The sequence below is a fragment of the Streptomyces sp. NPDC127190 genome, from assembly GCF_042672505.1.
Lineage (GTDB): Bacteria > Actinomycetota > Actinomycetes > Streptomycetales > Streptomycetaceae > Streptomyces.
In genome coordinates this window covers 534,383-584,650 of sequence record NZ_JBHXVE010000002.1, presented here as the reverse complement: position 1 = coordinate 584,650, position 50,268 = coordinate 534,383, and the positions used below count along the sequence as shown (strand labels likewise).

19 protein-coding genes and 1 pseudogene are annotated in these 50,268 nt (G+C 73.1%); 11 read left to right on the top strand and 9 right to left on the bottom strand.

What is annotated here, in order from left to right; all coding sequences use genetic code 11:
• The 5 genes and pseudogenes from ACFVIU_RS05690 to ACFVIU_RS05670 all read right to left on the bottom strand — a co-directional run.
• On the bottom strand, positions 1-8,955 hold an 8,955-nt coding region (locus tag ACFVIU_RS05690), incomplete at its 3' end, for a type I polyketide synthase (RefSeq protein WP_385840825.1).
• A 45-nt stretch (positions 8,956-9,000) separates the two neighbouring features.
• Positions 9,001-14,409: pseudogene (locus tag ACFVIU_RS05685) on the bottom strand (SDR family NAD(P)-dependent oxidoreductase); the annotation flags it as partial.
• An 89-nt stretch (positions 14,410-14,498) separates the two neighbouring features.
• Complete coding sequence (locus ACFVIU_RS05680) at positions 14,499-27,578, bottom strand: type I polyketide synthase (protein ID WP_385840824.1); 13,080 nt, start codon at positions 27,576-27,578, stop codon at positions 14,499-14,501.
• Positions 27,579-27,648: 70 nt separating this feature from the next.
• The gene (locus tag ACFVIU_RS05675; protein ID WP_385840823.1) at positions 27,649-29,469 is read right to left on the bottom strand and encodes an acyl-CoA dehydrogenase; all 1,821 of its coding nucleotides are present in this window, start codon (positions 29,467-29,469) and stop codon (positions 27,649-27,651) included.
• A 324-nt stretch (positions 29,470-29,793) separates the two neighbouring features.
• A complete protein-coding gene (locus tag ACFVIU_RS05670; protein ID WP_385840822.1) occupies positions 29,794-30,489 on the bottom strand; it encodes an FAD-dependent oxidoreductase in 696 nt (231 codons plus the stop codon).
• A gap of 244 nt (positions 30,490-30,733) precedes the next feature.
• Between ACFVIU_RS05670 and lpdA the strand changes: the two genes are divergently transcribed.
• Entirely contained in the window at positions 30,734-32,134 is a 1,401-nt protein-coding gene (gene lpdA, locus ACFVIU_RS05665) for a dihydrolipoyl dehydrogenase (protein ID WP_385840820.1), read from the top strand.
• Between the two features lie 50 nt (positions 32,135-32,184).
• Here lpdA and ACFVIU_RS05660 read toward each other — a convergent pair whose 3' ends face one another.
• Positions 32,185-33,696, bottom strand: a complete 1,512-nt coding sequence (locus ACFVIU_RS05660; protein ID WP_385840819.1) for an IucA/IucC family protein — start codon at positions 33,694-33,696, stop codon at positions 32,185-32,187.
• Between the two features lie 167 nt (positions 33,697-33,863).
• Here ACFVIU_RS05660 and ACFVIU_RS05655 point away from each other — a divergent pair, with 167 nt between their 5' ends.
• From ACFVIU_RS05655 to ACFVIU_RS05645, 3 genes are read left to right on the top strand one after another with little or no spacing between them, the layout of a single operon-like run.
• The gene (locus ACFVIU_RS05655) at positions 33,864-35,381 is read left to right on the top strand and encodes an IucA/IucC family protein (RefSeq protein WP_385840818.1); all 1,518 of its coding nucleotides are present in this window, start codon (positions 33,864-33,866) and stop codon (positions 35,379-35,381) included.
• Positions 35,382-35,390: 9 nt separating this feature from the next.
• A complete protein-coding gene (locus ACFVIU_RS05650; RefSeq protein WP_385840817.1) occupies positions 35,391-36,653 on the top strand; it encodes a VWA domain-containing protein in 1,263 nt (420 codons plus the stop codon).
• The gene (locus tag ACFVIU_RS05645) at positions 36,653-37,456 is read left to right on the top strand and encodes a hypothetical protein (RefSeq protein WP_385840816.1); all 804 of its coding nucleotides are present in this window, start codon (positions 36,653-36,655) and stop codon (positions 37,454-37,456) included. The genes ACFVIU_RS05650 and ACFVIU_RS05645 overlap by 1 nt, the downstream gene beginning before the upstream one ends.
• A gap of 92 nt (positions 37,457-37,548) precedes the next feature.
• On the opposite strand, the gene ACFVIU_RS05640 is transcribed toward ACFVIU_RS05645, so the two are convergent.
• Positions 37,549-38,175, bottom strand: coding sequence for a winged helix-turn-helix transcriptional regulator (locus tag ACFVIU_RS05640; RefSeq protein WP_385840814.1), 627 nt, complete (start codon positions 38,173-38,175; stop codon positions 37,549-37,551).
• Between the two features lie 81 nt (positions 38,176-38,256).
• On the opposite strand from ACFVIU_RS05640, the gene ACFVIU_RS05635 reads away from it, so the two are divergent.
• The 5 genes from ACFVIU_RS05635 (at position 38,257) to ACFVIU_RS05615 (ending at position 43,932) form a co-directional block, all read left to right on the top strand.
• A complete protein-coding gene (locus ACFVIU_RS05635) occupies positions 38,257-39,465 on the top strand; it encodes a pyridoxal phosphate-dependent aminotransferase (RefSeq protein WP_385840813.1) in 1,209 nt (402 codons plus the stop codon).
• A gap of 168 nt (positions 39,466-39,633) precedes the next feature.
• Positions 39,634-41,439: a trypsin-like serine protease gene (locus ACFVIU_RS05630; RefSeq protein ID WP_385840812.1), complete on the top strand. Its 1,806-nt coding sequence runs from the start codon at positions 39,634-39,636 to the stop codon at positions 41,437-41,439.
• A 39-nt stretch (positions 41,440-41,478) separates the two neighbouring features.
• The gene (locus ACFVIU_RS05625) at positions 41,479-42,042 is read left to right on the top strand and encodes a DUF4232 domain-containing protein (RefSeq protein WP_385840811.1); all 564 of its coding nucleotides are present in this window, start codon (positions 41,479-41,481) and stop codon (positions 42,040-42,042) included.
• A 94-nt stretch (positions 42,043-42,136) separates the two neighbouring features.
• Positions 42,137-43,297 (top strand): serine hydrolase domain-containing protein, encoded by a 1,161-nt coding sequence (locus ACFVIU_RS05620; RefSeq protein WP_385840810.1) that lies wholly within the window; start codon positions 42,137-42,139, stop codon positions 43,295-43,297.
• A gap of 35 nt (positions 43,298-43,332) precedes the next feature.
• A complete protein-coding gene (locus ACFVIU_RS05615) occupies positions 43,333-43,932 on the top strand; it encodes a histidine phosphatase family protein (protein ID WP_385840808.1) in 600 nt (199 codons plus the stop codon).
• A gap of 15 nt (positions 43,933-43,947) precedes the next feature.
• Here ACFVIU_RS05615 and ACFVIU_RS05610 read toward each other — a convergent pair whose 3' ends face one another.
• A complete protein-coding gene (locus ACFVIU_RS05610; RefSeq protein ID WP_385840844.1) occupies positions 43,948-48,111 on the bottom strand; it encodes a molybdopterin-dependent oxidoreductase in 4,164 nt (1,387 codons plus the stop codon).
• A 278-nt stretch (positions 48,112-48,389) separates the two neighbouring features.
• On the opposite strand from ACFVIU_RS05610, the gene ACFVIU_RS05605 reads away from it, so the two are divergent.
• Both ACFVIU_RS05605 and ACFVIU_RS05600 read left to right on the top strand, forming a co-directional pair.
• A complete protein-coding gene (locus ACFVIU_RS05605; protein ID WP_385840807.1) occupies positions 48,390-49,010 on the top strand; it encodes a hypothetical protein in 621 nt (206 codons plus the stop codon).
• Between the two features lie 81 nt (positions 49,011-49,091).
• On the top strand, positions 49,092-49,520 hold the full coding sequence (locus tag ACFVIU_RS05600) for an acyl-CoA thioesterase (protein ID WP_385840806.1): 429 nt from the start codon (positions 49,092-49,094) through the stop codon (positions 49,518-49,520).
• Here ACFVIU_RS05600 and ACFVIU_RS05595 read toward each other — a convergent pair.
• Positions 49,515-50,144, bottom strand: a complete 630-nt coding sequence (locus ACFVIU_RS05595) for a TMEM175 family protein (RefSeq protein ID WP_385840805.1) — start codon at positions 50,142-50,144, stop codon at positions 49,515-49,517. The two genes, ACFVIU_RS05600 and ACFVIU_RS05595, sit on opposite strands and share 6 nt — an antisense overlap.
• Positions 50,145-50,268: the final 124 nt, after the last annotated feature.

Below are 50,268 nucleotides of genomic sequence, written 5' to 3'. Positions count from 1 at the left end.
GCGCCGGGCCGGGCGGGCCGCCGGGGCGTCGCCCGGTCCCGCGCCGTGGGCCACGGACCGGGTCAGGCCGGCGGGGGCCGGGCGCAGTTCCACGGAGTCCGCCGACGCGACCGGCTGCCCGGCCGGGTCGGCGAGCAGCAGGGAGACCGCGTCCGGCCCGGCGGGGGCGATCCGGACACGTACGGCGGTGGCCCCGGTGGCGTGCACGGACACGCCCGTCCAGGCCAGGGGCAGCAGGCCGGCCCGGTCCGTCAGGCCGAGGGCATGCAGCGCGCCGTCCAGCAGGACGGGGTGCAGCCGGTACCGGTCCGCCTGCGGTGCCTCGGCCGGGTCGAGGGCCAGCTCGGCGTACAGATCGGCGTCGCGCCGCCAGGCGGCGCGCACGGTCCGGAACAGCGGCCCGTGGTCGAGCCCGGCCTGCGCCAGCCGCTCGTACAGGTCCTCGACGGCGGCGGGTACGGCACCCGCGGGCGGCCATACGGCGAGGTCGGCGTCCCCGGCCGGACCGGCGGGGCGCAGTGTGCCGTACGCGTTACGGGTCCAGCCGCCGGGGCCGGGCGTGCCCTCGGGCCGCGAGTGCAGTTCGACGGCGCACCGGTCGCCGGTCGGGGTCGCGGTCAGCCGGAGCTGGAGAGCACCCTGCTCCGGCAGGACCGGCGGGATCTCCAGGGCGAGTTCCTCGACGAGGGCACAGCCGGTCTCGTCGCCGGCCCGCAGCACCATGTCGAGCACGGCGGAGGCGGGCAGCACGGGTGTCCCGGCGAGGGTGTGCTGGTCGAGCCAGGACTGGCTGGCGGCGCCGAGACGGCCGGTGAACAGCAGCCCTCCGGTGCCGGGCAGTTCGACGGCTGCGCCCAGCAGCGGGTGGTCGGCCGGGCCGAGTCCGGCGGCGCCGAGGTCCTCGGGCCGGTCCGGCAGCGCGTCCAGCCAGTACCGCTGCCGCTGGAAGGCGTAGGTCGGCAGTTCCGTGCGGGGCGGGCGGGGGCCGTCGAACGCGGCCGACCAGTCCACCGGGGTGCCGCAGAACGCCGGCCAGTCCACCGCGACGCCGTGCACATGCAGCTGGACGACGGCCCTGGTGAGGCTCTGCGTCTCGCCGGTGTTGCCGCGCAGGGCGGGGACGAAGGTGCCGGTCTCCGCATCCGGGGGCAGGCAGTTGGGGCCCATCGCGGACAGCACGCCGTCCGGGCCGAGCTCCAGGAAGGTGGTCACCCCGTCGGCGGCCAGTGCGCCCACGGCGTCGTGGAAGCGCACGGCCTGCCGGACATGCCGGATCCAGTACTCGGGGTCGGCGAGTTCCCCGGCCGTGACCGGGCCGCCGGTCAGGGTGGAGAAGAACGGCGTGTCGACCGGGGTGAACCGGACACCGCGCGCCACCTCGGCGAAGGCGTCCAGCATCGGTTCCATCAGCGGCGAGTGGAAGGCGTGGCTGACCTCGAGCCGCTTGGTCTTGCGGCCGGTCGCGCGCAGGTGTCCGGCGATGTCGAGGACGGCCTCGGCGGCACCGGACAGCACGACGGCGGACGGCCCGTTGACCGCGGCGATGCCGACCCGGTCGGTGCAGTCCCCGATCAGTTCGAGCACTTCCGCCTCGGTGGCCTGTACGGCGACCATGGCGCCGCCGGCCAGCAGGGCCTGCATCAGCCGGCCGCGGGCCGCCACCAGGGCCGCCGCGTCCGCCAGCGGGAACAGCCCGATGGCATGGGCGGCCGCCAGCTCGCCGATGGAGTGCCCGGCCACGGCGTCGGGGCGGATGCCCCAGTGCTCGACCAGCCGGTGGAGGGCGACCTCCAGGGCGAACACGGCGGGCTGGGTGAAGCCGGTCTGGTGCAGCAGAGCGGCCTCGGGGCTGCCCTCGGCGGCGAAGACGATCTCCTTCAGCGGACGGTCGAGGTGCCGGTCGAGTTCGGCGCACACCTCGTCGAAGGCCGCCGCGAAGACCGGGTGGGCGTCGTACAGTTCGCGGCCCATGCCGAGGCGCTGGCTGCCCTGCCCGGTGAAGAGGAGGGCGAGCCGGCCGGTGTGCGGGCGGCCCTGCGCGACTCCGGCCGCGGGCTCCCCGGCGGCCACGGCGGCCAGGCCGCCGAGGAGCGCGTCGCGGTCCTCGGCCACCACCACGGCCCGGTGGTCGAAGGTGGTGCGGCTGGTGAGCAGCGTGTACGCCGCCGCGCTCAGGTCGAGTCCGGGGCGCTCGGCGACGAAGGTGTGCAGCCGCTCGGCCTGGGCGCGCAGCGCCGCCTCCGTCCGGCCCGAGACGATCCACGGGATCGGGCCGAGCGCCGCGTCGGCCGCCTCCTCCTCGGCCTCGGGGGCCTGTTCGAGGATGACATGGGCGTTGGTGCCGCTCAGCCCGAAGGAGGAGACGGCCGCACGGCGCGGCCGGTCGACCTCAGGCCAGTCCCGCCGCTCGGTCAGCAGCTCCACCGCACCGGCCGACCAGTCGACGTGCGAGGTCGGCTCATCCACGTGCAGGGTCTTGGGCAGCACACCGTGCCGCAGCGCCATCACCATCTTGATGACACCGCCGACACCGGCAGCGGCCTGGGCATGGCCGATGTTCGACTTCAACGAGCCGAGGAACAGCGGCTGTTCGGCCGTACGCTCCTGCCCGTACGTCGCGAGCAGCGCCTGCGCCTCGATCGGGTCACCCAGCCGGGTGCCGGTGCCATGCGCCTCGACGGCGTCGACATCCGCGGCGCCCAGCCGGGCGTCGGCCAGTGCCTGCCGGATCACCCGCTGCTGCGACGGCCCGTTGGGCGCCGTAAGACCGTTGCTCGCACCGTCCTGGTTGACCGCGCTCCCCCGGACGACGGCCAGGACAGGGTGCCCCTGCTTGAGGGCATCCGACAGCCGCTCCACGACCAGCACGCCCACGCCCTCGGCCCAGCCGGTGCCGTCCGCGCCCTCCGCGAAGGCCTTGCAGCGGCCGTCCGGGGAGAGGCCGCGCTGGCGGCTGAAGTCCAGGAAGGCGGCCGGGGAGGACATCACCGTGACACCGCCCGCGAGCGCCATGCGGCACTCGCCACGCCGCAACGCCTGCACCGCCAGATGCAGGGTCACCAGGGAGGAGGAGCACGCCGTGTCGACCGTGACCGCCGGGCCTTCGAGGCCGTAGGTGTACGACAGCCGGCCGGCCGCCACACTGCCCGCGGTGCCGGTGCCGCGGAACGCCTCCAGCTCCTCGGGGATGGCGCGCAGCCTGGTCAGGTAGTCGCGGTTCATCAGGCCCATGTAGACGCCGGTACGGCTGCCCCGCAGCGAGGCCGGATCGATCCCCGCCCGCTCGATCGCCTCCCACGACGTCTCCAGCAGCAACCGCTGCTGCGGATCCATGGCAAGCGCCTCACGCGGCGAGATACCGAAGAACCCGGCATCGAACTCCGCCGCATCGTGCAGGAAACCACCCTCCCGCGTGTAGACCTTCCCCCGCACCCCAGGATCAGGGTCGTACAACCCCTCCAGATCCCAGCCACGGTCGGTCGGGAAGCCCGAGACGCCATCGGAGCCGGTGGCCACCAACTGCCACAGGTCGTCGGGTGAGTGGACCCCTCCGGGGTAGCGGCAGCCCATGCCGATGATGGCGATCGGCTCGTCCTCCGGGTGGGTGACGGTCTCCTCCGCGTCGGTGCCGCTCTCGGCGAGGAGTTCGCGGCGCAGGTGCTCGGCCAGCGCGGCCGGTGTGGGGTAGTCGAAGACGAGGGTCGGGGGCAGCGCCAGGCCGGTGCGCAGGCCGAGGGCGTTGCGCAGTTCGACGGCGCTCAGCGAGTCGACGCCGAGGTCGCGGAAGGTGTGCGTGGTGCCGATGGCGTCGGCGGTGGCATGCCCGAGGACGGTCGCGGCGTGCGTGCGCACCAGGTCGAGCAGCATCGCGTCGCGTTCGCCGGCGGGCAGTGCGAGCAGCCGGTCGCGGAGCGTCGCCGCGGGTGCGGCGGCCGCTCGGGCGGCCGGGCGGGGGGCCCGCACCAGGCCGCTGAGCAGCGGCGGCACCTGCCGGCCGGACCGCGCGGCGGTGTCCAGGCGCATCGGGAGCAGGGCGGCCCGGTCGGCGCCGAGGCAGGCGTCGAAGAGGGCCAGACCCTCCTCGACGGCGAGCGGGGCGAACCCGGCCCGGGCGATGCGGGCGAGGTCCGTCTCGGCCAACTGGCCGGTGATGCCGCTGCGTTCGGCCCACAGGCCCCAGCCGAGCGAGAGGGCCGGCTGTCCGGCGGCCCGGCGGTGGGCGGCGAGCCCGTCCAGGAAGGCGTTGGCCGCCGCGTACGCGCCCTGGCCCGCGCCGCCGAAGACCCCGGCGGCGGAGGAGAACAGGACGAACTGCGCGAGGTCCAGGCCCTGGGTGAGTTCGTGCAGGTGGAGCGCGGCGTCGGCCTTGGGGCGGAGCACCGCGTCGGCCTGTTCCGGGGTGAGGGACTCCACCAGTCCGTCGGCCACGATCCCGGCCGCGTGGACGACTGCGGTCAGCGGGTGCGCGTCCGGGATCCCGGCCAGCAGGGCGGCGAGGGCGGGCCGGTCGGCCGCGTCGCAGGCGACGACCGACACGGTGGCGCCCAGCTCGCCCAGTTCGGCGGTCAGCGCCTCGGCGCCGTCGGCGGCCGGGCCGCGGCGGCTGGTCAGCACCAGGTGGCGGACGCCGTGCGCCGTGACGAGGTGCCGGGCGAGGGCAGCGCCGAGGGTGCCCGTGCCGCCGGTGACCAGGACGGTGCCGTCGGGCCGGAACCGGGCCGCCGCACCGGCGGCCGCTTCGGTGCCCGGGGCCGTGGTCCCGTCGGCGCCGGTCCTGAGGTCGGCGCGGGCCAGCCGGGCCACCGACCAGACGCCGTCGCGGACCAGGAACTGGGGCTCGGGGCCGAGGACGGCGGTGGTGAGCGGGTCTTCCGGGCGGTCGGTGTCGACCAGGACGAAGCGTCCCGGGTGCTCGTTCTGCGCGGACCGCAACAGACCGTGCAGCGCCGCCCCGGCCGGGCTGGTGACCTGCTCACCGGTCGCGCCGCTGGTGACGAGGACCAGCCGGGCGGCGGCGCACCGCGGCTCGGCGAGCCAGTCCTGGACCAGGCGCAGGGTCCGGTGGACGGCGTCGTGCAGGACGTCGAGCGCGGGCTGTTCGCGTACGACGACCACGTCCGGCACGGTGGCCCGGCCCGCGTCGACGGCGGCGAGGAGGGCCGCCAGGGTCGGGTGGTGGTCGTCCTGGGCGGGGCCGACCCGGATCCAACTGCCCGGCGCCAGCGGCTCGGCCGCCTCGGCCGGTACCCAGTCGAGCCGGTACAGCGCGTCCGCCGTCGCCGTGGCGCCCAGCGCCTCGGCGGTGACCGGGCGGACCGTGAGCGACTCCACCGAGGCCACCGGCAGGCCGCTCGGGTCGGCCACCGCGAGCGCCATCGCGTCGGTGCCGGCCGGGGTCAGCCGCACCCGCAGGGTGTCCGCACCGGTGGCGAAGAGCCGTACACCGGACCAGTGGAAGGGCAGCCGCGGGCCGCCGTCGCCGTCCGGTCCGGCCAGGCTCCAGGCGTGCAGGGCGCTGTCGAGCAGGGCGGGGTGGACGCCGTAGCCGCCGGTGGCCTCCGGGTCGGGGTGGACGCCGTGGCCGCCGTCGGTCTCCGGGTCGGGCAGGGCGACCTCGGCGAAGATCTCGGTGCCGCGCCGCCAGGCCGCGCGCAGGCCGCGGAAGGCCGGGCCGTAGTCGAGTCCGGCGGCGGCGAGACCGTCGTACAGCGTGTCCACGGGGACGGGCCGGGCGCCGCGCGGGGGCCACTCGGTGAGGTCGAAGCCGGGTTCCCCGGTGTCGGCGGCGAGGGTGCCGGTGGCGTGCCGGGTCCAGGGCCGGTCGGCGACGTCGTCGGGCCGGGCGTGGACGGTCAGCTCGCGCCGGCCCGCCGCGTCGGCGGCGCCGACCGCCAACTGGACCTGGACACCGCCCTGTTCGGGCAGGACGAGCGGGGCCTGGAGGGTTAGTTCCTCGAGCAGCCGGCAGCCGGTCAGGTCGGCCGCGTGGAGCGCCAGGTCGACGAGGGCGGTGCCGGGCAGCAGCACCGTACCGGCCACCGCGTGGTCCGCGAGCCAGGGGTGGGTACGGGGCGACAGCCGGCCGGTGAGCAGCAGCTCGTCGGCGCCGGCCACCGACACCGCCGCGCCCAGCAGCGGATGGTCGGCCGCGCCCAGGCCCAGGTCGGCCGGGCGGGCGGTACCGGCGGCGGCCGGGGAGCCGGTGAGCCAGTAGGGGGTGCGCTCGAAGGCGTACGTCGGCAGCTCGACGCGGCGCGGGCCGAGATGGGCGAAGAGGGCGTCGGCGTCGAGATCGGCACCGCCCACGTACAGCTGGGCGAGCGCGGTCAGCAGGGTGACGGGCTCGGGGCGGCCCTCGCGCAGGGTGGGCAGCAGCACCGCGTCGCTGTCGTCGGCCAGGCACTCGCGGCCCATCAGGGACTGCATGGCGACCGGGCCGAGTTCCAGGTAGGTGCCGACGCCGTCGGCCTCCAGGGTGCGCATGCCGTCCAGGAAGCGGACGGCGCCGCGGACATGGCGTCCCCAGTACTCCGGGGTGCGGAGTTCGTCCGGGTCCGCGAGCCGGCCGTCGAGGCAGTTGATGACCGGGAGGCGCGGCGGGTGGAACTCCAGTTCCCGGACGGCGGCCACGAAGCGGTCCAGGATCGGCTCCATGTGGGCGGAGTGGAACGCCCGCCCGAAGGACATCCGGTGGGTCCGCCGGCCGGCGGCCTGCCACTCGTCGCCGATCCGTGCGACGAGTTCCTCGTCACCGGAGATGACGACCTGCCGCGGGCCGTTGACCAGGGCGACGTCCACCGTGCCGGAGCGGCCCCGCAGCGAGACGCGGACCTCCTCCTCGGACGCCTCGATCGCGACCATGGTGCCGCCGGGCGGTGTCTGCTGGAGCAGCCGGCCCCGGGTGGTGACGAAGGCCGCCGCGTCCGCCAGGCTGAGCATGCCCGTCACATGGAGCAGGGCGGAGTCGCCGTTGGAGCCGCCGAAGACGACGTCGGGGCGGATTCCCCAGTGCTCGATCAGCCGGTAGAGGGCGACCTCGAGGGCGAACACCGCCGGGTGCCCGTACTCGGCCTGGGCCAGCAGCGCGGCTTCCGGGCTGCCCTCGGCCGCGAAGACGATGTCCTTGATCGGCCGGCTCAGGTGCCGGTCCAGGGCGGCGCAGGCCTCGTCGAAGGCCTTCGCGTAGAACGGGAAGGCGTCGTACAGTTCGCGGCCCATGCCGAGGCGCTGGCTGCCCTGGAAGGTGAACAGGAAGGCCAGTCCGCTGTCCCGGCGCTCGCCCCGGACGACTCCGGGCGCCGGTTCCCCGGCCGCCAGCGCGGCGAGCCCGGACAGCAGCTCGGCCCGGTCCTGGGCCAGCACGACGGCCCGGTGCTCGAACCCGGGGCGGTGGCGCAGCAGGGAGTACGCCGTGTCGACCAGGTCGAGTCCGGGGCGCTCGGTGACAAAGGTGTGCAGCCGCTCGGCCTGGGCGCGCAGCGCCTCGGGGGTACGGGCGGACAGCACCCAGGGCAGCAGTCCGTGCGGCGGGCGTGCGGCGGCCTCCGGCTGCTCGGGCTCGGTGGCCTGTTCGAGGATGACATGGGCGTTGGTGCCGCTCAGCCCGAAGGAGGAGACGGCCGCACGGCGCGGCCGGTCGATCTCGGGCCAGTCCCGCCGCTCGGTCAGCAGCTCCACCGCGCCCGCGGACCAGTCGACGTGCGAGGTCGGCTGATTGATGTGCAGGGTCTTGGGCAGCACGCCGTTCCGGAGCGCCATCACCATCTTGATGACACCGCCGACACCGGCCGCGGCCTGGGCATGGCCGATGTTCGACTTCAACGAGCCGAGGAACAGCGGCTGTTCGGCCGTACGCTCCTGCCCGTACGTCGCGAGCAGCGCCTGCGCCTCGATCGGGTCACCCAGACGCGTACCCGTGCCATGCGCCTCGACGGCGTCGACATCCGCGGCGCCCAGCCGGGCATCGGCCAGTGCCTGCCGGATCACCCGCTGCTGCGACGGCCCGTTGGGCGCCGTAAGACCGTTGCTCGCACCGTCCTGGTTGACGGCACTGCCCCGGACGACGGCCAGCACCGGATGCCCGTTCTTGAGAGCATCCGACAGCCGCTCGACCAGCAGGACGCCGACGCCCTCGCCGAAGCCGGTGCCGTCCGCACTCTCGTCGAACGCCTTGCAGCGGCCGTCCGCGGACAGCCCGCGCTGCCGGCTGAAGTCCAGGAAGGACGCCGTGGACGACATGACGGTGACACCTCCGGCCAGCGCCATCCGGCACTCGCCGCGCCGCAGCGCCTGCACCGCCAGATGCAGTGCCACCAGCGACGACGAACACGCCGTGTCGACGGTGAGCGTGGGCCCTTCCAGGCCCAGGGTGTAGGCGATGCGCCCGGCCCCGATGCTGCCCGCGGTACCGGTGCCGAGGTGGCCCTCCAGGTCCTCGGGAACACCGGATATGTGCACGGCGTAGTCGTGGTACATCAGGCCCATGTAGACGCCGGTACGGCTGCCCCGCAGCGAGGCCGGGTCGATCCCCGCCCGCTCGATCGCCTCCCACGACGTCTCCAGCAACAACCGCTGCTGCGGATCCATGGCAAGCGCCTCACGCGGCGAGATACCGAAGAACCCGGCATCGAACTCCGCCGCGTCGTGCAGGAAGCCACCCTCCCGCGTGTAGACCTTCCCCCGCACCCCCGGATCAGGGTCGTACAACCCCTCCAGATCCCAGCCACGATCCGTCGGGAAACCCGACACACCATCGGAACCCGTGGCCACCAACCGCCACAGCTCCTCCGGGGAGCGCACCCCGCCGGGGAAGCGGCAGCCCATGCCCACGACGGCGATCGGCTCGTGCGCCTTCGCGTCGACATCGCTGAGCCTCTGGTTCGCCTGCCGCAGCTCGGCCGTCATCCGCTTCAGGTACTCGAGGAGTTTTTCCTGCTCTGCCATCGCCTTGTGCAACGCCTTTCAACATTCACAGTCAGGTGGTCCGGGGGCCGGTCGGGGTCAGACGGAACCGAATTCCTTGTCGATGAGTCCGAGCAGTTCGTCCGCTGTGGCCGAGGCGATCTCCTGGTCGATGTCCGCCGTGCCGCCGCTGCCGCCGCCGCTTCCCGCGACCTTCGTCGCGAGGGCGCGCAGCCGGGACGACACCTGGTCCGGATCCGGGAGCCGGGACAGGGAGGAGAGCAGGGCCGACTCCAGGCGGTCGAGTTCTTGCAGCACGGCAACCGGGTCGAAGGCCGGCCCGTCGGCGGAGGGTGTGGCGAAGAGCTGTCCGCCGAGGTGTTCGGCCAGGGCCGCCGGGGTGGGGTGGTCGAACACCACGGTCGGCGGGAGCTTCACACCGGTCGCCGCGGCCAGCTGGTTGCGCAGCTGGACCGCGGTGAGCGAGTCGAAGCCCAGCTCCTTGAAGGCACGCTCGGCCGGTACCGAACCGGTGGTGGAGTGGCCCAGCACCGCGGCGACATGGCTGCGGACGAGGTCCAGCAGGCCTGCCTGGCGCTCCTCCTCGGGCAGTGCCAGCAGACGCTCGCGGGCGGATGCGGTACCCGCCTCCGCAGCGTGCGTCCCCGTGTTCCCCGTGCGCCGCACCTCGTGCCACAGCACCGGAGGTACGTCCTGACGGCGCAGCGCCGCGTGGTCGAGGCGGATCGGCACCAGCACGGGCTCGCCGGCCCGCCGGGCGGCGTCGAAGAGGGCCAGCGCCTCACCGGACGACAGGCCGAGGACGCCGGAACGTCCCGTCCGCTCCCGCTCCGCCTCCGACAGCGACGCGGTCAGCTCGCTCCGCTCGCTCCACAGTCCCCACGGCAGGGACTGCGCGGGCAGTCCGTTCGCGGCCCGGTGGGCGGCGAGCGCGTCCAGGAACACGTTGGCCGCCGCGTAGTTGCCCTGCCCGGGGCTGCCGAGGACGCCGGCCGCCGAGGAGAAGAGGACGAAGGTGTGCAGGGGGTGGTTGCGGGTGAGGTCGTGGAGGTTGAGGGCCGCGTCGATCTTCGGACGCAGGACCCGCTCCAGCTGCTCGGGTGTCAGCCCGGTCACGACCGCGTCGTCCAGCACACCGGCCGCGTGGATCACGGCGGTCAGCGGACGCTCCTGCGGTATCGCCGCCAGCACAGCCGCCAAGGCATCACGATCGGCCGCATCACACGCGGCAACCGACACCCGCGCCCCCAACCCCGACAGTTCCCGGGTCAACTCCCGTGTACCAGGCGCCTGTTCACCGCGTCGGCTGGTCAGCAGCAGGTCCCTGACCCCGTGCTCGACCACCAGGTGCCGGGCCACCAACGCACCCACCGTCCCGGTACCACCCGTGACCAGCACCGTGCCCCCACCAAAGGCCGGGGCAGCGGAGGGCTGCGCAGTGTGCCGTACCAGACGCGGCACGAACACCACCCCGTCCCGCACCGCCAGCTGCGACTCACCACCACCAGCCAGAGCCGCCGCCAGCGCCTCGTCCGCACCGTCCACCAGCCACACCCGCTCCGGATGCTCCCGCTGCGCCGACCGCACCAGACCCCACACCGGAGCACACACCAGATCCGTCACGTCCTCACCCGGCCGCACCGCCACCGCACCCCGGGTGGCGAACACCAACCGCGAAGACGCCAACCGCTCATCCCCCAGGAACTCCTGAAGCAGAGACAGGGCCTGACGTGTCACCTCACGCGCGTTCTCCGCCGAGACAGCACCTCCGGCGAACGGCGCGACCACCACATCCGGAACCGACTCACCCAGAGCGCCCAGGTCGAGATCGGTGCCCAGGACGTGGTAGTGGTCCGTGGTCGTCCGTACGGTTCCGCCGGGTGTCGGCTGCCACTCCAGCCGGTACAGGGCCTCCTGTCCGGCGGCTCGCAGCTGCTCCGCGCTGACCGGTCGCAGGGTCAGCGACTCGACGGACACGACGGTCCGCCCGGCGGTGTCCGTCGCCGTCAGGGACACGGTGTCGTCACCGTCGCCGCCCGCGGTCAACCGCACCCGCAGAGCCGTAGCACCGGTCGACACCAGTGACACACCCGTCCACGAGAACGGCAACCGCGGCTCCCCGACCCCCTCCGCATCCGGATCGATCAACACCAGCGAGTGCAACGCCGCATCCAACAACGCCGGATGCACCGCAAACCCCTCGCCCACGCCCTGCCCCAGCTCGACCTCCGCGAACACCTCACCAGGCCGACGCCACACCGCCCGCACACCCTGGAACAACGGCCCATAGTCATAACCAGCCGCCGCGAACTCCCCGTACAGCCCGGAGACATCCACCCTCTCCGCATCCGCCGGCGGCCAGGCGGGCATGGCCGTGAGCGCTGCGCCGTCCGAGGGCGTGGCTACGACGCCGCGTGCGTGAACGGTCCATGCGTCACCGGAGCCGGTGGCGGAGCGCACGACGACTTCCCGGCGGCCGGACTCGTCCGCCCCGGCCACGCTGACATGCAGCCGTATGTCGGCGTCGTCCGGCAGCAGCAACGGCGCTTCCAGCACCAGCTCTTCCACGGTCCCCGCACCGATCTGCGCACCGGCCCGTGCCGCCATCTCCACGAAGGCCGTGCCGGGCAGGAGCGCGGTGCCGAACACGGCGTGCTCGGCGAGCCAGGGGTGCGACTTCAGCGACACCGACCCCGTCAGCACCACACCATCGGAGTCCGGCACCGGCACGATCGCGCCCAGCAGCCCGTGCCCGAGCCCCTCCAGCCCCAGGCCGGCCGCGTCCGTCACCTGCGCCCGCACCGGCTCCAGCCAGTACCGCTCGCGCTGGAAGGCATACGTCGGCAGGTCCACATGGCGGGCCGGACCGTCGAAGAACGTCGTCCAGTCGACCGTGACACCCGCCGCGAAGGCCTCGCCCAGGGAGAGGAGCATGCGCCGCTGTTCGTCTTCGTTGCGTCGCAGCGTCCCCAGGACCACAGCAGAAGCGTCGGCTTCCTCGACACTCTCCTCCACCGACGCCGTCAACACCGGATGCGCACTCGCCTCGACAAACACATCAAAACCGTCCGCGAGCAACGCCCGCGTCGCACCGTGGAAGTTCACCGTCTCGCGCAGGTTCGTGTACCAGTACCCGGCATCCAGCCCGGCACCGTCCACCACGCCACCGGTCACGGCCGAATAGAACGGCACCTCACCCTGACGCGGAGACACCGGAGCGAGCAGCTCCAACAACTCCTGCTCGATCTCCTCCACATGGGCCGAATGCGAGGCATAGTCCACGGGGATCCGGCGGGCCCGCACCCCGTCCGCCTCACACGCCGCCAACAGGCCATCCAGAGCCGCGACATCACCCGAAACCACCGTCGACAACGGCCCGTTCACCGCCGCCACCCACAACCCCTCACCCAACCGCGAGCGCACATCCTCGACCGGCAGAGCAACCGACACCATGCCACCCCGCCCCGCCAACACACCCAACGCCCGGCTCCGCAACGCGACAACCCGCGCCGCGTCCTCCAGCGACAAAACCCCCGCCACACACGCAGCCGCAATCTCACCCTGCGAATGCCCCACCACAGCAGCCGGCTCCACCCCACACGACCGCCACAACTCCGCCAACGACACCATCACAGCCCACAACACCGGCTGCACCACATCCACCCGATCAAAACCAGGCGCCCCCACCTCACCCAACACCACCGACGACAACGACCAATCAACAAACGGCCCCAACGCCGCCTCACACTCCACCATCCGCCCACGAAACACCGACGACGACTCCCACAACCCCGCCGCCATCCCCACCCACTGCGACCCCTGACCCGGAAACACAAACACCACCCGACGACCACCCACACCCACACCACTCACCACACCAGAACCCACCCCACCCGACACCAACACACCCAGCTGGGAAAGGAGTTCATCCCGGCCACCCGCCACCACCACAGCCCGGTGGTCATGTGCGGTTCGACCGGTCAGGAGGGAGTGAGCCGTGTCGACCAGGTCGAGTTCGGGGCGCTCGGTGACAAAGGTGTGCAGCCGCTCGGCCTGGGCGCGCAGCGCCTGCGGTGTACGGGCGGACACCACCCAGGGCAGCAGCCCGTGCGGCGGTCGTGCGCCGGCCTCCAGCTGTTCGGGCTCGGTGGCCTGCTCCAGAACGACATGGGCGTTGGTGCCGCTGGCGCCGAAGGCGGAGACACCGGCGCGCCGGGGCCGGTCGACCTCGGGCCACTTCCGCTCCTCGGTCAGCAGTTCCACCGCACCGGCCGACCAGTCGACGTGCGAGGACGGCTGATCCACGTGCAGGGTCTTCGGCAGCACACCGTTCCGGAGCGCCATCACCATCTTGATGACACCGCCGACACCGGCAGCGGCCTGGGCATGGCCGATGTTCGACTTCAACGACCCCAGATACAGCGGCTGTTCATTCGTGCGCTCCTGCCCGTACGTCGCGAGCAGCGCCTGCGCCTCGATCGGGTCACCCAGACGCGTACCCGTGCCATGCGCCTCGACGGCGTCGACATCCGCGGCGCCCAGCCGGGCATCGGCCAGTGCCTGCCGGATCACCCGCTGCTGCGACGGCCCGTTCGGCGCCGTCAGACCGTTGCTCGCACCGTCCTGGTTGACCGCGCTCCCCCGGACGACGGCCAGGACAGGGTGTCCAAGCTTGAGGGCATCCGACAGCCGCTCCACGACCAGCACGCCCACGCCCTCGGCCCACCCGGTGCCGTCCGCGCCCTCCGCGAACGCCTTGCAGCGGCCGTCCGCGGACATACCGCGCTGGCGGCTGAACTCCACGAACAGACCCGGTGACGCCATCACCGTGACACCACCGGCCAGCGCCATCCGGCACTCGCCACGCCGCAGCGCCTGCACCGCCAGATGCAGCGCCACCAGCGACGACGAACACGCCGTGTCCACCGTGACCGCCGGGCCTTCGAGGCCGAACGTGTACGACAGCCGGCCGGCCGCGATGCTGCCAGCGCTGCCGTTGAGCAGGTAGCCCTCGAGTTCCTCGGGGGCCTTGCCCTCACGGGAGCCGTAGTCGTGGTACATCAGGCCCATGTAGACGCCGGTACGGCTGCCGCGCAGCGAGGCCGGGTCGATGCCCGCCCGCTCGATCGCCTCCCACGACGTCTCCAGCAGCAACCGCTGCTGCGGGTCGGTGGCGAGGGCCTCGCGCGGGGAGATACCGAAGAACTCCGCGTCGAACTCGGCCGCGTCGTAGAGGAAGCCGCCCGAGCGCGAGTACGACTTCCCCACCGCGTCCGGGTCCGGGTCGTACAGCCCCTCGACGTCCCAGCCCCGGTCCGTCGGCCAGGACGACACGGCGTCACCCGCCGAGGCGACCAAACGCCACAGATCCTCCGGCGACCTCACCCCGCCCGGGAACCGGCACCCCATCCCCACGATCGCCACCGGCTCGTGGGCGTCGTCCTGCATCTGACGCAGACGCTCACGGGTGTCGTGCAGCTCCGCGGCCGCCTGCTTGAGGTACGAGCGCAGCTTGTCCTCGGTGTTCACTCTCTCCCCCTACTTCAGGTCATGAAGGTCCGTCGCCTGCTGAGCTGTCAGATGCCTTTGTCGAGGAAGTCGAACAGCTCGTCGTCACTGGCCGCGTCGAACCGTTCCACGCCGGAGGGTTCGTCGGGCGTCGCCGGCCGGGCGTCGAGGTGCTTGGCGACGAGTTGCTGCATCCGGCTCAGCACGCGTTCGCGTGCCTGCTCGTCGGGGGCCAGGGTGGCGAGCGCGGACTCCAGATCGTCGAGTTCGCTGAGCACCCGGTCCGTCAACGACTCCTCTTCCGGACGCAGTTCGCCCCACAAGTGCTCCGCGAGCGCGGCCGGTGTCGGATAGTCGAAGGCGAGCGTGGCGGAGAGACGCAGACCGGTGGCCCGCATCAGCCGGTTGCGGAGTTCCACCGCGCCGAGCGAGTCGAAGCCCAGCTCCTTGAAGGTCTGGTGCGACTTCACCGCGGTGGCCGTGGTGTGGCCGAGGACCCCGGCGGCCTGCGCACAGACCAGGTCGCGCAGTTCCTCGGTCCGCTCCGCCTCGGGCATGGCCGCCAGGCGGTCGGCCAGGGTGGCGGTGTCCGTGACCGGGCCGTGGCCGACCGTCGCCGACGGGTCCGCCGTGGCCGTCGCACGGTGGGCGGGCCTGCGGACCAGTTCGTGCAGGATGGCCGGCAGGGTGCCCGCGGCGGCCTGCTCGCGCAGGCTCGCCTCGTTCAGCAGGGCGGGCAGGACGAAGGCCTCCCCGGTGCGTATGGCCTCGTCGAACAGATCGAGTCCCTGCTCGGAGGTCATCTCCGCGAGGCCGAGCTGTGCGATGCGCCGCATGGCGATCGCGTCCAGGTGTTCCGTCATCTCGCTGCGTTCGGCCCAGAAGCCCCAGCCGAGTGCGGTGCCGGGCAGTCCGTGGGCGGCCCGGTGGGCGGCGAGCGCTTCGAGGAACACATTGGCCGCCGCGTAGTGCGCCTGGCCGGAGCTGCCGAAGGTGGCCGCGGCTCCCGAGAACAGGATGAAAGCCTGGAGCGGGTGGTTTCGGGTGAGGTCGTGGAGGTTGAGGGCCGCGTCGATCTTCGGACGCAGGACCCGCTCCAGCTGCTCGGGGGTCAACCCGGTCACCACCGCGTCGTCCAGCACACCAGCTGCATGGATCACCGCGGTCAGCGGACGCTCCTGCGGTATCGCCGCCAGCACAGGCGCCAAGGCATCACGATCGGCCGCATCACACGCGGCAACCGACACCCGCGCCCCCAACCCCGACAGTTCCCGGGTCAACTCCTGTGTGCCAGGCGCCTGTTCACCGCGTCGACTGGTCAGCAGCAGATCCCTGACCCCGTGCTCGACCACCAGATGCCGGGCCACCAACGCACCCACCGTCCCGGTACCACCGGTGACCAGCACCGTGCCCCCACCCATGGCCGGGGCAGCGGACGGCTGCGGGGTGTGCCGTACCAGACGCGGCACGAACACCACCCCGTCCCGCACCGCCAGCTGCGACTCACCACCACAGGCCAAACGCGCCGCCAGCGCCTCGTCCGCACCGTCCACCAGCCACACCCGCTCCGGATGCTCCCGCTGCGCCGACCGCACCAGACCCCACACCGGCGCACACACCAGATCCGTCACGTCCTCACCCGGCCGCACCGCCACCGCACCCCGGGTGGCGAACACCAACCGCGAAGACACCAATCGCTCATCCGCCAGGAACTCCTGAATCAGAGTCAGAGCACGCTGCGTGGCCGCACGCGCCTCCCCCGCCGAGACAGCACCCCCCGCGAACGGCGCGACCACCACCTCCGGAACCGACTCGCCCAGCACGCCCAGATCGAGGTCAGGTGTCAGTACGACCCAAGCGCCGTCGGCCAGCTGCTCCGGGGCCGGCTGGATCTGGCGCCATTCCAGCCGGTGGATGCCCTGCTGGCGACCGACGCGCAACTGCTCGGCGCTCACGATGCGCAGTACCAGCGACTCGACCGAGACCACCGTCCGGCCGTCCGGGTCCGTCGCCGTCAGGGACACGGTGTCGTCACCGTCGCCGCCCGCGGTCAACCGCACCCGCAGAGCCGTGGCACCGGTAGACGCCAGCGACACACCCGTCCACGAGAACGGCAACCGCGGCTCCCCGACCCCCTCCGCATCCGGATCGATCAACACCAGCGAGTGCAACGCCGCATCCAACAGCGCCGGATGTACCGCGAACCCCTCGCCCACGCCCTGCCCCAGCTCGACCTCCGCGAACACCTCACCAGGCCGACGCCATACCGCCCGCACACCCTGGAACAACGGCCCATAGTCATAACCAGCCGCCGCGAACTCCCCGTACAGCCCGGAGACATCCACCCTCTCCGCATCCACCGGCGGCCAGGCGGCGGGCTGGAGGCCGGGGGCCTCGGCTGACGCGGGGGCCAGGACGGCCCGGGCGTGCACGGTCCACTCCTCGTCGGAGCGGGAGCGCACCACCAGCGTCCGGCAGCCGGACTCGTCCGCACCGGCCACACTCACGTGAAGCCCTGTCTCGCCCTGGTCCGGCACCAACAGCGGTGCTTCGATGACCAGTTCGCGAATCACCGGCGTACCGGCTTCCGCACCGGCCCGTGCCGCCATCTCCACGAAGGCCGTGCCGGGCAGGAGCGCGGTGCCGAACACAGCGTGCTCGGCGAGCCAGGGATGCGACTTCAGCGACACCGACCCCGTCAGCACCACACCATCGGAGTCCGGCACCGGCACCAGCGCACCCAGCAGCCCATGCCCGAGCCCCTCCAGACCCAGGCCGGCCGCATCCGTCACCTGCGCCCGCACCGGCTCCAGCCAGTACCGCTCGCGCTGGAAGGCGTACGTCGGCAGCTCCCACGGCTCCACCGGCCGCCCACCCACCGGCCACCGCACATCAAGCCCCGCAACAAACGCCTCAGCCAACGACATCACAAAGCGCCGCTGTTCGTCTTCGTTGCGTCGCAGCGTCCCCAGGACCACAGCAGAAGCGTCGGCTTCCTCGACACTCTCCTCCACCGACGCCGTCAACACCGGATGCGCACTCGCCTCGACAAACACATCAAAGCCGTCCGCGAGCAACGCCCGCGTCGCGCCGTGGAAGTCCACTGTTTCGCGGAGGTTCGTGTACCAGTACCCGGCATCCAGCCCGGGACCGTCCACCACGCCACGCGTCACCGCCGAATAGAACGGCACCTCACCCTGACGCGGAGACACCGGAGCGAGCAGCTCCAACAACTCCTGCTCGATCTCCTCCACATGGGCCGAATGCGAGGCATAGTCCACCGGGATACGGCGGGCCCGCACCCCCTCCGCCTCACACGCCGCCAACAGGCCATCCAGAGCCGCGACGTCACCGGAAACCACCGTCGACAACGGCCCGTTCACCGCCGCCACCCACAACCCCTCGCCCAGCCGCGAGCGGACGTCATCGACCGGCAGAGCAACCGACACCATGCCACCCCGCCCCGCCAGCACACCCAACGCCTTGCTCCGCAGAGCAACGACGCGGGCCGCGTCCTCCAGCGACAGAATCCCCGCCACACACGCAGCCGCAATCTCACCCTGCGAATGCCCCACCACAGCCGCCGGCTCCACCCCACACGACCGCCACAACTCCGCCAACGACACCATCACAGCCCACAACACCGGCTGCACCACATCCACCCGATCAAAACCAGGCGCCCCCACCTCACCCAACACCACCGACGACAACGACCAATCAACAAACGGCCCCAACGCCGCCTCACACTCCACCATCCGCCCACGAAACACCGACGACGACTCCCACAACCCCGCCGCCATCCCCACCCACTGCGACCCCTGCCCCGGAAACACAAACACCACCCGACCACCACCCACACCCACACCACTCACCACACCAGAACCCACCCCACCCGACACCAACGACCCCAAACCAGCAAGCAGTTCATCCCGCTCACCAGCCACCACCACAGCCCGATGCTCGAACACCGACCGCGCAGACACCAGCGCAGCCCCCACACCCGCCAGATCCAACCCCTCACGCCCCGCCACAAACGCCCGCAACACATCAGCCTGCGCCCGCAACGCCTCCGCACTCCGACCCGACACCACCCACGGCACCACGCCGAGTCCGGGCTCTTCGGGGGCACGGTGTTCCACCGCGGGCGGCTGCTCGATCACGACGTGCGCGTTGGTACCGCCCACTCCGAAGGCGGAGACACCGGCGCGTCGGGGCCGGTCGACCTCGGGCCAGTCCCGCTCCTCGGTCAGCAGCTCCACCGCACCGGCCGACCAGTCCACATGCGATGACGGCTCATCCACATGCAGCGTCTTCGGCAGCACACCGTGCCGCAGCGCCATCACCATCTTGATGACACCACCCACACCGGCGGCAGCCTGCGCATGCCCGATGTTCGACTTCAACGAGCCCAGGAACAACGGGGACTGGTCGCCACGCCCCTGGCCATATGTGGCCAGCAGCGCCTGCGCCTCGATCGGGTCACCCAGGCGCGTGCCCGTACCGTGTCCCTCCACCACATCGACGTCGGCCGTACCGAGCCGGGCATCGGCCAGCGCCTGCCGGATCACCCGCTGCTGCGACAACCCGTTCGGCGCCGTCAGCCCATTGCTCGCACCGTCCTGGTTGACCGCACTCCCCCGGACGACGGCCAGCACCGGATGCCCGTTCTTGAGGGCATCCGACAGCCGCTCCACCACCAGCACACCCACACCCTCGGCCCAGCCGGTGCCGTCCGCGGCCTCGGCGAACGCCTTGCAGCGGCCGTCCTCCGACAACCCGCGCTGGCGGCTGAACTCGATGAAGGGTCCGGGAGTCGGCATGACGGTCACGCCGCCGGCCAGGGCCAGTGAGCACTCGCCGCTGCGCAGCGCCCGTACCGCGAGGTGAAGGGTGACGAGGGAGGAGGAGCAGCCCGTGTCGACGGTGACCGCCGGGCCCTCCAGGCCGTAGGTGTACGACAGCCGGCCCGAGACCACGCTTCCGGTGGTGCCGGTCAGGATGTGGCCTTCCGTCTCGGCCGTGCCCTGGTGCAGTCGGTGGCCGTAGTCCTGGACCATGGCGCCGACGTAGACGCCGGTACGGCTGCCCCGCAGCGAGGCCGGGTCGATCCCCGCCCGCTCGATCGCCTCCCACGACGTCTCCAGCAACAAGCGCTGCTGCGGATCCATGGCGAGCGCCTCACGTGGCGAGATACCGAAGAACCCGGCATCGAACTCGGCGGCGTCGTAGAGGAAGCCACCGGACCGTGTGTACGACTTCCCCACCGCGTCCGGGTCCGGATCGAACAGGGCGTCCAGGTCCCAGCCGCGGTCCACCGGGAATCCGGACACCGCGTCCGACCCGGACATCACCAGCCGCCACAGGTCCTCCGGCGACCTGACCTCGCCCGGGAACCGGCACCCGATCCCCACGATCGCCACCGGCTCCGCCTCGGTGTCGGAGCCGCCGCCGGACACCACCAGCAGGGACTCCTCCTCCACCGCCGACACACCCAGCAGCTGCGCCCGTACGAACCGCGCCAGCTCACTGGCCGTCGGGTGGTCGAACACCACCGTGCTCGCCAGCCGCAGCCCCGTCACCGCGTTCAGACGGTTCCGCAGCTGCACCGCCATCATCGAGTCGAAGCCCAGCTCACGGAACGCGCGGTCCGGAGCGACGGGATCGGTGGTGTTGTGGCCGAGTGCCGCCGCGGCCTCCGCGCGGACCAGGTCGAGTACGGCCAGGTACTGCTCCGCCTCGGTCAGGCCGTCGAGCAGCGCCGACGGGGCCGCGCCCTGTGCCGCGCCGTCGGTCTCCTCCTTCAGCACCGCCTGCACCTCGGGCAGGTCCGAGAGCAGCGGGGCGTGCCGTACGGCGGTGAACTGGGGGGCGAAGACCTCCCAGTCGATGTCGGCGACGATCCGCGTCGGCTCGGTGGCCGCTGTGGCGGGCGCCAGTGCGGCGACCGCCTGGTCCGGGTTCATGACCCGTACGCCACGGCTGAGGATCCGGTCGCCGACCTCGCCGTCGGCCATGCCACCGCCGCCCCAGAGGCCCCAGGCCACCGACAGCGCGGTCCGTCCCCGGGACCGGCGGGCCTGCGCGAGCGCGTCGAGGTGGGCGTTGGCCGCCGCGTAGGCGCCCTGTCCGCCGCCGCCCCAGATGCCGGCGCCGGAGGAGAAGAGGACGAACGCGTCGAGGTCGGTGTCCCGGAAGACGTCGTCGAGGTGGTGGGCGCCGCGCACCTTGGCGGAGGTGAGCCGGGCCAGCAGGTCCAGGCCCGTCTCGGCCAGCGGCGCGGAGTCGGTCGTACCGGCGGCGTGGATGACCGCGCGGACGGGCTCGCCGTCGGCGGCGACCGATGCGACGAGTCCGGCCAGCGCCTCCCGGTCCGCGACGTCACAGGCCGCGAGGGTGACCCGGGCGCCGAGGGCCGTCAGCTCGGCCTCCAGCTCCCGGGCGCCGGGCGCGGAGCCGCCCTGCCTGCTGGTGAGGACGAGGTGGTCGGCGCCGTTGGCCGCCAGCCAGCGGGCGAACCGGCCGCCGACGGCACCGGTGCCACCGGTGATCAGGACCGTGCCGCGCGGCTGCCAGCCGGGGCGGCCGTGCAGCGCCTTGCGGGCCACCCGCACCAGGCGCCGGGCGAAGCTCCCGGACGGGCGGAGCGCGAGCTGGTCCTCGCCCTGCGCACCGGCGAGCGTGCCGCACAGCCGGTGCAGCGTCTGCGGGTCGGGGGCCCCCGGCAGGTCGATCAGGCCGCCCCAGCGGTCGGAGTGCTCCAGCCCGGCGACCAGTCCGAGCCCCCACACCTGCGCCTGCTCGGGACGTGCGTCCGTGTCCGCGTCGGAGACCCGCACGGCACCACGGGTGGCACACCACAGGGGCGCGCGTACGGCGGCGTCGCCGAGGGCCTGGATCAGCAGCAGCGTGCCGGCGGGTCCGGCGGTCAGTGCCGGCTGGTCCGGGCGCGGGGTCTCGTCCAGGGCCAGCAGGGACAGCACACCGGCCGGTTCGGCACCGTCGAGCGTGGCGAGCGCCTCGGTGATGCGCCGGGCCAGCGGTTCCCGGTCGCAGTCCGCTTCCACGGCGAGCCGGATCACGCGGGCACCGGCGGACACCAGAGTGTCTTCCACCGCGTCGGCCCACGGGTGGGCGGAGGCGCCGTCCGGTACGGCGAGCAGCCAGGCGCCGGTCAGCGCCGCCGACCGCGCCTCGGGCACCGGCTTCCAGTCGACGCGGTAGTGCCAGGCGTCCGCCTCGGAGCGCTCCCGGCTGTCACGGCGCCACGGGCCGAGCAGGCCGATGACGTCCTCCAGCCGGGCGGTGTCGTCCACCCCGAGCAGGTCGGCGAGTTCGCTCTGGTCCGCGCTGTCGACGGCCGCCCAGAACCGGTTCTCCTCCGGGTCGGCGGCACTGTCGGACGGTGTGGCACTCGTCCCGTCGAGCCAGTACCGCTCGTGCTGGAAGGCATACGTCGGCAGCTCCCACGGCTCCACCGGCCGCCCACCCACCGGCCACCGCACATCAAGCCCAGCAACAAACGCCTCAGCCAACGACATCACAAAGCGCCGCTGTTCGTCTTCGTTGCGTCGCAGCGTCCCCAGGACCACAGCAGAAACGTCGGCTTCCTCGACACTCTCCTCCACCGACGCCGTCAACACCGGATGCGCACTCGCCTCGACAAACACATCGAAACCGTCCGCGAGCAACGCCCGCGTCGCACCATGGAAGTCCACCGTCTCGCGGAGGTTCGTGTACCAGTACCCGGCATCCAGCCCAGCACCATCCACCACACCACCCGTCACCGCCGAATAGAACGGCACCCCACCCGCACGCGGAGACACCGGAGCGAGCAGCTCCAACAACTCCTGCTCGATCTCCTCCACATGAGCTGAATGCGAGGCATAGTCCACCGGAATCCGGCGGGCCCGCACCCCCTCCGCCTCACACGCCGCCAACAGGCCATCCAGAGCCGCGACATCACCCGAAACCACCGTCGACAGCGGCCCGTTCACCGCGGCCACCCACAACCCCTCACCCAGCCGCGAGCGGACGTCATCGACTGGCAGAGCAACCGACACCATGCCACCCCGCCCTGCCAGCACACCCAACGCCCGGCTCCGCAGAGCAACGACGCGGGCCGCGTCCTCCAGCGACAAAACCCCCGCCACACACGCAGCCGCAATCTCACCCTGCGAATGCCCCACCACAGCCGCCGGCTCCACCCCACACGACCGCCACAACTCCGCCAACGACACCATCACAGCCCACAACACCGGCTGCACCACATCCACCCGATCAAAACCAGGCGCCCCCACCTCACCCAACACCACCGACGACAACGACCAATCAACAAACGGCCCCAACGCCGCCTCACACTCCACCATCCGCCCACGAAACACCGACGACGACTCCCACAACCCCGCCGCCATCCCCACCCACTGCGACCCCTGACCCGGAAACACAAACACCACCCGACGACCATCCACACCCACACCACTCACCACACCAGAACCCACCCCACCCGACACCAACACGCCCAGCTGAGAAAGGAGTTCATCCCGCTCACCGGCCACCACCACAGCCCGATGCTCGAACACCGACCGCGCAGACACCAGCGCAGCCCCCACACCCGCCAGATCCAACCCCTCACGCCCCGCCACAAACGCCCGCAACACATCAGCCTGCGCCCGCAACGCCTCCGCACTCCGACCCGACACCACCCACGGCACCGGTCCGGTGACATGGGAAGCCGGTTCCACGTCGGCGGACGTCTCCGCAGGCACCTGCTCGATCACCACGTGAGCGTTGGTGCCGCTCATACCGAAGGAGGAGACCGCCGCACGGCGCGGCCGGCCGACCTCGGGCCACTCCCGCTCCTCGGTCAGCAGCTCCACCGCACCGGCCGACCAGTCCACATGCGATGACGGCGCATCGACATGCAGGGTCTTCGGCAGCACACCATGCCGCAGCGCCATCACCATCTTGATGACACCACCCACACCCGCAGCAGCCTGCGCATGCCCGATGTTCGACTTCAACGAGCCCAGATACAGCGGCTGTTCGGCCGGACGCTCCTGCCCATACGTCGCGATCAGCGCCTGCGCCTCGATCGGGTCACCCAGACGCGTGCCGGTGCCATGCGCCTCGACCGCGTCGACATCCGCCGCACCCAGCCGGGCGTCCGCCAGCGCCTGCCGGATCACCCGCTGCTGCGACAACCCGTTCGGCGCCGTCAGCCCATTGCTCGCACCGTCCTGATTGACCGCACTCCCCCGCACCACAGCCAACACCGGATGCCCGAGCCGTACGGCGTCCGAGAGCCGCTCGACCACCAGCACACCCACACCCTCGGCCCAGCCGGTGCCGTCCGCGCCCTCCGCGAACGCCTTGCAGCGGCCGTCCTCCGACAGCCCGCGCTGGCGGCTGAACTCCACGAACAGACCCGGCGACGACATCACCGTGACACCGCCCGCCAGCGCCATCCGGCACTCGCCACGCCGCAGCGCCTGCACCGCCAGATGCAGCGCCACCAGCGACGACGAACACGCCGTGTCGACCGTGACCGCCGGGCCTTCGAGGCCGAACGTGTACGACAGCCGGCCGGCGGTGACGCTGCCATGGGTGCCGGTGAGCAGGTAGCCCTCGGTCTCGGAGCCGGCGTCGGCGAGGCGCGGGCCGTACTCCTGGACCATGGCGCCGACGTAGACCCCGGTGCTGCTGCCGCGCAGCGAGGCCGGGTCGATGCCCGCCCGCTCGAATGCCTCCCAGGACGTCTCCAGCAACAACCGCTGCTGCGGATCCATGGCGAGCGCCTCGCGCGGGGAGATGCCGAAGAACCCGGCATCGAACTCGGCGGCGTCGTAGAGGAAACCGCCCGAGCGCGAGTACGACTTGCCCACCGCTTCCGGGTTCGGGTCGTACAGCCCCTCGACGTCCCAGCCCCGGTCCGTCGGCCAGGACGACACGGCGTCGCCCGCCGAGGCGACCAAACGCCACAGATCCTCCGGCGACCTCACCCCGCCCGGGAACCGGCACCCCATGCCGACGATCGCCACCGGCTCGGCCTCGGTGTCGGAGCCGCCGCCGGACACCACCGGCAGGGACTCCTCGTCCACCACCGACACCCCGAGCAGCTCCGCCCGTACGAACCGCGCCAGCTCACCCGCCGTCGGATGGTCGAACACCACCGTGCTCGCCAGCCGCAGCCCCGTCACCGCGTTCAGACGGTTCCGCAGCTGCACCGCCATCATCGAGTCGAAGCCCAGCTCACGGAAGGAGGACTCGGTCGGGACGTCGTCGTTGTCGGTCGTGCCGAGCACGATGGCGACGTGGGTGCGGATCAGGTCCAGTGCCGCGTCCTGGCTCGCCTTCTCGCTCAGCGCGGCCCACTGGGCGCGCAGCGGGAGGTCCTCCTCGTCCGCCCCCGGGTCCTGCTCGGGCGCGAGGGACGGGGACGCGGGGGTGGCCGGTGCGGTGCGGGCGTCCGGTGCGTCCAGCCAGTAGCGGCGGCGCTGGAAGGCGTAGGTGGGCAGGTCGACGCGCTGGGCGCCGGTGCCGGTGAAGGCGGCGGACCAGTCGACGGCGATGCCCTGCACCGATGCCTCGGCCAGTGCGGTGAGCATGCGCTCCGGGCCGCCCTCGCCGCGGCGCAGGGAGCCGACCACGACGGGCGTGCCGCCGGTGTCCTCGACGGTCTCCTGGACGCTTGCCGCGAGAATCGGGTGCGGGCTCATCTCGATGAACGTGGTGTGCCCCGCCTCGGCGAGGGCGCGTACGGCGGGCTCGAAGCCGACGGTGCGCCGGGAGTTGCGGTACCAGTAGTCGGCGTCGAGTCCGGCGGTGTCCAGCCAGCGGCCCTCCACGGTGGAGTAGAACGGCACGCTTCCGGTCGTGGGGGTCACGGTGCCGAGCAGGTCCAGCAGCGGTTCGCGGATCCGCTCGACGTGGGCGGAGTGGCCGGCGCAGTCGATGGGGAGCAGGCGGACGCGGATGTCCTGGCTCTCGCAGTGGGCGATCAGCTCGTGCAGGGCCGGTACGTCTCCGGAGACGGTGACGGCGCGGGGGCCGTTGACGGCGGCGATGGACAGCTGGTCCGCCCAGGGGGCGAGCAGTTGTTCCACCTCGGCGGCGGGCAGCGCGACCGAGGCCATGCCGCCGGTGCCGGCGAGCAGGGCGAAGGCCTTGCTGCGCAGGGCGACGACGCGTGCCGCCTCGTCGAGGGGGAGGGCGCCGGCGATGTGTGCGGCGGCGATCTCGCCCTGCGAGTGGCCGATCACGGCGGCCGGCTGCACGCCGTACGAGCGCCACAGCTGTGCCAGGGAGACCATCACCGCGAACAGGACGGGGTGGACGACGTCGAGGCGGTCGAGGGACAGCTCGGGGTCGGTCTCGCTGCCGCCGCGCAGCACATGGGTGAGCGACCAGGGCACATGCGGGGCGAGTGCCTGTTCGCAGCGGGCGATGTGTTCGGCGAAGACCGGTGTGGTGTCCATGAGGTCGACGGCCATGCCGGCCCACTGCGAGCCCTGGCCGGGGAAGACGAAGACCGGTCCGGCGGTGCGGGTGGCGGTGCCCTCGGTCAGTCCGGTGGCGGGGCGGCCGGCCGCGAGGGCTTCGAGGCGGGTGCGGAAGTCGTCGGTGGTACGGCCCAGCAGGACGGCCCGGTGCGGGAAGGCGGTGCGGGTGGTGGCCAGCGAGTGGCCGATGTCGAGGGGGGACGTGCGGTCGTCCAGGGCGGCGAGGAGCGCCTCGGCCTGGCCGCGCAGGGCGCGCTCGCTCTTGGCGGAGACCGGCCAGGGTATCGGGCCGGTGGCACCGGTGTCGCCGTCGCTCTCGGTGTCAGTGTGCCAATCCTCCAGGACCACATGGCAGTTGGTGCCACCGACGCCGAAGGAGCTGACACCGGCGAGCAGCGGGCGGTCCTGCCGGGGCCAGGGACCGTTCTCGGTGCGGACGCGCAGCCGCAGTTCGTCCAGGGGTATCGCCGGGTTCGGGGTGGTGAAGTGCAGACTCGGGGGAAGCTCCCGGTTCTTGAGGGCGAGCGCGGTCTTGATGAGGCCGGCGATGCCGGCGGCGCCCTCCAGATGGCCGATGTTGGTCTTGACCGACCCGACGAGCAGGGGTTCGTCCGCGGGGCGGGCGGTGCCGAGGACCTCGCCGAGGGCGGCGGCCTCGATGGGGTCGCCGACCCGGGTACCGGTGCCGTGCAGTTCGACGTACTGGACGTCGGCGGGGCGTACGCCGGCGTTGGCGTAGGCGCGGCGCAGGAGTTCGGCCTGGGCCTCGCGGCTGGGGGTGGCGAAGCTGTCGCCGCCGCCGTCGTTGTTGACGGCGCTGCCGCGAATCACACAGTGGATGCGGTCGCCGTCGGCCACCGCGTCGGACAGCCGCTTGAGGACGACGAGTCCGCCGCCCTCGCCGCGGACGATGCCGTTGGCGCGGCTGTCGAAGGTGAAGCAGCGGCCGTCCGGGGAGAGGGCGCCGAACTCGGCGACCGTGAGGGCGCTTTCGGGGACGAGGTCGAGGTTGACGCCGCCGGCGAGGGCGACGCGGGACTCGCCGGTGCGCAGGCTCTCGCAGGCGAGGTGGACGGCGGTGAGCGAGGAGGACTGGCCGCTGTCCACGGTGAGGCTGGGTCCGCGCAGGCCCAGGACGTAGGACAGGCGGTTGGCGATGGCGCCGCGCTGGAGGCCGGTCAGGGTGTGCTGGGTGATGCCGGCGGTGCCGTTGCGGTGGGCGAGGGTGGCGTAGTCGTCCCAGATCGCTCCGACGAAGACGCCGGTGGAGCTGGCGCGCAGGGTCTCCGGCAGGATGCCGGCGTCCTCGAGGGCCTCCCAGCCGAGTTCCAGGGCGAGCCGCTGCTGCGGGTCCATCGCGACGGCCTCCCGCGGCGAGATGCCGAAGAAGGCGGGGTCGAACAGGTCGGCGCCGTCCAGGAAGCCGCCCCACCTGGCTCCCGCCCTGCCGGTGCCGTCCGTCTCGGGGCCGGTGTGCTCGCGGGCGTCCCAGCGGTCCGCGGGGACCTCCCTGATCGCGTCGACACCGTCGCGCAGGAGCCGGGCGAACGCCTGGGGACCTGCGGCGAGTGGCAGCCGGCAGGCCATGCCGACGACGGCGACGGCCTCTGCGGGCTTTTCGGACGTGCGGGCCGGGGACGAGTCTCGCATGGTGCTGCAAACCTTCCGAGCAGGGCAGGTGCAAGGAGCCAGGAGGAGCTACGGGGAGGGCGGGGCGGGGCTACGCCGGGTCGGGGAACGTGGCCTTGGTGAAGGCGGTCGCGTAGTCGGGGTACGCGATCGGCGCGCCGACCAGGTCGTAGGGCACGTCCAGGGCGTCCGCGAGTCCCAGGGCGTGCGGGGCGAGGTCCTCGCAGATCCGGTTGAGCAGGCCGGGCAGGGCGTCGGCCTCCTCGGCGGTGAGGAGCCCCTCGGCGAGGTACCAGCCGCTCTGTGCGGAGATCTCGCCGAGCAGGTGCAGGGAGCACACGTCGCGGGCGACGCGGCGCGCCTCGGCGTCGGGCAGCGCGTCGGTCTCGGTGCGGACGAGGTCGGCCAGCAGGCGCAGGGCGTGCGCCTCGGCCATCTGCTCGGCGAGGTCGAAGCGGTCGTTCCAGACGTCGAACTCGGCGAGTCCGTCGGCCCGGGCCTCGCCGAGTTCGGCGACCAGGCGTTCGTGCAGGCGCTGTTCGCGGGCGCCGGTCAGCGCCTGCCACACGGCGGGGTCGCGCAGGTCGCGCTCCTGCGGTGCGGGCAGCTCGGCGGTGGGCGGCTGGTAGTCCAGGCCGAGGGCCATGGTCCAGGCGGCGTTGAGGTAGAGGATCTGGGTGCTCAGGCCGGCGGCGTTGAAGGCGTGGGCGAGGCCCTGGTAGTCCAGGAAGCGGTTCTGCGGGCTGAAGCCGAGGACGCCGGAGGCGGCGCGGCCGGCCGCGGTGACCCGCTCGGCGAGCTGGTCGATGACCGCCTTCAGGGTGAACAGGGTGCGGATCTCGCCGGCGGTGCGTCCGACGGGCTGCGGTCCGGAGACCGACTTGGCGGCCATGCCGGCCAGGTAGGCGGCGGACAGGGCGCCGAAGAGGGTGCGCTGCTGGTTGCGGTAGCGGATCACCGGCATGGGGTCGGCGAAGCCCGCGAAGGTGCCGTTGGTGTAGCGGGCGTGGGCGTGCCGTACGGCGACGGCGGCGCCGGCCCGGGTGACGGCGGCGAGGCCGACGGCGGCCACCTCCCAGACGTACCGGATGAGCCGGGAGGCCTGCCGGGAGCGCAGGGCGGGGTTGCTGAGGGCGTCGGTGAAGGTGCCGTCGTCGGCGATGGTGGCGGAGTCCCGCAGCCAGTAGCGGTAGGGCAGGCGGACGCCCTGGAAGGAGACGGTGGCCCAGTCGAGGGGGAGGATCGGCGCGGAGTCCTGCGGTTCGATGACCACGCCGGGGCAGGGTCCGGCGGCGTCCCGGAGCGGTACGACGAAGCAGAACAGTCCGCGGTCCTCGCCGGCGACGACCAGCTTGGCGGTGACGATGCCGGTGCGGGGTACGCCCGGACAGGCCACGCTGGGCGGGTACTTGACGGCTTCGGGGCCGGGCGTGGTGAGGACGAACTCGCGGGTGTCCGGGTCGAAGACGGCCTCGGTGCGGACGGCGGCGTTGCTGTTGCCGTGGCCGAGCTCGGTCATCAGCAGGGCGCCGACGGTGTCGCCGGAGGCCAGCTGGGCGAGGACGTCGTCGAGGTCGTCGCGGTCGGCGCCGAACTCGAGGATGGCGCCGATCGTGGTGCAGTGGTGCAGGAAGAAGGCGTAGAAGAGCGACGGGTCGGCGAGGGCGATCCACTCCAGCAGCGGGAAGAGCAGGTCACGCTGGTGCAGCAGGGGAGTGCCGGTCTCCAGCCGGTCGTTGATGTACCGCAGCCGCTGGTAGGTGAGCGGGTAGCGGTCCTGGTCGGCCAGGCCGGAGGGCCGGGCGAAGAGGTCGGGCGTGAAGATCTTCTCCAGTCGCGGCAGCGCCTCCCGGTAGGAGTCGCCGTGCACCAGCGAGGACAAGGCTTCGTACGTTGAGGTGCCTGGTTCCATCGTGTTGATTCCCCGTCGCGTCTTCTTCGTCGGTTGTCGGACCAGCTGTGCGGAGTTCGGTATGTGGCTGTCGTCGTACGGCAGTTGGTGCTCGGCCGGCGCGGGTGGCCGGCGGTGTGCCGGAGGAGCCGTGGGGTGCGTGGACGCGGGGACGCTCTGGCCGCACGGGGGCGGGGCCGGTCGGGACGGCGACCGGTGCACGCGGGTGCGGGTGTCACGGCGGGGCTGCCGGCACGGCAGCGGGTGTTCGAAGGGCGGGTGGCGGACTGAGTGGTGCGGGGCGGGTTCCGGCCCGGGTACTGCGGCCGGGTCCCGCGGGGTGGGTCAGTCGTGCGCGTGCAGGGGCTTCCCGGTGCGGGCCGGATGGGCCTCGCCGGGAGTCTCGCTCTGGGTGGGGTGTGCGTGGAGGAAGGAGGCCACGTCGTCGTGCAGCGCTTCCCGGTCGACGGTCGGCCGTGCTTCGCCGATCAGCTCGCCTGCGACGGAAAGAGCTGGATCCTCCGTGCTCCCGGTACGGTCGAGCTCGTCCGGCGCGACCTCAGGCTGGGCGCAGGTGACCCGGGGTACGCCGTCGTCGTCGATCGGCGCGGGGTCGAGGCCCGCGAGGCGCTCGGCGACCAGGATGCCCTCGATGGAGAAAGCCCTTCCCAGCGCCTTCGAGGAGTCCTCGTCCTCGCCGGGCAGCGTGGCGGCCGGCACCGAGCCGGCGGCCAGGGCGATGTGGCGGTCCGTCAGGACCTGATCGACAACGCTGTCCTTGTACGCGGTGACGCCCGGCATGTCCATACCGCCGCACGCGCTCCGGATGCCCGGCTCGCGGGCGGAGTCGGCCACCGCGGCCGAGCGCAGCGGCGCCGTGGTCGGAATACAGCCACGGTGCAGGCGGGTTCCCCCCACCCGGTCCTGTTCGGCCAGGGCCACCGAAAGCCCCGGTCCGGCGGCGCGCGATGCGGCCGCGTATCCCCCCGATCCAACCCCCAAGATCACCACGTCACACGTGTTCTCCGTGCCGTTGAGCACGTCCCCCGTCCCCCTTGGCTCGCCGTTACAACTCCCGCTCGTCACTTGTCAGTACCGAGCGATGGTTTTCCGTCACAGCTGGTCAATGTCTATCACGCGACCGGACTGGTTGGCTCCTCGGTCGACGTGTCCAACGTCACTTCTGGCGAGTCCGCAGGCGTGAGCGCTCTCTACGCCCCGATCTGGCCGGGTCCCGGCCGGGCGGGTTGCACACCGGAGCCTCACGGGACGAGGATCAGTCCATGTGAGCCAACATTTCGATGTCCTTGTTCTGGGAGCGGGCCCCGGCGGCTACACCGCCGCGGTGCGCAGCGCGCAGCTCGGCCTCTCCACCGCCGTGGTCGAGGAGCGCTACTGGGGTGGTGTCTGCCTCAACGTCGGCTGTATCCCCTCCAAGGCGCTGCTGCGGAACGCCGAGATGGTCCAGTTCGTCACGAACGAGGCCAAGTCCTACGGGATCTCCGTCGGCGGTGACGTCAGCGCCGACTACGGAGCCGCCTATCAGCGCAGCCGCAAGGTCGCCGACGGCCGGGTCAAGGGCGTTCACTATCTGATGAAGAAGAACGCCATCACCCAGTTCGAGGGCCGGGGCGCCTTCACCGACGACCACACCCTGGTGGTGACCCGCCCGGACGGCAGCACCGAGACGGTGACGTTCGGCCACTGCATCCTCGCCGTCGGCGCGAGCCCGCGGCTGCTGCCGGGCACCGCCCTGTCGGACCGCGTGGTCACCTACGAGAGCCAGATCCTCAGCGAGACGCTGCCGGGCAGCATCGTCATCGCCGGCGCGGGCGCGATCGGCGTGGAGTTCGCCTATGTGCTGCGCAGCTACGGCGTGGACGTGACCATCGTCGAGTTCCTCGACCGCATGGTCCCGCTGGAGGACGAGGAGATCTCCAGGGAACTCGCCAAGCACTACCGCAAGCTCGGCATCGAGGTGCTCACCGGCACCGCCGTCGAGACCATCGACGACTCGGGCCCGCGGGTCCGGGTGACCGTCAACACGGGCGGCGAGCGCCGGGTCCTGGAGACGGACAAGGTGCTCCAGGCCATCGGCTTCGCGCCCAACGTGCAGGGCTACGGCCTGGAGAACACCGGTGTCCGGCTCACCGAGCGGGGCGCCGTCGACGTCGACGGCCGCTGCCGCACCAGCGTGCCGCACATCTTCGCCATCGGCGACGTCACCGCCAAGCTGATGCTGGCGCACGCCGCCGAGGCCATGGGCATCGTGGCGGCCGAGACGATCGCCGACGCGGAGACCATGGAGCTGGACTACCCCATGATCCCGCGGGCCACCTACTGCCAGCCGCAGGTGGCCAGCTTCGGCTTCACCGAGGCGCAGGCCCGCGAGCGCGGCTACGACGTGCAGGTGGTCAAGTTCCCCTTCACCGCCAACGGCAAGGCGCACGGCCTGGGCCACCCGGTCGGCTTTGTGAAGATCATCAGCGACGGCACCCACGGGGAGCTGCTCGGCGCCCACCTCATCGGCCCCGAGGTCACCGAGCTGCTGCCGGAGCTGACCCTGGCCCAGCAGTGGGACCTGACGGTCCATGAGATCGCCCGCAACGTGCACGCGCACCCCACGCTGGGCGAGGCGGTCAAGGAGGCCGTTCACGGCCTGGCCGGACACATGATCAACATGTAGCCGGCGCCCCGCTGCGGTGGCGGCCACGGGCCCTCACCGCAGCGGCCGCGTCACGCCCCTGCCAGCGGGTTCGGCAGGGGCAGATAGCGGGCGTCCGCGCCGTCCGCGCCGGTCCAGCGCAGCAGCAGGTTGGTCTTGCCCGGCAGGGTCGGCGCGGCCAGCAGGGCGGGGATCTCGGGCAGGTCGTGCCGGGCCAGTTCGCGGCGGACGGCGGGCCACGGGTCGTAGCCGCCGTGCTGCTCGGCGAGCGCCCCGGCGATCTCCGTGAGGTGGTTGACGACCAGGCAGTACACCAGCCGCTGCCAGCCCGCGGCCCGGGTCACGTCCGGCAGCAGCTTCACGCCCTCGGCGTCCCGGAACAGCACCTGCACCGGCGTACCGGCCGCGTCGACGGCGACCAGGGTGTTCTGGAGATGGGCCTCGACGACCACCCCGTGACCGTCGAAGGCGGCCAGCGCCGGCGGGACGACCTGGCGCAGATACGCCTCCCACCAGCCGGCCGGGTCCGCGGTGGCGGCCAGCGGGCTGCCCTCGAACCCCTCCGCGAGCCCCGCCGCGAGCAGCGGCACCGCACCGGGCAGCAGATGGCCGCGCAGTCCGTCCCGGACCAGCACGGCCAGCTCCTCGAAGGCGAAGGCGGCCGTGCGGTAGCCGCGGTCGCTCAGCCAGGCCGCGGTGGGCCCGAGCCCGGCCAGGGCCCGCCCGGCGGCCGCGTCGGTACGGCGCAGCCGGGTCAGGTCGTGGCGCCACAGCCGGCGGATGTCGTTGGTGATGCGCACGTCCAGGCTGAACTTCAGAAAGAGGTCGTGCCCGGGCTCGTACACCGTGCGCACCGCCGCGGTCGGCCAGGTGTCGAAGGCGGTGGTGCCGAGCCGGAGCAGCCGGCCGTCGGCGAAGGCGGGGGCGAGGTCGCGGCCGACCAGGTCGAGCTGCCAGGGGTGGGCGGGCAGCAGCCGGTATCCGGGCGGGGCGGTGCCGAGCGCGTCCAGGGCACGGGTGTCGCCCTCGTCGACGGCCTGGTCCTCGCGGACGCCGAGCAGCACCAGCGGGAAGCGGGCGTGCGCCTCCGGGGCGTACGGCAGCCAGGACGCGACCGGGCCGCCGCCGCGCGCCTTGGGCGCCGGATGGCAGGGGTGCCCGGTGATCAGCGACTGCTCGGAGCGCAGGTACGGGTCCGCGGGCGGGGTCGCCCGGTCCCGGGCGGCGAGCAGGGCGGCGACCGCGTTCCGGCTGTCGATCATCTCGGCGGGCAGGTCGCCGCCCGGCAGGCCGGTGTGCCGGCGCAGCTCCTCGGCGACCAGTTTCACCAGTTCGGTGTGGCCGACCGGGTGCCAGGCCCCGGCGGTGTACACCTCGGGATCGGCGGGGCGCCGCCGGCCGCGCACCCGCAGCAGCCGGCCGCTGCCGGGCAGCCGGTGCACCGGTTGCCCGTCCGGGCCCGGGACCGGCTGGGCCACCTCGCGCAGCAGGCAGTTGAGCAGGGGCGCGGCGGCGTAGGCGTCGGCGCGGCGGCCGGCCGCGACAGTGGGGGGTGTGCGGTCCACGCGTTCCACGCGATCCATTCGTCGTTCTCGGTGTCGTTCGCTACGGGGCCGGCGGGCGGAACGCCGTGGGCCGTCGCGATCAGTATCTCCGGCGTCCGGGACAATCGTGACGCACGGTCCGTGCACCGCGGCCGTGCGTCATGCACCCTGCCCCTGTCCGTGCCCGTGTACCCGAGGAGACCGCCGTGCACCGTCCGCACCCCGGCAGCGAGGCCGAGGTCGCCGAGGAGCTGGCCGTCGTACGGCCCGCCCTGCTGCCCCGGTACCGGGAGGAGCTGCCCGGCGCCCGGGCCGCCGTGCTGACCCGGCTGTGGCGGGCGCTCGCCCATGAACCGCTGCCGTGGCTGGCCGGCCGGGTGCGCGGGACGCACTCCCTGGCGCTGCGGCTCGCCGACGGCCGGACCCTGTACGGGCCGCACCCGGACCCGTACGCCACCAGCGCCTACGTCACCGGTGTCCGGATCGGCCGCGAGCGGTACGCGGACCCGGCCGCCCTGATGACCGCGCTCGGGATGCCGCACGGGTCCGCCTTCGCCGCCGACCTCGCGCACAGCACCGCGTCGTTGGCGCTGTCCCGGGCCGCCGCGGATCACCCGAAGGAGTGGCCGGAGCACGACTGGGAGTGGGAGCAGCGGGTGGTCGACGGGCACCCGTTCCACCCCAACTGCCGGGCCCGGCCCGGCTTCTCGGTGGCCGACCAGCTGGCGTACGCCCCGGAGCACCGGCCGGTGGTGGAGCTGGGCACGGTGCCGGTCCCCGCGGACGAGTGCCTGCTCACCGGTGAGTGGCCGGCGGAACTCCGCAACGGGGAACGCCTGTTGATCCCGGTGCACCCCTGGCAGGCGGCGCACGCCCTCGACCGGCCGGTCGCCCGGTGGCGCCCGGCGCACCCCCTGATGTCGCTGCGCACGCTCGCGCTGCCCGGCGGCCCGCATGTGAAGACCGCGCTGAGCGCGCGGCTGACGTCCTCGGTGCGGACCATCTCGCCGTACTCGGTGGCGGCCGCCGCGCCGCTGGCGGCACTGGCCGAGGAACTGACCGCGCGCACGGACGGGCTGCTGCACATCACCCGCACCCTGGGCGCGGTCACGGCCCACTCCCCCGAGCTGGCCGCGCTGCTGCGGGAGCCGCCGGAGGTGTACGCCGGCCCCGGCGAACGCGTCCTGCCGGTGGCCGCGCTGGCCGGCACCGAGCTGCCCGGCTCCCCCGACTGGCTCGCCGGGTTCGCCCGGCTGGCGCTCACGGTGGGCCTGCGCCTGCTCGACCTCGGCGTGGCCCTGGAGGCGCACGGCCAGAACCTCCTGGTGGTGCTCGCGGCGGACGGCACCCCGCTGCGCCTGGTCTACCGCGACCTGGCCGACATCCGGGTCAGCCCCGCCCGGCTGGCCCGGCACGGCATCGCCCCGCCGCGGCTCGGCGGCCGTCTGGTCACCGACGACGAAACGGCCCTGCGGCGCAAGCTGTTCGGGTCCCTGGTGGCGGGCGCCCTGGCCGGTACGGCGGGTTCCGGGGCCGCCCTGGGTGCGGCGCTCGGGGCCGTCGTACCGGACCTGCCGGACACCGCCGACCTGGCGGCCCTGCGCCGGGCGCCGCTGCCCGCCAAGGCGCTGACGCTGATGCGGCTGTCCCCGGACACCCCCGGTGACCAGTGGGCGCTGCTGCCCAACCCGCTCGTTTTGGAGCCCGGCCCGTCTGATCAATAAGATCCGGCGATGATCAGAAGACAACGGCTGGCGGCGGGAGTCTGCGCTCTGCTCGCCGCCCTGGCGGCCGGGATCGCGTTCCCCGGCGGGGCTGTGGCCGACGAGACGGACCAGACCGCGCCGAAGGTCGAACTCGTCCTGGACGTCAGCGGTTCCATGCGCGCCCGGGACATCGACGGCGGCTCCCGGATGGCCGCGGCGAAGCAGGCGTTCAACGAGGTGCTGGACGCGACCCCGCAGGAGGTCCAGCTCGGCATCCGCACCCTGGGCGCCAACTACCGCGGCAACGACCGCCAGGAGGGCTGCAAGGACACCGCGCAGCTGTATCCGGTCGGCCCGCTGAACCGGACCGACGCCAAGACGGCGGTGGCCACCCTCCAGCCGACCGGCTGGACGCCGATCGGGCCCGCCCTGCTGAAGGCGGCCAACGATCTCGACGGGGGCAGCGGAACCCGCCGTATCGTCCTGATCAGTGACGGTGAGGACACCTGCGCGCCGCTCGACCCGTGCGAGGTGGCCCGGGAGATCGCGGCCAAGGGCATCGGGCTCACCATCGACACCCTCGGTCTGGTGCCGGACGCCAAGACCCGCGACCAGCTCAGCTGCATCGCGGACGCCACCGGCGGCACCTACACCGATGTGCGGCACCGGGAGGAACTGAGCGACCGGGTCAACCAGTTGGTGGACCGGGCCGCCGATCCGGTGGTCACCCCGGTGGCCACCGAGGGCGCGGCCCAGTGCACGGCCGCGCCGACGCTGAAGTCGGGGCTGTACACCGACCGCGAGCAGTTCGGGCAGCAGCGCTGGTACAAGGTCTCCGTCGAGCCGGGCCAGGAGCTGCGCGCCTCGGTGAGCGTGGCCGACGACCGGGCCGTCAACCCCGACTACGGGGTGCTGCTGCGGGCGGTGACGCTGCACGGCCGCGAGATAGTGCGCGGCGAGGCGGCGGGCACCGGCCGTACGGACGTGATCTCCACCGGGCTGCGCTACCCGAAGCCGGAGAGCGACGACGACAACGCGACCGCCGAGACCGTGTGCCTCCAGGTCACCCACTCCTTCTCGGCCGCGGCCGGCGTGAAGACCACGCCGGGTCTGCCGCTGGAGCTGACGGTGGACGTGGTGGACGGCCCGTCCGGCCACCACGACGTGGCGTCCTTCGGGCTCGGCCGCGGCTGGTGGCTGCTCGGCGCACTGGTGCTGTTCGGCTTCCTCGCGGGGCTGCTGTGGGGCTGGCTGTCGCGTTGGCGGGTCGCCGTCTGGAGGACGAACTGATGCGGATCACACGAGCGTTGGGCGCCGCGCTGCTGGCGCTGGGACTGGCCGCGGGTCCGGCCGCCGCCGACTCCCCCTCCCCGTCCCCGAGCGCCTCCGGTGACGGCCAGGTGCCCACCCGGGCGGGCACCTCCTTCCGTACCGCCACCGAGATCGAGCAGGGACAGCAGGCCACCGCGTCCGGTTCCACCGGTGACTACCTGTACTGGTCGTTCCCGGCGGACAGCGGTCAGCGGCCGACCGTCAAGGCGACGGTGAAGCTGCCGCAGACGCACGGCACCGAGACCTGGCAGCTCGATGTGTACGACGGGCTGCGGCGCCGCCAGGCCTGCCAGTACGGCGCGTCCACCCGCGCCGCGCAGGGCCCGGGCACGGTGCAGCTGGCCTGTGTGCTGCGTACCGTGCGCGGCTGGTCCGAGGCGTGGGCGAACGACCCGCTGCCCGGCACGTACTACGTCCGGCTGACGGTGGTGGACCTCGGCAACGCCGACCTCGGTCTGCCGGTGAGCGCCGAGGTGCGGGTGGGCTCCAAGGACATCGGCGGCGCGGCCGCGGTGGACGGCTCGCTGGGCAAGCCGCTGGTCCCCGGGATCGCGGTCGCGTCCAAGGCCGACGGCAAGGGTTCCGGGAAGACCGCGGTGCTGTCCAGCTTCGGCTCCCACGACGGCTGGTCGTCGGGCTGGTGGACCGACCGCTGGGTGTGGACGGGGATCGGCGCCGCGCTGGCGGCACTGGCCGGCATCGGCGGCTACACCCTGACCCGGGGCTCGGGCCGCCCCTCCCGCGTCCCCCCGAGCGCCTGACCCGAACGCCCGACCCGACGTCTGTTCAGAAGGCCCGCCGCGAGGCGGGCCTTCGCCTTTCCCGGTCACCCGCGCGCCTCGGGTGCGGGGGCTCAACCGCTGTGCAGCGCCTTGGCGAGGGGGCCGGTGCCGGTCACCTGAAGCCGGCCGGTGCGGGCGGCGGCCGGGAGGGTCGTCTCGCCGCGGGCCAGCGCCTCGCAGGTCTCCGCGTCCAGGGTGAGCCGCGCGTCGGGCTCGGCGGGGGCGGGGCCGTCGCCGTACACCGGGCCCTCGTCCGTGCCGAGGCGGAGGTGGAAGGTGCCCTCGTCCAGGCGGACCTCGACGAGGCCCTCGCCCTCCAGGGCGCGCAGCAGCGGCAGGGCGAACCAGTGGGCGCGGACGGCGTCGGTGGGGCGCCGCTCGCCCAGTTCCCGCTCGCCCCAGGTGCCCAGCGCCTGGAGGACCGGCAGCAGCTCACGGCCGCGGTCGGTGAGTTCGTAGACGTAGGCCGCGCCCGGCGGGGGCAGCCGGCGCCGGGTGGCCAGTCCGTCGCGCTCCATGTCCTTCAGCCGGGAGGCGAGTACGTCCGTGCTCACGCCGGGCAGGTCCGCGTGCAGGTCCGTGTAGCGGCGCGGACCCGCCAGCAGCTCCCGGACGATCAGCAGGGTCCAGCGATCGCCGACCAGGTCGAGCGCACGGGCTGCGGAACAGTACTGGTCGTAGCTTCGGCGTGGTGACATGCGACGCAGTCTAGACAACTTGTTGGACTTTCCAAGCTCGAACTTGGTAAAACCAAGCACCACGAGTTTCCGGAGGGGCGCATGGAGTTCCGGCAGTCGAACAAGCTCAGCGAGGTCTGCTACGAGATCCGCGGTCCGGTGATCGAGCACGCGGACGCGCTGGAGAAGGCGGGCCACAGTGTGCTGCGCCTGAACACCGGCAACCCCGCGGCCTTCGGCTTCGAGGCGCCGGAGGAGATCCTCCAGGACATGATCCGGATGCTGCCGCAGGCGCACGGCTACACCGACTCGCGCGGCGTCCTCTCCGCCCGCCGCGCGGTCGCCCAGCGCTACCAGACCCTGGGCCTGGAGGTCGGGGTCGACGACGTCTTCCTCGGCAACGGCGTCTCCGAGCTGGTCTCCATGGCCGTACAGGCGCTGGTCGAGGACGGCGACGAGATCCTCATCCCGGCGCCCGACTTCCCGCTGTGGACGGCCGTCACGACGCTCGCCGGCGGCAAGGCGGTGCACTACCTCTGCGACGAGCAGGCCGACTGGACCCCCGACCTCGCCGACATGGCCGCGAAGATCACGGACCGCACCAAGGCCGTGGTCATCATCAACCCGAACAACCCCACGGGCGCGGTCTACCCCAAGGAGGTCGTGGAGGGCATCCTCGACCTGGCCCGCCGGCACGGCCTGATGGTGTTCGCCGACGAGATCTACGACCAGATCCTGTACGACGACGCCGTCCACCACTCGGCCGCCGCGCTCGCCCCCGACCTGGTCGTGCTCACCTTCTGCGGCCTGTCGAAGACCTACCGGGTGGCCGGCTTCCGCTCCGGCTGGCTGGTGGTGACCGGCCCTCGGCAGCACGCCAAGGACTACCTGGAGGGCCTGACCATGCTGGCCTCCATGCGGCTGTGCGCCAACGCCCCCGCGCAGTACGCCATCCAGGCCGCGCTCGGCGGCCGCCAGTCCATCCGCGAACTGACGCTGCCCGGCGGGCGGTTGCACGAGCAGCGGAACGTGGCCTGGGAGAGGCTCAACGAGATCCCCGGCGTGTCCTGTGTGAAGCCCAAGGGCGCCCTGTACGCCTTCCCGCGCATCGACCCCAAGGTGCACCCGATCCACGACGACGAGAAGTTCGTCCTGGACCTGCTGCTGCGCGAGAAGATCCAGGTGGTCCAGGGCACCGGCTTCAACTGGCCCTCCCCCGACCACTTCCGCATCCTCACCCTGCCGCACGCCGAGGACCTGGAGGCGGCCATCGGCCGGATCGGGCGCTTCCTCGGCGGATACCGGCAGTAGCCCGCTCCCGGTTTCCCTGCGTTCGCGCATCCGTGCGAAGATCTGCCCGCACGACCGGGGGGCTTTTGCACGGGCAGGCGCCGACAGGCTCCCGGTGCCGCGCCCGACCAGCGCCGCACCGCCGAGCCCCGTTCCCCCCGGACCGGTCGGTCAGATCAGGGGGCACCGTTGTTCACGTACCGAATACGCCGGACGTCCGTCGCCGTGCTGTGCGCGGCGGCGCTCACCGGCGCCGCCACCCCGGACGCGCAGGCGGGGACGGCCCCGCCGCCCCGGCCCGGCGCCGGACAGGAGGCCCGGGACGCCGCGCGGTTCTGGACGGCGCAGCGCATGGCGGACGCCGCGCCGCTGGACGGGGGCCGGGCGGCCCCGGGCGGCAGCGGACCCGCGGTCGCGGCGACGGGCCGCCCGCAGGGCACCCCGTTCAAGGGGACCCGCCTGGTGGGCACCTTCTTCGGCTCCGACGGACCGGGCGGGACCACCTGGCACTGCACCGGCAGCGTGATCGACACCACCGCGCGGAACATCGTCCTCACCGCCGCCCACTGCGCGCTGAGCATGAAGGGCGACTACATCTTCGTCCCGCAGTTCGTGCAGGGCGCCGGCCCCGACCAGCAGCCGTACGGCATCTTCCACATCCAGCACGTCTACATCGACCCCCGCTATGTGCCCGACAAGGGGTCCACCACCACCAAGAAGGCCGCGTCCGACCTGGACACCGCGTTCGCCCGGGTGTCGGCCAACCAGCGCGGCCAGAGCCTCCAGGACGCGGTGGGCGGCGGCCTCACCTTCACCCGGCCGCGCGGCTACACGCAGAAGAACGTCACCGTCGTCGGCTACCCGTCGTACAGCCACAACAGCGCGGGACGCGCCGTCAAGTGCACCGTGCCGACGAAGCAGCTGCCCGGTTACCGGCAGCTCGCCATGGTCTGCGGCGGCTACTACGGCGGAGTGTCCGGCAGCCCCTGGATCACCGACTACCAGGACGACGGCCGCACCGGCCACGTCATCGGCAACCTCGGCGGCTACAACGGCGGCGGCAACGACGCGAACGTCGACTACATCAGCTACGCCCCGGCGTTCGGCGACGCCGCCGCCCAGCTCCTCGCGGACGCGGTGGCCGGCCAGGACCCGCCCGCCGGGCTGCCGGCGTACCACGGGCTGCTGCTGCCCGGCGGCGCGTCCCGCTGGCGCACGGCCTCGCTGATGGCCTCCGCCGACTACACCGGCGACGGCTTCGGCGACGTCCTCGTCGTCTGGGCCGACGGCGGGGTCACCCTGTTCCCCGGGGACGGTCAGGGCGGGTTCGCCGCCGAGCGGCGGGTGGCCAAGGCCAACACCACCTGGACCCACGCCCGGAGCATCACCGGCGGCCTCTTCGGCGCCAGCCGGCCGGGCCTCCTGGTGCGCTGGTCCGACGGCGAGGTCACCCTCTACCCGGATCTCGGCCCCTCCGGGGTGGGCCGGGAGGTGCAGATGGCCAAGCCCAACTCCGACTGGAAGAACGCCGTCCAGCTCACCGCCGGACAGTTCCACGGCGCCAAGGGCGCCACCGACCTGCTGGTCCGCCGGTCCGACGGCAGCCTGGTGCTGTACACCGGGATCCGCTCCGGCTCCTTCGGCACCGGCAAGCGGCTCCTCGGCGCGAACGGCACCTGGACCAAGGCCGCGCTGCTGAGCGGCGGTGCCTTCGGCGGCCGGGCCGGCGCCGATGTGCTCGTCCGCTGGACCGACGGCTCGCTCGACAGCTACGCCGGGGTCTCGGCCACCGGGCTCGGCACCCGGACCCGGCTGCGCGGCCCCAACACCACCTGGCAGCACGCCCAGGTGATGGCCGCCGGCGACCTCACCTCCGACCACACCGGCAACGACCTGCTCGTGCGCTGGTCCGACGGCGAGACCACGCTGTACGCGGAGACCGGCGCCACCTCCCTCGGCACGGAGAACACGCTGGTCGCGCCGCCGAGCAGCTGACCGGCCACCGACCACATCGACGCTACCGAAGGGGGAACCATGCGAGCGACGACCCGGCTGACCGGCGCCCTCACCGCACTCACCACCGGCCTGCTGCTGACGGCCTGCGGGACGAGCGCCACGGTCTCGACCACCCCGAGCACCACCCTGACCGCCGAGCCGGCCACGCCTCTGCGGGCGTGCCGGACCGCCGCGCTGACCTGGACCCTGACCGTCCTCGGCAGCGCCGGCCCGGGCCGGGCCCGGCTGACCGCCGTCAACCAGGGCTCCACCCCCTGTGAGTTCCACGGCTACCCGGCGCTGGAGATCCACAACGGCAAGGCGGACAGCATCGAGGGCGCCGGGCACGGCGGCGGCAACGCCCTCACCCTGCCCGAGCGCGCGCGGCGGACGGTGACCGTCGACCTGCGCTACACGCGCCGCGGGACGAAGGGCGCGGACGACTGGTGCGTACGGCAGAGCGAGGCGGTGGTCCGGGCCCCGCACGACTCCGGCGCCGCCACCGTGCCGGTGACGGACACCCGGCACCGGTCCGCCTCGATCGACGCCTGCGGACAGACCCTGGCCATGGCACCGCCGCGGCTCACCCCGGCCGGCTCCTGACCCCGGCCGGGGCGGCCGCCCGCCGTCCCGGGAATGCCCCGGGTACCGGCCCGTGTTGGTGATCTCCGTGACTGATCACCGACAGGGGGAACAGATGCCGATCGACGTGCACGGGACGGTGGCCGAGGGGTTCGAGGGCGTCCGCGAGGAGTTCGCGGCGGTCCTCGCCGAGCAGCGGGACGACCCGGGGGCCCAGCTCGCGGTGTACTGGCACGGGCGCCGCGTGGTGGACCTGTGGGGCGGCGACGGCGTCGACGGGGACACCCTGACGACCCTGTACTCCATCGCCAAGGGCGCCGCCCACCTGGTCGTGGCGCTGCTGGTGCAGGAGGGGGTGCTCGACCTGGACCGGGAAGTCGCCGCGTACTGGCCGGAGTTCGGCGCCGAGGGCAAGGACCGGCTGACCCTCGGGCAGCTGCTGGAGCACCGGGCCGGACTGGTCGGTGACGCCGAACAGCCCTTCACCGTCGAGGAACTGGCCGACGACCGGCTCGTCGCGGCGCGGCTCGCGGGCCGCCGGCCGCTGTGGGAGCCGGGCACCAAATGGGGCTACCACGCCTTCGTCATCGGCGCGCTCACCGGCGAGGTGGTGCGCCGGGCGACCGGCCGGACGCTCCAGGAGGTGTACGAGGAGCGGATCCGGGCGCCGTACGGCCTCGACCTGCACCTCGGGCTGCCGGCGGACCTCGAGCCGCGCTGGGCGGAGGTCCAGCCGCTGCGGCCGACTCCGCAGGAGGCCGAGCTGCTGAAGGCGCGGGCCATGGCCCCGGACAGCTTCCGGGGCATCGCCTTCAACGCGCACGGGCCCGAGCCGACCGACCTGGTGGCCTTCGGCAACCACCCCCGGGTGCGGGCCCTCGGACCGGCGTCCTCCGGTGTGGTGGGCAACGCGCGCGGGACCGCCGGGCTGTACGCGGCCGCCGTCGACGGGCTGGCCGGCAGGCCGGCGCTGCTCACCCCCGACACCGTGGCCCTGTTCGGCGCGCTGCGCACGCCCGGCGGCCCCGACCTGGTGACCGGCTCCGAGGACCACTTCGCGCTCGGCTTCGAGCATGTCGCCGGGCTCTACCCGCACCTCGGCAAGGGCACCTTCGGGCACAGCGGCGCGACCGGCTCGCTCGGCTTCGCCGACCCGGACAGCGGGATCGCGTACGGCTACACCCGGCGCCGGTTCGCCTTCCCCTCCGGGGTGGGCGCGGCGGTGGAGAACGGCCGTCTGGCGCAGTCCGTCCTGCGGGCCGCGGGGGCCCTGTGACACGGTGCTGACAGGCGAGCGGAAAGGGCGCGGACGTGGGTGACCTCCTTCTCGTCCGGCACGGTGAGACCGAGTGGTCACGGTCCGGACGGCACACCGGCCGGACCGACGTGCCGCTCACCGAGCACGGCCGGGAGGAGGCGCGCCGGCTGGTGCCGCTGGTCCGCTCGCACCGGATCGGCGCCGCGTTCGTCAGCCCGCTGCAACGGGCCCGGGAGACCGCCGAGCTGATCGGCATCCCGGACGCGCGCGTCGACGCCGACCTGTGCGAGTGGGACTACGGCGGGTACGAGGGGGTCACCACCATGGAGATCCAGCGCGACCGGCCGGGCTGGTTCCTCTTCACGGACGGGGTCGCGCCGGGGCCGCCGGAGCATCCGGGTGAGACACCGGAACAGGTCGGGGAGCGCGCCGACCGGATGCTCGCCAAGGCCGACGCCGCCCTCGCCAACACGGAGGGGGTCGTGGTGCTGATCGCCCACGGCCACTTCCTGCGGGTGCTCACCGCCCGCCGGCTGGGCCTGCCGCCCGGGCACGGGGCGCTGTTCCAGCTGGCCACGGGGGCACTGTGCCGCCTGGGCACGGAACACGCCCGCCCGGTGATCGCGGGCTGGAACATCCGTCCGCCCGGCTGACCCGTCGGCCGGCGGTCAGTACACGTCCCGGGCATACCGCTTGTCGGCGGTGAGCTGCTTGACGTAGGTCTCCGCCTCCGCCTCGTCGAGGCCGCCGTGCAGGACGGCGATCTCCCGCAGGGCCCGGTCCACGTCCTTCGCCATGCGGGAGGCGTCGCCGCAGACGTAGAGATGGGCGCCGTCCCGCAGCCAGGACCACAGCAGCGGGCCGTGCTCGCGCATCCGGTCCTGCACATAGATCTTTGTGCGCTGGTCGCGGGAGAAGGCGGTGTCCAGGCGGGTGAGCGTGCCGTCGGCGAGGAAGGCGGCCAGCTCCTGTTCGTAGTAGAAGTCGGTCGCACGGTGCTGCTCTCCGAAGAACAGCCAGTTGGGCGCGCGGTGGCCGCGGGCCCGGCGTTCCTCCAGGAAGCCCAGGAAGGGGGCGATGCCGGTGCCGGGGCCCACCATCACCGCCGGTACGGCCGGGTCGGCGGGCGGGCGGAAGTGCGGTGCCCGCTGGACCCGTACCGGCACCGGGGTGTCAAGTTCGGCGTCGGCGAGGAAGGGCGAGCACACCCCCTGGCGGGGCCGGCCGGCCGGGTTCTCGTAGCGGACCACGGAGACCGTCACCGACACCCGGTGGGGGTCGGTCAGCGGACTGGAGGATATGGAGTACAGGCGGGGTTGCAGCCGGCCCAGCACGTCCGCCCACTCCTGCGCCCCGGCCCGGATACCGAACTCGGCGAGGACGTCGACGGCCTGGCGTCCCCAGGACCACTTGGCCAGCTCGTCCTTGTTGTCCGGGCGCAGGAGTTTGCGCAGCTCGCGCGGGTCGTGGGCGCGGTCGGCGGCGAAGCGCAGCAGGCCGGGGGCGATCCGGGTGATGTCCAGGTGGCGCAGCAGGGCCTCGGCGAAGGGCAGCTCCCCGACGCCGTCGAGCCGCACGGCCGTGTTGGCGTCCAGGCCGGTGACGACCAGCCACTCCGTCACCGTCTCCGCCCAGTTGACGGGGTGGACGGCCAGCGCGTCCCCGGCCTCGTAGACCAGCGGGGTGTCGCTGTCGCGGGTGTCGAAGGTGAAGCGCCGGACCTCCTTGCCGGCGCCGGGCCGGCTGAGCAGGCGGTTGCCGGTGAGGCGGGCGGTGACCGGGGCGGCCCGGCCGGGCCGGGGTGCCGCGGGGGCGGGGATGCGGGTGGGGTTGGGGGCCGGTTGCCCGGGGGCGTTCAGCGCGGTGCGTACCCGGTCGAGCCAGGCTTCGGCCGCCGTCCTGTAGTCCGGTTCGCAGTCGGTGCGCGGCACCAGCCGTACCGCGTCCAGCTCGGCCAGCCGCCGGTCCAGGCGGCGACCGTGCCCGCAGAAGTCGTCGTAGGAGGAGTCGCCGAAGGCCAGCACGGCGTAGCGCCTGCCCGGCAGGCGCGGGGCGTCGGGTGCGGCGAGGGCGTCCCAGAACCCGGCGCCGTTGTCCGGGGCGTCGCCGTCGCCGAAGGTGCTGGTGATCAGCAGCAGGTCGGCCTCGGCGGGCAGCGCGGCGGGGGCCGTGTCGGCCATGGGCAGGAGGGAGACGGGATGGCCCTCGGCGGTGAGCCGCTCGGCCGCGGCGGTCGCGAACTCCTCGGCGGTGCCGGTCTGCGAGGCCCAGAGGATCACCACCTGACGGCGGGCGGATCCGTCCCGGGGCTGTGCCGCGCCGGTGGGCGCGGGGGCCTGCTCGGCCCTGGAGTACATCCCGGCCAGGACGCCGTTCACCCACAGGGCGTGCTCCGGGCTGAACGGGGCGTCCGGCGGCAGCACCGGGATGCCCGGGGCGCCGGAGGGGATACCGGCGAGGAAGCCGCTCAGATAGCGGCGTTCGTGCTCGGCGAGCACGGGAGGCGCCGCTGCGGGGTCCAGCCCGAACGCGGCGGCAGCGGACCCGGCGGAGCGGCCCCCGGGAAGCGTCGGCGCCGACGCGCCACCCGCCGGTGTCGTGGCCGCCGGGGTCGTGGCCCCGCGGGTCTTGGCCGCGCTGGCCGCCGGCACGGGCGTGCGTACCGTCACCGGGGTGCTCACTTTGGTCAGCGACACCGCGCACACCTTTAACTCGGGCTGGTACGACAGCGGGTCGACGGCGTCGCTGGTCACCGCGTTGACACTCAGGTACTCGCCGAACAGGTCGTTCCAGTGGAAGGGCGCGAAGCAGCAGCCCGGCCTGACCCGGTCGGTGACGAGCGCGGGCAGCACGGCCCGCCCGCGCCGCGAGGCGACCTCCACCGAGTCGCCGTCGGCGAGCCCCAGGGCGGCCGCGTCCCGTGGGTGCACCTCCACGAAGGGGCCGGGGGCGAGCCGGTTCAGCTTGGCGACCCTGGCCGTCTTGGTCAGGGTGTGCCAGTGGTGCTGGAGCCGGCCGGTGTTGAGCAGGTACGGGTAGTCGTCGTCGGGCATCTCCGCGGCCGGCAGATACGGCCGGGCGTGGAAGACCGCCCGGCCGCTCGGGGTGGGGAAGACCGGCGAGCCGTTCTCGTCGAGGTACCGGATCGGATTGCGGTCGGGCCCGTCCGGGGTCGCCGCCGGCCACTGCACCGGGGTCGTCCGCAGCCGCTCGTAGCTCACTCCGCGCAGGTCCCAGCCGGTCGCCGGGTTCCAGGCCCGCTTGATCTCCTCGAAGATCTCCTCGGCGCTGTCGTACGCGAACCCCTTCTCGTAGCCCATGGCGCGGGCCACGGCGGCGATCAGGCGCCAGTCCGCCATGGCCTCGCCGGGCGGATCGGCGGCCGGGCGGGCGAGGGTGAGCGTGCGCTCGCTGTTGACCAGCACGCCCTCGGTCTCGGTCCACAGCGCCCCGGGCAGTACGACGTCGGCGTAGGCGTTCGTCTCCGTCTCGGCGAACACGTCCTGGGTGACGACGAACTCGGCGGCCTCCAGGCCCTCGATGACCGTCTTGCGGTTGGCGACGGAGGCGACCGGGTTGGTGCAGATGATCCAGCACGCCTTGATGTCGCCGTCGGCCATCTGCCGGAACATCTCGACCGTGCCCCGGCCGACGCCGTCGGCGCGCAGGGCGCCCGGCTCCAGCTCCCACAGCTGTTCGACGAAGGCCCGGTCGGCGTCGACGAGCACCGAGCGCTGTCCGGGCAGGCCCGGTCCCATGTAGCCCATCTCCCGGCCGCCCATGGCGTTGGGCTGGCCGGTGAGGGAGAACGGCCCGCTGCCCGGGCGGCAGATCGCGCCGGTGGCGAGGTGCAGGTTGACCAGGGCGTTGGTGTTCCAGGTGCCGTGCGTGGACTGGTTGAGGCCCATCGTCCAGCAGCTCGTCCACTCCTTCGCCTCGCCGATCAGCCGCGCCGCCTCCCGCAGGTCCGCCTCCGGGACGCCGGTGATCCGTGCGACGGTGGCGGGCGGGTAGTCGGCGAGGAAGGCGGGCATCTCCTCCCAGCCCTCGGTGTGCGCGGCGATGAACTCGGGATCGGTGCGGCCCTCGGCGTGCAGCAGGTGCAGCAGGCCGTTGAGCAGGGCCAGGTCCGTGCCCGGGGCGATCTGGAGGAACAGGTCGGCCTTGTCGGCGGTGGCGGTGCGCCGCGGGTCGACGACGATCAGCCGGGCGCCGGCCGACTTCACCCGCTCCATGATCCGCAGGAAGAGGACGGGGTGGCAGTCGGCCATGTTGGAACCGATGACGAGGAAGACGTCCGCCGCGTCGAGGTCCTGGTAGGAGCCGGGCGGCCCGTCCGCGCCCAGGGACAGCTTGTAGCCGGTGCCCGCGCTGGCCATGCACAGCCGGGAGTTGGACTCGATGCGGTTGGTCCGGATGAACCCCTTGGCCAGCTTGTTCGCCAGATACTGCGCCTCCAGGCTCAGCTGCCCGGAGACATAGAGGGCGACGGCGTCGGGGCCGTGCTCGTCGACGATCCGGCGCAGCCGGCGGCCGGTCTCGGCGACGGCGTCCGCCACCGGCGCGGGCCGGGGCTCCTCGCCGCGGTCCCGCCGGACGAGGGCGGTGGTCAGCCGGCCGGGGGCGGCGAGCAGGTCGGCCGTGGTCGCGCCCTTGGTGCACAGCCGGCCGAAGTTCGCGGGATGCTCCTTGTCGCCGCTCGCCCTCAGGACCGTACGGCGCCCGTCGGGTCCGGTGCCGACGTCGAGGACCAGCCCGCAGCCCACCCCGCAGTACGAGCAGACGGTGCGCACCTTCGTCGTGCCCTCGTTCCCCGAGCCCGGCGCGGCCACCGGCGTCTCCCTTCGCTGTGCTCTGTCCGAACCCACCTCCGGAATCGTACGAACCGCTCATTACACGGGTGTCTCCCGGCCCGCTCACGAGGGGTAAATCCCGCCGCACAGATCGGGCCGGACGGATGTGAGCACCGGCCCCGGCCGGGCGGTGTCCACCGGGAAGGGGTGGACTGCACAGGGCAGCTTGACGGGGGCGGGCGTTGTCAGAGGGGGGTCGTACGCTGCGGAGGGAGGGGTCGTCCGGGGGGGGGCGGCCCGCCGGGAAGGAGTGTGCCGTGACCCGACCGCCGAGCGCCGCGCAGCGGCGTGTGATCGAGGCCGCCGATCCGGTCACCGGCCGGCTGCGCGGGACCCCGGCCCAGCTCGCGGCGCTGGTGCGGCACGGGCTCGCGTTCCGGCATCCGCGGCCGCCGCACGACCACTTCCTCACCCCCGCCGGGCACCGGATACGCGAACCGGCACCCGCCGCCGCGCCGGAACCCGCGCCGGACACCGGGGTGTTCGCGGCGCGGGTCGGCGATGCGCGCCAGGACCCGGTGTCCGGCCCGGAGCGGCAGCGGGAGGTGCACAGCGCCTGGCAGGGGCTGCTGGAGCTGCGCCGGATGACCAACCCGGACGGTGCCGTGGACCGGCCGTGCGGCTGGGAGCGGGCGCATCTGGTGCGGGCCGCCGCGCTCGCCCTGGAGGCGGCCGGGCACCACCCGGCGGACCGGTCGGCGGAGGGGTACCGGGTGCGCGCCACCCCGCAGCCGGAGGCGGTCGCCGTGTACGCGCCGGACGCCGGGACGCTGGCGGCCTGCGCGGCCACGCTGGAGCGGGCGGGATGGCAGTCGGGCGAGTACACCGAGCCGCGGACCCGGGCCCGCTATCTGCTGGCCTCGCCGCGCCGGGTGTGACGGGCGTGTCAGGATCGGGGGCGGCCGTCGCGGCGTCCACGCGATGCCGTACCCGAATTGCCGTACACACCAGGGGTGTTCATGAGTGAGCCGTTCGCCGTGCGGGTGACCGTCCGCGGCTACGAGACCGATGTGCAGGGCCATCTCAACCAGGCGGTGTACCTCAACTACGCGGAGCACGCCCGCTGGTCGCTGCTCCAGGCCGCCGGAATCACCCAGGCCGAACTGATCGGCACCGGGGTGGGTCCGGTGGCGCTGGAGACGACGATCCGCTATCTGCGGGAGCTGCGCGCCGGTGAAGAGGCCGACGTGACCTGCGCGTTCCAGTGGGGCGGCGGAAAGACCTTCCGGGTGGTGCAGGAGATCCGCAAGGCCGACGGCACGCTCGCGGCGGAGGTCACCGGGGTCGGCGGGCTGCTGGACCTGAAGGAGCGCAGGCTGGTCGCCGATCCCGGCAGGGTGTTCCGGGAACTGGCCGCCGATCCCGCCCTGTTCGGGCTGCCGTCATGACGCGTCCGGGCCGGAGTCCCCATGGGTCGGTACGGCGATCTGGTTGAAGCCGTAGTACACGGCCAGCAGCCCGTGGGCGGCCAGCGTCAGGGGCGCCGAGACGAAGGAGAGCGCCACGGTAAGCGGGTAGCCGAGGGAGCCCAGGGCGAAGCGGGCGCGGGTGGCACGGGCGGCCGCCGTGTCCACGCGGGCGTCGAAGAGGTGGCCGGTACGGGTCAGATGCCACCACAGGGCCTGGAAGGCGAGGGCCATCAGGACCATCACCAGGCTGTACACGGCGGCGGCGGTGTGTGCGGCCCGGGCGCCCTCGCGCAGATACTCCGCGAGCAGCGCCGTCGGCCAGGGCACCGCGGCCACCACCATCAGCACCAGCAGGTTCAGGAACATCAGGGTGCGGTCGACGCGGGTGACATAGCTGAAGACCTGATGGTGGTTGACCCACATGATGCCGATGACCAGGAAGCTCACCACATAGGCGGCGTAGGAGGGCCACTGGGCCCCGAGCGCCTGCCACAGGCCGCCGTGTTCGCCGGTCCTGGGCACCTTGATGTCGAGGACGAGGAGCGTGATGGCGATGGCGAACACCCCGTCGCTGAAGGCCTCGACCCGGCCGGATTCGTTCATGGCCCCAGCGTGCCCCACGGCGGGGGGGGGCGGTGTCGGGTTGGCTCTTGGCCCCCCCCCCGCCCGGGGTCACAGGGGGGGGAGATAAGTCGGGGGGGCGGGGGGCAGAACCCCCCCCCCACAC

Bases quoted from the DNA above. Each gene is read 5' to 3' on its own strand.
- ACFVIU_RS05680 (WP_385840824.1), bottom strand. From the start codon at position 27,578: ATGCGAGACTCGTCCCCGGCCCGCACGTCCGAAAAGCCCGCAGAGGCC.
- ACFVIU_RS05675 (WP_385840823.1), bottom strand. From the start codon at position 29,469: ATGGAACCAGGCACCTCAACGTACGAAGCCTTGTCCTCGCTGGTGCAC.
- ACFVIU_RS05660 (WP_385840819.1), bottom strand. From the start codon at position 33,696: ATGGATCGCGTGGAACGCGTGGACCGCACACCCCCCACTGTCGCGGCC.
- ACFVIU_RS05650 (WP_385840817.1), top strand. From the start codon at position 35,391: ATGATCAGAAGACAACGGCTGGCGGCGGGAGTCTGCGCTCTGCTCGCC.
- ACFVIU_RS05645 (WP_385840816.1), top strand. From the start codon at position 36,653: ATGCGGATCACACGAGCGTTGGGCGCCGCGCTGCTGGCGCTGGGACTG.
- ACFVIU_RS05640 (WP_385840814.1), bottom strand. From the start codon at position 38,175: ATGTCACCACGCCGAAGCTACGACCAGTACTGTTCCGCAGCCCGTGCG.
- ACFVIU_RS05635 (WP_385840813.1), top strand. From the start codon at position 38,257: ATGGAGTTCCGGCAGTCGAACAAGCTCAGCGAGGTCTGCTACGAGATC.
- ACFVIU_RS05625 (WP_385840811.1), top strand. From the start codon at position 41,479: ATGCGAGCGACGACCCGGCTGACCGGCGCCCTCACCGCACTCACCACC.
- ACFVIU_RS05620 (WP_385840810.1), top strand. From the start codon at position 42,137: ATGCCGATCGACGTGCACGGGACGGTGGCCGAGGGGTTCGAGGGCGTC.
- ACFVIU_RS05600 (WP_385840806.1), top strand. From the start codon at position 49,092: ATGAGTGAGCCGTTCGCCGTGCGGGTGACCGTCCGCGGCTACGAGACC.
- ACFVIU_RS05595 (WP_385840805.1), bottom strand. From the start codon at position 50,144: ATGAACGAATCCGGCCGGGTCGAGGCCTTCAGCGACGGGGTGTTCGCC.